Source organism: Agrobacterium vitis, assembly GCF_037039395.1.
Classification (GTDB): Bacteria; Pseudomonadota; Alphaproteobacteria; order Rhizobiales; family Rhizobiaceae; genus Allorhizobium; species Allorhizobium vitis_E.
On record NZ_CP146242.1, the window covers coordinates 2,420,343 to 2,475,935 of the forward strand.

Annotated in this window: 56 protein-coding genes (2 of these 56 running past the window's edge); 29 read left to right on the top strand and 27 right to left on the bottom strand. The window is 58.0% G+C overall.

What is annotated here, in order from left to right; genetic code table 11:
- Positions 1 to 514, top strand: the final stretch of a protein-coding gene (lysS, locus tag V6582_RS13720) for a lysine--tRNA ligase (RefSeq protein WP_156631767.1). 983 nt of this gene lie to the left of the window's left edge; only the last 514 of its 1,497 coding nucleotides appear in the window; its start codon lies beyond the left edge, outside the window; the stop codon is at positions 512 to 514.
- A gap of 93 nt (positions 515 to 607) precedes the next feature.
- On the opposite strand, the gene V6582_RS13725 is transcribed toward lysS, so the two are convergent.
- Both V6582_RS13725 and V6582_RS13730 read right to left on the bottom strand, forming a co-directional pair.
- The gene (locus V6582_RS13725) at positions 608 to 1,840 is read right to left on the bottom strand and encodes a hypothetical protein (protein WP_156631768.1); all 1,233 of its coding nucleotides are present in this window, start codon (positions 1,838 to 1,840) and stop codon (positions 608 to 610) included.
- Positions 1,841 to 2,030: 190 nt separating this feature from the next.
- Complete coding sequence (locus V6582_RS13730) at positions 2,031 to 2,936, bottom strand: DMT family transporter (RefSeq protein WP_156631769.1); 906 nt, start codon at positions 2,934 to 2,936, stop codon at positions 2,031 to 2,033.
- A gap of 560 nt (positions 2,937 to 3,496) precedes the next feature.
- Between V6582_RS13730 and V6582_RS13735 the strand changes: the two genes are divergently transcribed.
- A complete protein-coding gene (locus V6582_RS13735; protein ID WP_197434374.1) occupies positions 3,497 to 4,072 on the top strand; it encodes an SH3 domain-containing protein in 576 nt (191 codons plus the stop codon).
- Between the two features lie 64 nt (positions 4,073 to 4,136).
- Here the strand turns inward: V6582_RS13735 and tal are convergent, their stop codons facing one another.
- Positions 4,137 to 5,093 carry a transaldolase gene (tal, locus tag V6582_RS13740; protein ID WP_070166893.1) on the bottom strand — a complete coding sequence of 319 codons (957 nt, stop codon included), beginning with the start codon at positions 5,091 to 5,093 and terminating at the stop codon, positions 4,137 to 4,139.
- 216 nt (positions 5,094 to 5,309) lie between these two features.
- Between tal and V6582_RS13745 the strand changes: the two genes are divergently transcribed.
- Together V6582_RS13745 and V6582_RS13750 are read left to right on the top strand one after the other, a co-directional pair.
- Positions 5,310 to 6,287 (top strand): sugar-binding transcriptional regulator, encoded by a 978-nt coding sequence (locus V6582_RS13745; RefSeq protein ID WP_337739249.1) that lies wholly within the window; start codon positions 5,310 to 5,312, stop codon positions 6,285 to 6,287.
- Between the two features lie 311 nt (positions 6,288 to 6,598).
- Positions 6,599 to 8,437, top strand: coding sequence for an ATP-binding protein (locus tag V6582_RS13750; protein WP_156631771.1), 1,839 nt, complete (start codon positions 6,599 to 6,601; stop codon positions 8,435 to 8,437).
- Between the two features lie 44 nt (positions 8,438 to 8,481).
- On the opposite strand, the gene V6582_RS13755 is transcribed toward V6582_RS13750, so the two are convergent.
- Complete coding sequence (locus V6582_RS13755; protein WP_156631772.1) at positions 8,482 to 9,369, bottom strand: methylated-DNA--[protein]-cysteine S-methyltransferase; 888 nt, start codon at positions 9,367 to 9,369, stop codon at positions 8,482 to 8,484.
- A gap of 81 nt (positions 9,370 to 9,450) precedes the next feature.
- On the bottom strand, positions 9,451 to 9,933 hold the full coding sequence (locus V6582_RS13760) for a DUF2244 domain-containing protein (RefSeq protein WP_156631773.1): 483 nt from the start codon (positions 9,931 to 9,933) through the stop codon (positions 9,451 to 9,453).
- A 44-nt stretch (positions 9,934 to 9,977) separates the two neighbouring features.
- Here V6582_RS13760 and nth point away from each other — a divergent pair, with 44 nt between their 5' ends.
- Entirely contained in the window at positions 9,978 to 10,742 is a 765-nt protein-coding gene (gene nth, locus V6582_RS13765; protein ID WP_156631774.1) for an endonuclease III, read from the top strand.
- Here nth and V6582_RS13770 read toward each other — a convergent pair.
- The 3 genes from V6582_RS13770 to V6582_RS13780 all read right to left on the bottom strand — a co-directional run bounded on the left by V6582_RS13770 (position 10,722) and on the right by V6582_RS13780 (position 13,155).
- A complete protein-coding gene (locus V6582_RS13770; protein WP_337739242.1) occupies positions 10,722 to 11,447 on the bottom strand; it encodes a sulfate transporter family protein in 726 nt (241 codons plus the stop codon). The genes nth and V6582_RS13770 overlap by 21 nt on opposite strands.
- 135 nt (positions 11,448 to 11,582) lie before the next feature.
- Entirely contained in the window at positions 11,583 to 12,347 is a 765-nt protein-coding gene (locus V6582_RS13775) for a TerC family protein (protein WP_070166885.1), read from the bottom strand.
- A gap of 115 nt (positions 12,348 to 12,462) precedes the next feature.
- Positions 12,463 to 13,155 (bottom strand): TetR/AcrR family transcriptional regulator, encoded by a 693-nt coding sequence (locus tag V6582_RS13780; RefSeq protein WP_156631775.1) that lies wholly within the window; start codon positions 13,153 to 13,155, stop codon positions 12,463 to 12,465.
- 162 nt (positions 13,156 to 13,317) lie between these two features.
- Here V6582_RS13780 and V6582_RS13785 point away from each other — a divergent pair, with 162 nt between their 5' ends.
- The 7 genes from V6582_RS13785 to V6582_RS13815 all read left to right on the top strand — a co-directional run bounded on the left by V6582_RS13785 (position 13,318) and on the right by V6582_RS13815 (position 22,983).
- On the top strand, positions 13,318 to 14,583 hold the full coding sequence (locus V6582_RS13785) for an HlyD family secretion protein (protein WP_234889667.1): 1,266 nt from the start codon (positions 13,318 to 13,320) through the stop codon (positions 14,581 to 14,583).
- Between the two features lie 50 nt (positions 14,584 to 14,633).
- Positions 14,634 to 16,211 carry a DHA2 family efflux MFS transporter permease subunit gene (locus V6582_RS13790; RefSeq protein WP_156631776.1) on the top strand — a complete coding sequence of 526 codons (1,578 nt, stop codon included), beginning with the start codon at positions 14,634 to 14,636 and terminating at the stop codon, positions 16,209 to 16,211.
- A 241-nt stretch (positions 16,212 to 16,452) separates the two neighbouring features.
- Positions 16,453 to 17,493: a LacI family DNA-binding transcriptional regulator gene (locus V6582_RS13795; RefSeq protein WP_156631777.1), complete on the top strand. Its 1,041-nt coding sequence runs from the start codon at positions 16,453 to 16,455 to the stop codon at positions 17,491 to 17,493.
- 23 nt (positions 17,494 to 17,516) lie between these two features.
- Positions 17,517 to 18,986 (top strand): xylulokinase, encoded by a 1,470-nt coding sequence (gene xylB, locus V6582_RS13800; RefSeq protein WP_156631778.1) that lies wholly within the window; start codon positions 17,517 to 17,519, stop codon positions 18,984 to 18,986.
- A 37-nt stretch (positions 18,987 to 19,023) separates the two neighbouring features.
- A complete protein-coding gene (gene xylA, locus V6582_RS13805; RefSeq protein WP_156631779.1) occupies positions 19,024 to 20,331 on the top strand; it encodes a xylose isomerase in 1,308 nt (435 codons plus the stop codon).
- 222 nt (positions 20,332 to 20,553) lie between these two features.
- The gene (locus V6582_RS13810) at positions 20,554 to 21,606 is read left to right on the top strand and encodes a sugar phosphate isomerase/epimerase family protein (protein WP_156631780.1); all 1,053 of its coding nucleotides are present in this window, start codon (positions 20,554 to 20,556) and stop codon (positions 21,604 to 21,606) included.
- 204 nt (positions 21,607 to 21,810) lie between these two features.
- Entirely contained in the window at positions 21,811 to 22,983 is a 1,173-nt protein-coding gene (locus V6582_RS13815; RefSeq protein ID WP_156631781.1) for a Gfo/Idh/MocA family protein, read from the top strand.
- A 75-nt stretch (positions 22,984 to 23,058) separates the two neighbouring features.
- On the opposite strand, the gene V6582_RS13820 is transcribed toward V6582_RS13815, so the two are convergent.
- On the bottom strand, positions 23,059 to 23,460 hold the full coding sequence (locus tag V6582_RS13820; protein WP_156631782.1) for a hypothetical protein: 402 nt from the start codon (positions 23,458 to 23,460) through the stop codon (positions 23,059 to 23,061).
- 167 nt (positions 23,461 to 23,627) lie between these two features.
- Here V6582_RS13820 and V6582_RS13825 point away from each other — a divergent pair, with 167 nt between their 5' ends.
- The 3 genes from V6582_RS13825 (at position 23,628) to V6582_RS13835 (ending at position 26,430) form a co-directional block, all read left to right on the top strand.
- Complete coding sequence (locus V6582_RS13825) at positions 23,628 to 25,001, top strand: GH1 family beta-glucosidase (RefSeq protein WP_156631783.1); 1,374 nt, start codon at positions 23,628 to 23,630, stop codon at positions 24,999 to 25,001.
- A gap of 104 nt (positions 25,002 to 25,105) precedes the next feature.
- A complete protein-coding gene (locus V6582_RS13830) occupies positions 25,106 to 25,441 on the top strand; it encodes a hypothetical protein (protein ID WP_156631784.1) in 336 nt (111 codons plus the stop codon).
- A 239-nt stretch (positions 25,442 to 25,680) separates the two neighbouring features.
- Positions 25,681 to 26,430: an EAL domain-containing protein gene (locus V6582_RS13835; protein ID WP_156631785.1), complete on the top strand. Its 750-nt coding sequence runs from the start codon at positions 25,681 to 25,683 to the stop codon at positions 26,428 to 26,430.
- 46 nt (positions 26,431 to 26,476) lie between these two features.
- Here the strand turns inward: V6582_RS13835 and V6582_RS13840 are convergent, their stop codons facing one another.
- Positions 26,477 to 27,421 carry a rhodanese-related sulfurtransferase gene (locus V6582_RS13840; RefSeq protein WP_156631786.1) on the bottom strand — a complete coding sequence of 315 codons (945 nt, stop codon included), beginning with the start codon at positions 27,419 to 27,421 and terminating at the stop codon, positions 26,477 to 26,479.
- A gap of 255 nt (positions 27,422 to 27,676) precedes the next feature.
- Here V6582_RS13840 and V6582_RS13845 point away from each other — a divergent pair, with 255 nt between their 5' ends.
- Entirely contained in the window at positions 27,677 to 28,183 is a 507-nt protein-coding gene (locus tag V6582_RS13845) for an HPP family protein (protein WP_349508874.1), read from the top strand.
- The gene (locus V6582_RS13850) at positions 28,180 to 28,764 is read left to right on the top strand and encodes a TetR/AcrR family transcriptional regulator (protein WP_337739244.1); all 585 of its coding nucleotides are present in this window, start codon (positions 28,180 to 28,182) and stop codon (positions 28,762 to 28,764) included. The genes V6582_RS13845 and V6582_RS13850 overlap by 4 nt, the downstream gene beginning before the upstream one ends.
- Here V6582_RS13850 and V6582_RS13855 read toward each other — a convergent pair.
- Together V6582_RS13855 and V6582_RS13860 are read right to left on the bottom strand one after the other, a co-directional pair.
- Positions 28,755 to 29,705, bottom strand: a complete 951-nt coding sequence (locus V6582_RS13855; RefSeq protein WP_156631787.1) for a CHAD domain-containing protein — start codon at positions 29,703 to 29,705, stop codon at positions 28,755 to 28,757. The genes V6582_RS13850 and V6582_RS13855 overlap by 10 nt on opposite strands.
- The gene (locus V6582_RS13860; protein WP_156631788.1) at positions 29,683 to 30,177 is read right to left on the bottom strand and encodes a CYTH domain-containing protein; all 495 of its coding nucleotides are present in this window, start codon (positions 30,175 to 30,177) and stop codon (positions 29,683 to 29,685) included. Before V6582_RS13860 ends, V6582_RS13855 begins: the two co-directional genes overlap by 23 nt.
- A 159-nt stretch (positions 30,178 to 30,336) precedes the next feature.
- Between V6582_RS13860 and V6582_RS13865 the strand changes: the two genes are divergently transcribed.
- The 4 genes from V6582_RS13865 (at position 30,337) to V6582_RS13880 (ending at position 32,897) form a co-directional block, all read left to right on the top strand.
- Positions 30,337 to 30,975, top strand: a complete 639-nt coding sequence (locus tag V6582_RS13865) for a 2-dehydro-3-deoxy-phosphogluconate aldolase (protein WP_156631789.1) — start codon at positions 30,337 to 30,339, stop codon at positions 30,973 to 30,975.
- A 225-nt stretch (positions 30,976 to 31,200) separates the two neighbouring features.
- Positions 31,201 to 31,905: a tellurite resistance TerB family protein gene (locus tag V6582_RS13870; protein WP_070153484.1), complete on the top strand. Its 705-nt coding sequence runs from the start codon at positions 31,201 to 31,203 to the stop codon at positions 31,903 to 31,905.
- Positions 31,906 to 31,998: 93 nt separating this feature from the next.
- Positions 31,999 to 32,688: a GNAT family N-acetyltransferase gene (locus tag V6582_RS13875; RefSeq protein ID WP_156631790.1), complete on the top strand. Its 690-nt coding sequence runs from the start codon at positions 31,999 to 32,001 to the stop codon at positions 32,686 to 32,688.
- Entirely contained in the window at positions 32,685 to 32,897 is a 213-nt protein-coding gene (locus tag V6582_RS13880) for a hypothetical protein (protein WP_015917156.1), read from the top strand. The genes V6582_RS13875 and V6582_RS13880 overlap by 4 nt, the downstream gene beginning before the upstream one ends.
- Here the strand turns inward: V6582_RS13880 and V6582_RS13885 are convergent.
- The 3 genes from V6582_RS13885 to V6582_RS13895 form a co-directional block, all read right to left on the bottom strand.
- Complete coding sequence (locus tag V6582_RS13885; protein WP_156631791.1) at positions 32,879 to 34,033, bottom strand: nickel/cobalt transporter; 1,155 nt, start codon at positions 34,031 to 34,033, stop codon at positions 32,879 to 32,881. The two genes, V6582_RS13880 and V6582_RS13885, sit on opposite strands and share 19 nt — an antisense overlap.
- The gene (locus V6582_RS13890) at positions 34,027 to 34,686 is read right to left on the bottom strand and encodes a DUF1007 family protein (protein WP_156631792.1); all 660 of its coding nucleotides are present in this window, start codon (positions 34,684 to 34,686) and stop codon (positions 34,027 to 34,029) included. The genes V6582_RS13885 and V6582_RS13890 overlap by 7 nt, the downstream gene beginning before the upstream one ends.
- A 221-nt stretch (positions 34,687 to 34,907) precedes the next feature.
- Positions 34,908 to 35,837, bottom strand: coding sequence for a LysR family transcriptional regulator (locus V6582_RS13895; RefSeq protein WP_156631793.1), 930 nt, complete (start codon positions 35,835 to 35,837; stop codon positions 34,908 to 34,910).
- A gap of 548 nt (positions 35,838 to 36,385) precedes the next feature.
- Between V6582_RS13895 and odc2 the strand changes: the two genes are divergently transcribed.
- Entirely contained in the window at positions 36,386 to 37,519 is a 1,134-nt protein-coding gene (gene odc2, locus V6582_RS13900; RefSeq protein ID WP_070167004.1) for an ornithine/lysine decarboxylase, read from the top strand.
- Positions 37,520 to 37,651: 132 nt separating this feature from the next.
- Positions 37,652 to 38,242, top strand: coding sequence for a GNAT family N-acetyltransferase (locus tag V6582_RS13905; protein ID WP_156631794.1), 591 nt, complete (start codon positions 37,652 to 37,654; stop codon positions 38,240 to 38,242).
- 64 nt (positions 38,243 to 38,306) lie between these two features.
- Here V6582_RS13905 and V6582_RS13910 read toward each other — a convergent pair whose 3' ends face one another.
- Both V6582_RS13910 and V6582_RS13915 read right to left on the bottom strand, forming a co-directional pair.
- Positions 38,307 to 39,671 carry a cytochrome-c peroxidase gene (locus V6582_RS13910; RefSeq protein ID WP_156631795.1) on the bottom strand — a complete coding sequence of 455 codons (1,365 nt, stop codon included), beginning with the start codon at positions 39,669 to 39,671 and terminating at the stop codon, positions 38,307 to 38,309.
- A 124-nt stretch (positions 39,672 to 39,795) separates the two neighbouring features.
- Positions 39,796 to 41,424, bottom strand: a complete 1,629-nt coding sequence (locus tag V6582_RS13915; protein ID WP_156631796.1) for a phospholipase C — start codon at positions 41,422 to 41,424, stop codon at positions 39,796 to 39,798.
- A 418-nt stretch (positions 41,425 to 41,842) separates the two neighbouring features.
- Between V6582_RS13915 and V6582_RS13920 the strand changes: the two genes are divergently transcribed.
- A complete protein-coding gene (locus tag V6582_RS13920) occupies positions 41,843 to 42,544 on the top strand; it encodes an OmpW/AlkL family protein (protein ID WP_156631797.1) in 702 nt (233 codons plus the stop codon).
- A 101-nt stretch (positions 42,545 to 42,645) separates the two neighbouring features.
- On the opposite strand, the gene V6582_RS13925 is transcribed toward V6582_RS13920, so the two are convergent.
- From V6582_RS13925 to V6582_RS13940, 4 genes are all read right to left on the bottom strand, one after another.
- Positions 42,646 to 44,451 (bottom strand): methyl-accepting chemotaxis protein, encoded by a 1,806-nt coding sequence (locus tag V6582_RS13925; RefSeq protein ID WP_156631798.1) that lies wholly within the window; start codon positions 44,449 to 44,451, stop codon positions 42,646 to 42,648.
- A gap of 248 nt (positions 44,452 to 44,699) precedes the next feature.
- Positions 44,700 to 45,686, bottom strand: coding sequence for a WD40 repeat domain-containing protein (locus tag V6582_RS13930; protein WP_156631799.1), 987 nt, complete (start codon positions 45,684 to 45,686; stop codon positions 44,700 to 44,702).
- 55 nt (positions 45,687 to 45,741) lie between these two features.
- Complete coding sequence (locus V6582_RS13935; protein ID WP_156631800.1) at positions 45,742 to 46,860, bottom strand: CobW family GTP-binding protein; 1,119 nt, start codon at positions 46,858 to 46,860, stop codon at positions 45,742 to 45,744.
- Positions 46,861 to 46,908: 48 nt separating this feature from the next.
- Positions 46,909 to 47,730 (bottom strand): creatininase family protein, encoded by an 822-nt coding sequence (locus tag V6582_RS13940; protein ID WP_156631801.1) that lies wholly within the window; start codon positions 47,728 to 47,730, stop codon positions 46,909 to 46,911.
- An 89-nt stretch (positions 47,731 to 47,819) separates the two neighbouring features.
- Here V6582_RS13940 and V6582_RS13945 point away from each other — a divergent pair, with 89 nt between their 5' ends.
- The 3 genes from V6582_RS13945 to V6582_RS13955 all read left to right on the top strand — a co-directional run bounded on the left by V6582_RS13945 (position 47,820) and on the right by V6582_RS13955 (position 50,494).
- Positions 47,820 to 48,362 carry a MarR family winged helix-turn-helix transcriptional regulator gene (locus tag V6582_RS13945; protein WP_156631802.1) on the top strand — a complete coding sequence of 181 codons (543 nt, stop codon included), beginning with the start codon at positions 47,820 to 47,822 and terminating at the stop codon, positions 48,360 to 48,362.
- Positions 48,363 to 48,495: 133 nt separating this feature from the next.
- Positions 48,496 to 49,518: a LacI family DNA-binding transcriptional regulator gene (locus tag V6582_RS13950; protein ID WP_337739252.1), complete on the top strand. Its 1,023-nt coding sequence runs from the start codon at positions 48,496 to 48,498 to the stop codon at positions 49,516 to 49,518.
- A gap of 16 nt (positions 49,519 to 49,534) precedes the next feature.
- Positions 49,535 to 50,494, top strand: a complete 960-nt coding sequence (locus V6582_RS13955; protein WP_156631804.1) for a 2-hydroxyacid dehydrogenase — start codon at positions 49,535 to 49,537, stop codon at positions 50,492 to 50,494.
- A gap of 150 nt (positions 50,495 to 50,644) precedes the next feature.
- On the opposite strand, the gene V6582_RS13960 is transcribed toward V6582_RS13955, so the two are convergent.
- A complete protein-coding gene (locus V6582_RS13960; RefSeq protein WP_156631805.1) occupies positions 50,645 to 51,409 on the bottom strand; it encodes a gamma-glutamyl-gamma-aminobutyrate hydrolase family protein in 765 nt (254 codons plus the stop codon).
- Between the two features lie 201 nt (positions 51,410 to 51,610).
- Here V6582_RS13960 and V6582_RS13965 point away from each other — a divergent pair, with 201 nt between their 5' ends.
- A complete protein-coding gene (locus V6582_RS13965) occupies positions 51,611 to 52,717 on the top strand; it encodes a TRAP transporter substrate-binding protein (protein WP_070166856.1) in 1,107 nt (368 codons plus the stop codon).
- 178 nt (positions 52,718 to 52,895) lie between these two features.
- On the opposite strand, the gene V6582_RS13970 is transcribed toward V6582_RS13965, so the two are convergent.
- From V6582_RS13970 to V6582_RS13990, 5 genes are all read right to left on the bottom strand, one after another.
- Entirely contained in the window at positions 52,896 to 53,174 is a 279-nt protein-coding gene (locus tag V6582_RS13970; protein ID WP_337739245.1) for a helix-turn-helix domain-containing protein, read from the bottom strand.
- Positions 53,143 to 53,415: a BrnT family toxin gene (locus V6582_RS13975; protein ID WP_156631806.1), complete on the bottom strand. Its 273-nt coding sequence runs from the start codon at positions 53,413 to 53,415 to the stop codon at positions 53,143 to 53,145. Before V6582_RS13975 ends, V6582_RS13970 begins: the two co-directional genes overlap by 32 nt.
- A gap of 115 nt (positions 53,416 to 53,530) precedes the next feature.
- Positions 53,531 to 53,998 (bottom strand): protein kinase, encoded by a 468-nt coding sequence (locus V6582_RS13980; protein ID WP_156631807.1) that lies wholly within the window; start codon positions 53,996 to 53,998, stop codon positions 53,531 to 53,533.
- A 668-nt stretch (positions 53,999 to 54,666) separates the two neighbouring features.
- A complete protein-coding gene (locus tag V6582_RS13985; RefSeq protein ID WP_156631808.1) occupies positions 54,667 to 54,957 on the bottom strand; it encodes a type II toxin-antitoxin system RelE family toxin in 291 nt (96 codons plus the stop codon).
- On the bottom strand, positions 54,947 to 55,195 hold the full coding sequence (locus tag V6582_RS13990; RefSeq protein ID WP_087729203.1) for a type II toxin-antitoxin system Phd/YefM family antitoxin: 249 nt from the start codon (positions 55,193 to 55,195) through the stop codon (positions 54,947 to 54,949). The genes V6582_RS13985 and V6582_RS13990 overlap by 11 nt, the downstream gene beginning before the upstream one ends.
- A gap of 156 nt (positions 55,196 to 55,351) precedes the next feature.
- Here V6582_RS13990 and V6582_RS13995 point away from each other — a divergent pair, with 156 nt between their 5' ends.
- On the top strand, positions 55,352 to 55,593 hold the 5' portion of the coding sequence (locus V6582_RS13995; protein ID WP_156631809.1) for a type II toxin-antitoxin system RelB/DinJ family antitoxin. Its footprint extends 19 nt past the window's final position; the window shows 242 of its 261 coding nt (coding positions 1-242); the start codon lies at positions 55,352 to 55,354; the stop codon falls past the right edge of the window.

Here is a 55,593-nt window from a genome sequence, read left to right on the forward strand (position 1 = left end):
CGTCACGGGCATCGATTTCCTGGCCATCAAGACCGATGAGGAAGCCCGCGCGGCGGCCAAGGCGGCTGGTTTTGCGGTCGAAAAGGACTGGACCTGGGGCGAATGTCTGTCCTTTATCTTTGAAGAAAAGGTCGAGGGGACGCTGATCCAGCCAAGCCATGTGACGCATTTCCCCAAGGACATCTCGCCTTTTGCCAAGGAAGTGCCCGGTGAGCCGCGTCTGGTGGAACGGTTTGAGACCTATTGCAACGCCTGGGAAATCGGCAATGCCTTTTCCGAGCTGAACGACCCGGAAGAACAGCGCAAGCGCATGGTCGAACAGCTCGAACAGGCTCATGCCCGTGGCGAAAAGGACAAGCAGCTCGACGACGAATTCCTCGACGCCATCGACCAGGGCATGCCGCCAGCAGGCGGGCTTGGCATCGGCGTCGATCGGCTGATCATGCTGCTGACCAATGCGCCGTCGATCCGTGACATCATTCTGTTCCCGGCGCGGCGCGCCAAGGTCGATTGATCGCGCGGACCGAGAAGCCGGGCTGAAAAGCCCTATAGCATCGTGCCGACTGCGTGTTCTGCACGATGCTATTTCGGTGCGATTCTGGTGTCTTTATCGCAGTGAAATTCCGCGTGGCAGAACCGATGGTGTGGCGCTAGGCTCTGTCACCAGCGGTTTTGAATCACTCTGCGTTTCGGCTTTCGCAGTGGTTTCTGCTGTCGGCTTATCTGTGCCTGTGACCATGGATTTGATCGAACTCAGCCAGCCCTTACTCTCCACGGCCTGTGGCGTCGGATCGGCTGCGGCCACTGGCGATGGTGCCGCCGGAGCAGATGCCGCTGCGGGGGACGCAGGTGCCGCAACGGGTTCTCCTGCCTTTTCGCTACCTGCGTGTTCAACACTTTGCTGTTGAGTGGACGCTTTGTCGGCGTTGGCCTGATGAGGGGCCGCGTTGTCGGAGTGGCTGCCATCCTCAGCTTGGGCAAGAGGGGGGGCATGGGCAGGAGTGGCTGCATCGGCAAGAGGGTGGGCATCGGCAGCTGGGGCGGCGTCATGCGCGGGTGCAGCGGGTTTTTCTTCAGCGCCGAAAATCATGCCTTTAAGCGAGGCAATCAAGCCGGGCTTTTCCTCAGCTGGCGCTTCGCTGCCATGAGCCTCGGCTGGAGCCGCTTCACCATGTGCCGCCTCGCCATGTGCCGCCTCACCATGCGAGCTCTGCCCTTCCTTGGGTTTTTCCTTGGCGTGCCCATCTTCTTTCGCGTGGCCGCCTTCTTTCTTGCTTTCGCCTTCGGGCGTGGCAAGGACCGGCTTTTCGCAAGGGGCGGTGTCCGTCAGCTTGGCCATCATGGTGCTTGCGTCGGCCAGCGGCATTTCCACCCGCTCGCCGTAAAAATCGCCATTGCTATTCGCCTGTTTGTCGACATAGCGCGCCGTCAGGCTCTGCATCTGCGCGGTTTCGGCCAGTTGGGCTGGATTGGGAATATAAATGACATCTGCGCCAATGGCGCGGCCACGAATGTCGGATTGGTCCTTCGGCCCTTTCTTATCGAGCACGACGACCTGGACGAGATCTGGTTTTTCCGTCTCTGCAACGGATTTGGCGATGCGGAGCGCGGTCTTGATGCGGGTTACTCCATCGGTTGCGTCCGTGGTGACATATTTGCGCACCCACAGCCGGTCCTTGCGCTTGATGGTGGCCGATTGCAGTTCCATGCAGGTCAGGCCGTTGACCTCGCTATAGGATGGCCCGAGCAGCGCATCACGGCCGATATAGACGGCAGCCGAACCCGTGGCGCCACACAGGACCGCAACGCCGCCAACGATCAGAAGGAGCTTGCGCGACAAATGGATTTTGCCTGGCAATAGCTTCACGACACACGATATCCCATGGCCCACTCCACAAACGCAAAACACCCCCCAGTTTTAGGAGTTTCCTGTTGCCGAAGGCTTAATTGGGTATATTCGTTTTTCTTTATCGTCGGATATTCTCAACCACGGTTAATGAGGGCGTAATCAGTTCCCGTATGAAGTTTAGTTAAGAAGCAGGTTCTGCAATAGATTGAACCTCAAGGGCTTTTCGCCGTGCCACCACCTGTTCGCGCCAAACCGTAAACAGACCCGCTCCCACCACAATGACCGAGCCCAGCACCATATTGCGGGTCAGGCTTTCGCCAAACACCGTCACCGCGATGATCGAGCCCAAGACCAGCTGGTAATAGGCAATCGGTTGCAGCACCACGGCATTCAAATGCTCATAGGCCTTGATCAGCGAAAAATGCCCGGCAATGCCGGTGCAGCACAGCGCCAGCATCCAGAACCAATCCTGTCTGGCAATCGGGGCCAGGAAAAATGGCGCCATGCAATTGGCCCCGACAAAGCCGACCATGCACATATAGAAAAAGCTGGTGACGGGCGGATCATCACGGCTGACCAGCCGTGTCAGAATGCCGTAAATAGCCCCTGATAGCGCGCAGAACAGCGGTAGCACGACCAGCAGGCTGAAACTGCCTGAGCCCGGCGAAAGGATCAGCACCACGCCGAGCATGCCGACCAGGATCGCCGTCCAGCGCCGCCAGCCCACCTGTTCGCCCAGCAGTGGCACCGATAGCAGCGCCACGAAAATCGGCCCGGCGGCAAAGATCGCCTGCGACTGGGCAAGCCCGACATAATGAAAGGCGGCAATCGACACCAGGATCTGCGCACCCAGCAACAGGCCCCGCAGGATTTGCAGGATAGGCCGTTTGGTTTTGACTGTCGCGACCAGACCATTGCGGCTGCGGGCGGCCAGAATGAGCGCGAAGATCGCAAAGGCCCAATAGCGTACGGTGGCGACCACGACCGGCGAATAGCTATCGCCCAGATGCTTGGAAATGCCATCCTGCATGGAAAACACCGTATAGGCGGCAAAGGCAAAGACATAGCCAAGCGAAGTCGATTTCATCATGTCAACAAACGGAGAAAAGGGCCATCGAAGAGAGGCGAGGCCATGAAAGCAAGGGAAGAACGCGAATACCGCGAAGACCCTACCTTGTCATCATCGGGGAACGAAAACAACGCCCCAAGCTTATTTATAGTCGAAATCACAAAGTACACGACGCTATTGTTTTTACCCGTGGCTTACCTCCTCTGGCTTGCCAGCCATCTCCCCCTCATGGGGGGAGATCGGCAAGGAGTAAAGGCCACGTATCTCTGTAGCGATTGAATATGCTGGAAATAACACGGTTACTGTAGGCTAAGTGGTTTCCACATATCGATCTCCCCCCTTGAGGGGGAGATGTCCGGCAGGACAGAGGGGGGGTAACTCCGGATGAACACCTTAGCGTCGTGTACTTTGTCGAAATCAATCATAAACATCATGATGGGCAGGGTCGGCACTCCATATAGGCCGAGTGTCCACCTGAATTTAACGGATCGTCGGGTAAGATAATGTGACGGTGAAAATGTAGCGCACCGCCGCCCACAGAAAGGCCAGCAGGCCTTTTCCAGCAACAGGAGAATGCCATGCTTCCAGCAGCCAGTCTCAGCCGCAGGCTTTTATGCCGAATGACCGGGCGCAGCATGCTGGCGTTTTTCCTGGCATTTACCGCCATGCCGGCCTTTGGCCAGACGGTGATCCCGGCGCCCTCAGTCAATGGCGAGGGGAATGGCACGGCAGGCGGAATGGATTTTCCTGATCCCTATCTTTGGCATGTCACCGGCCTCAAGCCCGGTCAGCAATTGCCGGTTCTGTCGGGTGCAGGGCCGAATTTCCGCATCATTCATGCGCTGACCGAAGGCACGCCGGTTGATATGCAGAACTGCATGGAAAGCCGGGGCGGTTATTGGTGCCGGATCGCCACCGTGGACCGACCACGCATCAGCGGCTGGGTGGATGGGCGCTATGTCGTCAAAACCGGCGGCGATCCGCCGGGGATGATTGGCGGCGTGCCGGTTGATCCGGTGATTGAACTGCCAATTGGCAAGGGCAAGGGAGGGAAAGGCCAGGGCGGACAAGGTTCCGGCTGGCAGAACAATGGCAGCGGCTATGCCAACCCGTTCGGCAATAGCAGCGGGACGGGCGGCAATAGCGACGAGTAAGGTGTCGCGGTAATGAGAAAAGGGCGCAGCCTTCGCCACGCCCTTTTTTAAGAGATCATCGAAATCAGGCTTCGAGTTTCTTTGCAATCATGCCGCGCAGGGTGGCGAGATCCTTGGCGAAAGAACGGATGCCTTCGGACAGCTTTTCGGTCGCCATCGGGTCTTCATTCAAGGCCCAGCGGAACGCCTTTTCATCCATCGATACCAGAGGATCGGGCGTGGTCTTCTCAGGTGAGAGCACGCGCGGCAGGTCGCCAGTTGCGGCATCCAGCTCATCCAAAAGCGCCGGGCTGATCGTTAAGCGGTCGCAACCGGCAAGCGCTTCAATCTCGCCCGCATTGCGGAACGACGCGCCCATGACAATGGTTTCGATGCCATTGACCTTGTAGAAATTATAGATCTGGCGCACCGACACCACGCCCGGATCGGTCTCAGAGGTGTAGTTCTCGCCGGTCGATTTCTTGTACCAGTCCAGAATGCGGCCAACGAAGGGCGAAATCAGGAACACCTTGGCTTCGGCGCAGGCAATCGCCTGGGCGCGGGAAAACAGCAGAGTCAGGTTGCAGTCGATGCCTTCCTTTTGCAGCACTTCGGCGGCGCGAATGCCTTCCCAAGTGGAGGCGAGCTTGATCAGGATGCGATCCTTCTCGATGCCGCGCTCCTTATACTGGGCAATGATGGCGCGCGCCTTGTTGAGCGAGGCCTGCGTATCGAAAGACAGATCAGCATCCACTTCGGTCGAGACCCGGCCCGGAACGATCTTGGCGAGCGCTGCCCCAACCGAAATCGCCAGCCGGTCGGCAATCGCCTCGGTCACGGCATCAGAGGCGCCACCTTTGGCCTTGCCCCATTTGATCGCCTCTTCAAAGGCATCGGCAAACATGTCGGTACCCAAGGCCTTCAGCACGATGGTCGGGTTGGTGGTGCAATCCACGGGCTTCAGGCGCGTTACGGCCTCAATGTCACCGGTATCGGCGACAACCGTAGTCATGGCGCGAAGCTGTTCGAGTTTCGAAGTCATCAGGCAATTCCTTCAGGTCACATAGGGAATGAACAATGAACACTGGACGGTCATTTCCGTTCCAACACGTCTTTGCGACGTGCGAAACATATCCTCTGTCCTTTGATCTGAATATCGTTATGGCAGAGTGCCAAGTCAAGACATTTGTCCGTTGGATTTGACATATGTTGCATGGCTTGCGATAGTTGGGAGACGAAAAAAGGGATATTGCGCATCGTGGTCAAGCTTCGCCGGGAGACCCAGAGCAGCTATTCGGAAGCGGCATCGCTACGGCTTCGCGCCGCCTGGCTCTATTATAACCAGGGCCTGACCCAGAAGGATGTCGCCGAACGGCTTGGCATCAGCCGCTCGACGGTGATCCGGCTGCTGGATGAGGCGTTGAAGCGCTCCGAAGTGCAGATCTGGATTGCCGAGGGCATCGACGACTGCGTCGAGCTGGCTGTGAAGCTGGAGAAAAGCTTCGGCCTGGATGAGGCCGTGGTCGTGCCATCCTCTGCCGGGCAGGACGCCGAAGGCATCGCCCGCGCCGTCGGCCTGGCGCTCGGCCAGTTCCTGACCGAAGTGGTCACCGACAATGCAACCATCGGCGTCGGCTGGGGCCGCACCATGACGGCGTCGCTTGCCGGTTTTCGCCCGCCGCGCCGGGAAAACTGCAAGGTCGTCTCATTGCTGGGCGGCATTGTCGCCGTTCACCAGACCAATCCCATTGACTATACATGGCGGCTGGCCAGCCAGCTCGGGGCGGAATGCTATATGTTCCTCGCCCCGCTGCTGGTCGATAGCGTCGCCACCAAACGGGCGCTGATTGAGGATTGCGGGTTGAAAACTCTCTATGACCTCGCCGAAAACCTCGACCTCGCCGTGGTCTCCTGCGGCGATATCCGCCCGCAATCCACCTCGCTGTCGGAAGGCTTCATCAGCCGCGCCACGCTGAACGAACTGATCGAGGCTGGCTGCGTCTGCGACACCATGTTCAACTTCCTCGATGCCGAAGGCCGCTCGGTCTGCCACCCGATCAACGAGCGGGTGATGTCAGTTAATCTCGACACGCTGAAAAAAGCCAAGCATATCGTCATCGCGTCGGGCGGCGCCCACCGCGCCATCGCCATCCGCGCCACCATGCGCCGTATCGGGTGCAACACGCTGATTACGGATGAGGCGGCGGCGAGGGAATTGTTGGGGTTGGAGGGGTGAGGGGAGGATGGCTGTTTTCGGCCAATAACACTGTTTACTAAAATGATGGACGGCTGTTGTGCACGACTTGTTGCATTGATAATTGCAATGGTATTGATCGGAAATTGAGCCTAAATCGCCGTATTCTCGATGCCTCGACGAAATCGACTTAGTGTTTGCAGCCTCCTTTTGCTGTCGCTGGATGGCTTTGGTTCTGCCGTAATTTTGGTGGGCTTCATGGTAATATCTCATTAAGCCGAAATATGATTATTTTATCGTCCGGCACTAGCGGCGCACTTGTTTGCTTTGGTCCGCTTCACTAGGAAGGCAGCATGGCACGGATCAATCTCAAGAAGTTTATTGCCGAACATTATAAGGGCGGCGTCACGGCACGGGATGTCATCCGCGAGGGTATAACGAATTCGATCCACGCTGGTGCGAAGTCGATTTCAGTCGACCTGTGGTTCGAAAAACAAGCGGGCCTGTTTGGTGATGAAGAGCGTAACGTCTTAGATAAGATAACTATTTCTGACGATGGCGAAGGATTTACGCAGGAAAATCTCAATTATTTCGACGAAATTTGCACTGGCCACAAAGATGATATTGGTGGCAAGGGTGTTGGTCGTCTTGCATTCCTTAAGTATGCCAATCGTGTCGAGATCTGGAGCCAGCTACCAACTCATCTCGTAGAGTTTCGTTATACGGCTGAATTCAAATTGGAGGACGTGAAGCAAACTGCGACGACTGGTAAACAGAAAACGACGATTATTATTTCTGAACTAAAGGAGAAGATCAATACGCAGGTCGCTAAACTCGTAAACTCAATGTGCGACGATCTGCGACTTTTGCTGTTTCTAAAGAAACAAGCTGGCCAAATCGTATCGATCAAATTTACACACAACTCCAGGCAGCAGTTCCCGGAAGATTTTGTGTTTTCAGGTGAGCGCATCGAAGCTTTGAAGAAAAGAAGTTTCGAGATGTGTGGTGAGACATTCGATTGTTATTTGTTTCGTGAAGATATGCCACGAAAAGGTATCATAGCAATGCTTTGTGCGGACGAACTTTGTGTAGAAGAGTGTCATATCAGCAAGCGGTTCGATAGTTGCCGCTATCTTATCTCAATCACTTCGCCATATCTAAACCGCAGCTCTGATATCGAGCGTCAGAAGCTGGAACTACCGAAGACCGATGAAGATACTGATCTAGTCTCACCGATTAGCCGTGAAAAACTCGTCCCACGTATTCATGAAGAATGCCTTGCCATGGTCGATGAGGTCGGGAAAGGTGATATAGAGGCCTTCAAACTGGCCAATATTGAGAAGCTAAAGACATATTACCCCTTCATTACGTTAGATTCACTGAATGGGGATGCAGCCATGCTGGATGCTGATCAGGTCGTAAAAACCTACAGAGCACAACAAGCCAAGCGTGAAGACCAGCTTGTTGAAGCTATGGAACAAGGTCGCAAGGTCGATTTCGATGACATATCACATCTCGCTAGCCACGATTTGGCACGGTTTATCATACACCGTGCATTGTTAATAGACTCCCTTTCCAAGATGCCGCGAGAGTCGGCAGAACATGTCCTCCATAATGCTATACTGCGGAAGAATAGTGACGGTAATGATATTCGCGAGAACAATATTTGGCTCGTGGACGATAAATTTCTGTCCTATAGCAGTATCTATAGCGATGAGACTTTGGCGAAAATCATCCGAGACGTTGGTGCAGAGACAGAATCAAAACAACAGCGCAAGCCGGATGTTGCGGCGTTTTTTTCCAAAGACAATGAAGGTCATCCGAACAAACTTGTCATCATTGAATTCAAGAAACCCGGCGCTGATATTTTTGAGAACAACAAAGCGCTCGTCCAGTGTCGTTTGTATGCCTCCGAACTTGTTGACCGGATCAGCACCGTGAGAGAAGTTTTTGCCTTCTCTATTGTGGAGATTGACGATGAATTTTACAAAGACATGAAGAGGACTGGCTTTAAAGACGTATTTTCCTTGAGTGAGCGAGTTGTCTATGATGATTTCAATATCGGATCGTCGGATAACATTCCACTGCATCTCTATGTCATGCCGACGTCATCGTTGATTATAGATGCAAAGGCCAGAAACCGCGTTTTCGAAGAAGTGTTGCGGTTCAACATGACACGTGAGGAATCATAACTTAAAGTCCGCTTGGGCCTGATAAATGGATCATCGCCCACCAATCACCCCACCTGCCCAGCCTCCCAGCCGAGCATCGCCCGCTTCCGCGTCAACCCCCAATGATACCCCGTCAGCGCCCCGCTTTTACCCAGCGCCCTATGACACGGCACGACAAAGGAAATCGGGTTGCGGCCCACCGCTGCTCCCACGGCGCGGCTGGCGGTGGGTTGGCCGATTTTCTGGGCGATGTCGGAATAGGTGACGGCGCGGCCAAGCGGGATTTGCAGTAGGCTTTGCCAGACCCGGACCTGGAAATCCGAGCCGATCAGGACGACGCGGAGCGGCTGTTCCGCCTGCCAGCAGGCGGGATCGAAGATCCTGATCACATAGGGTTCGATGGCCAGCGGGTCCTCGACAAAATTGGCCAGCGGCCAGCGCCCAGCCATGTCGGCGTAGCAGGCGGCTTCTTCGCCCGGATCGCAAAAGCCGAGGCCTGCCAAGCCGCGATCCGTCACCATCACCAGCGCCTGGCCGAAGGGGGATGTGTGGAAGCTGTGGCGGATGGTCAGGCCCGCGCCTTTGGCTTTCCACTCGCCCGGCGACATCGCTTCATGGCTGACGAACAGGTCATGCAACCGGCCCGGTCCGGACAGGCCAAGCTCCAGCGCGGTTTCCAGCAAAGGCAGGCCTTCATGGCCCAGCAGTCGTTTGGCATGATCCAGCGTCACGGCTTGCAAAAACGCCTTGGGCGACAGGCCAGCCCAGCGGGTAAAGGTTTTCTGCAACTGCGTGGGGGATTGGCCAAGCCGCTCGGCAATGGTTTCCAGCGCCGGTTGCTCCCGATAGTCCAGCGTCAACATCTCGATCACCCGGCGCACGGTCTGGTAATCGCTCCCTTCGGGGGTGATGTCGCTGGCGCCTGTTTCAAAACTGCGGGCAAATGTGGTCATGGCACTTTTCCTTTGGCTCAAAGGGTTTGACCATGACAGGCCGTGCTGTGCCACCCGTTTCTTGCCATGGGGTGACAGAAATCAGATCCGCTGCGTTACCGTTGCCAAGGCGCCGCGAAAAGCCTTGGCAAAGCTTTCGCGATCATCGGGATTGAGGAAGGAGCCGACATCGGTGGCCCGGCCTTGCCCCTGCACCGACATCGAGATGATCCCGAACTCCTCGTGGCGGCGGACGAAAAACCGCGCCCAGAACGGGTTCCAGCGAAATTCCGTCATCCGCCCCGAGGGGGTGAATTTGCGGATCGAGACGGCGGTGCGCGACACGGTGACTTCTTCGCGGGCTTTGGCCGCCCGGTAATTCAGCCGGAAGGCACCGTAGAGCAGCAGAAAATCCAACCCGAAGAAAAACCCGATTGGCCAGGCGCCCGTCGTCAGGAAAAACCCGCCATAGCCGACACAGACCAGGCCAGACAGCATCAGCATGATGCGAAACCCCTTTCGGCCCAGCGACCGATAGGGTACCAGTTCGGCAGCGAAAATCGGTTGATCGGCAACCTCGCCCATGGACGCCATCCTTCTTTCCCAACCTACCAGACCATGACAGACCCATGAAATCCAGCACTCAAACTTTGAAAAAGTCAATTTCTTCCAGCTCTCAGCCCAAGCCAACGGGACGAAAAGTCGCGGTCCGCAGCGCCTATTCCAAGGCCGAGCTGGAGGAAATCTTCCGGCGGTTTTCCGTGCAGCGCCCGGAACCGAAGGGCGAGCTGGAGCATGTCAACCCGTTTACCCTTGTCGTCGCCGTAGCCCTTTCGGCGCAGGCGACCGATGCGGGCGTCAACAAGGCGACCCGCGCCCTGTTTGCCGTGGCCGATACGCCGGAAAAAATGGTGGCGCTTGGCGAAGAGAAGGTGCGCGACTATATCAAGACCATCGGCCTTTTTCGCAACAAGGCGAAGAATGTCATCGCGCTCAGCCAAAAGCTGATCGACGATTTCGGCAGCGAGGTGCCGAAAACCCGCGAAGAACTGGTGACGCTGCCCGGCGTCGGCCGCAAGACCGCCAATGTGGTGATGTCCATGGCCTTCGGCATTCCCACCATGGCTGTTGATACGCATATTTTACGGATCGGCAACCGCATCCGGCTGGCGCCCGGTAAAACGCCGGATGAGATCGAGGAGATCCTGATGCGGATCATCCCCACGCACTATCTCTTCCATGCCCATCACTGGCTGATCCTGCATGGGCGCTACTGTTGCAAGGCCCGCAAGCCGGAATGCGAGCGCTGCGTGATTGCCGATCTATGCAAATCGCCGGAAAAGACCTGCGACGTGCCCGCACCGCTGGTGGAGCTACCGCCGCAGATCCTTTGAAAACTGCGGATCTTTGACGGACAGCATCTTGTGCAGATGCACCATCAGCCCCGCGGCAAACAGCGGCGTCAGCAGGTTGAGGATCGGGATTGCCAGAAACGCTGCAATCACCAGTCCGGCCAGGAAGATCGTGCCGGAATGCTTGGCGCGAAATTGCCGCGCCTCAATGGTCGGGCGCAGCCGCATGGCCGCGAATTCGAAAAACTCCCGGCCCAGCAAATAGCCGTTGACCAGGAAAAACGCGATCAGGTTGATGCCCGGCACGAAGAGCAGCATGAAGGCGATGAGATTGCCGAGGATGACGATGCCGAAAAATTGCAGCGATTGGACGATGGCGTCGCCAAGCCGCATGGCCGTGCCCGGCGCATCGGTTGGGTAATCCCGCTTTTCCACCACTTCGGCGACATCATCAAGAAACAGGCCGGCAATGATGGCGGTGACCGGCGCCAGCAGCAGCGCCAGCACCAATGCCAGGCCAATACTGGCGACAATGCCGAGGATCAGCACCAGCCAGCCGGCCCAATCGGGTGTTGCGGGGAAAAACCCTGCAAACCAGGGCCAGAGATAGAAGATAAACAGCTCACGCAGCGCCAGCCACAGCCCGGCCAGGGCGGCAAGCGTCAAGCCCAGCACTTTCCAGAACACCGAACGGGTTTCCGGCGCAAACAGATTGCGCAGCGACAGCATGGCGGCATCGAAGATCACAGGCAGCTCCCAAGGCAGGACCAGAATGACAGATCAGAACTGTGAGGATGTGGGAGGCGGAATGCCGCCGTGCAAGAGAAAGAGTAACAGTAAGAGGAAGAGAGCAAGGGAAGCCCCTTGCTCTCTCAATCAATGTCAATGCAGTTTCTTGCGCGCCGCGTCCTCGGCTTTCGTCGCCTGCTTCTTGCGACGCGCCATCATATTGAGGCCTTCGACAAGGGCAGAGAAGGCCATGGCGGCGTAGAGATAGCCCTTCGGCACATGGAAGCCCATGCCATCGGCAATCAGCGTCATACCGATCATCATCAGGAAGCCCAGGGCCAGCATGACCACGGTCGGGTTCTTCTCGATGAAGCGGCCCAGCGGGTTGGCGGCCAGCAGCATGACGGTGACGGCGAAGATCACGGCGATCACCATGATAACCACATGTTCGGTCATGCCGACGGCGGTGATGATGCTGTCAACGGAAAACACCAGGTCGAGCAGCAGGATCTGGCCGATGGCAGCCCCCATGGTCGTCGTGGCGGTGCCGATGAAATCGCCTTCCTTGTCAACCGGGTCGACACTGTGATGGATTTCCTTGGTGGCCTTCCAGACCAGGAACAGGCCCCCGGCAATCAGGATCATGTCCTTCCAGGAGAAGCCATGGCCGAACAGGGTGAAAACAGGCGTTGTCAGCTGAACGATCCAGGCGACGGTGCCAAGCAGGCCGAGGCGCATGACGAGTGCCAGACCGATACCGATCTTGCGGGCCTTGTCTCTCTGCCCCTCCGGCAGCTTGTTGGTGAGAATGGAAATGAAGACCAGATTGTCTATTCCCAGCACCACTTCCATGACAATCAGCGTCACAAGAGCGATCCAGGCCGCCGGATCGCTGAGCAAATAGGTAAAGTCCTGCATAAAATCGATATCCCCCGTGCAAAAAGCGCATTGCGACACAAATAGGGAGCCGATGCCGCATCAGCAAGAGCGGCAAGTCATGTGAGATGACCATCAACCGTGTGGTGGTGATTACTCAGTTGGCCGCTTGCGCCTCAAGGCCGCTTTTGGCCTTGCGATCATAGGCGAGCATGAAAATATGCAGGGCGTTGTCGATGATGTAGTCGATTTCCGCCTGCGGCGGCGGCACTTCGATTTCACCGAACAGCCGCTTCTTGAAATAGGAGCCGGTGGCCAGTTCGATGAACTGGCGGGCGGCAAGCTCGGTATCGGCTATCTCGAGACGCCCGGCCTTGACCTGGACCTCCAGATAATCCTCCAGAACCGTGCGGACGTTTTCCGGTCCAGATTGCATGAAGCTCTTACACAGGTGAGGCATGCGGTCTTGCACGGCCAGCAACATGCGCATGGCCGGAATCATCTCGCTGGTGAGGATGTAATCGGTAAAAGCCCTGGCGTAACGGCGCAGAGCATCGTGCAGGTCGATCTCGTCCGCCAGAATATCGCGCAGAGCGGCGGCAAATTTCTGCTTCTGAGTGTTGATCAGCGCGGCAAACAGATCTTCCTTGCTCTGGAAATAGACATAGATCGTCCCCTTGGACACGCCGGCTTCCCGGGTGACATCGTTCATGCTGGCCGCATCGAAGCCATGCTTCATGAAGGCGCGTTTGGCACCGTCCAGGATCTGGTCGCGCTTTGCCGGATCTTCACCCGCAGCGAAGCGTCCTGAAGCGGCCTGGGCGGGTTTTTCATCGTCGACGACTGTCATGCTTGGGTGTCTTCGCTCATATGGGGCATTTGCAGCACAAAAATTAACTTTAGATGGCGGGCACTCATTTGTTCTCTTGATATGCGGTATGAATTGGCCTATGTCAAATCGAACCGAACGGTTCCGTTCGATTGTTTCCGCCTTATGCTGTATGGTGACGCTATGTCTGTTTCTCCCAGAAAGGGCGCGATCCGCGCCGTCGATACACAGGACCAATCGGCTGCACAGGAGCGTTCCGCCTTGAACGAAGGTGTGACCAGCGAGGCCGGTTCCGATCCGCTGACAGACGACGCGACGGCACGCGATGCCAAGGCGCGGGCTGAAGCCGCATCGCCAGCCGCAACGGTGGCGCCTGCCGCGGGACAGGCCCCGCCGAAGAAGCGCCGCAGCCCCGTGCTGCCGATCGTCGCGCTGGCGGTTCTGGCGGGTGCGGGCTATTACGGCTACAATTACTGGACCGAGGGCCGGTTCATGATCTCCACCGACGACGCTTATATTGGCGGTGATATCGCGGTGATCACACCGAAGGTGACCGGCTATGTCAAATCGGTCTCGGTGACCGACAACGATCATGTCAAGAAGGGCGACGTGATCGCCACTCTCGATGACGGCGATTACCGCATTGCGCTCGATCAGGCCAAAAGCCAGCTCGCCACGCAGAAGCTGACAGTGGAGCGTATCGAGGCGCAGGTGCAGGGCGGCGAAGCGGCTCTTCAGCAATCCAAGGCCCAGCAGGCATCCGCCGAGGCGACGTTGCGTACGGCGCAATTGTCCTTCAAGCGTGTCACGGATTTGCGGGCCCAGTCGGTGATGTCTCAGTCCGAGCTGGACACGGCAACTTCGACCCTTGCCGTCGCCCAGGCCAATGTGGATGCTGCGGTTGCAGCCGTTGCCTCCTCCGTTTCAAGCATTGCCGTCCTCAAGGCCCAGAAGGCTGAGGCGCAGGCTGGCGTGTTGACGGAGGAAACGGTCGTTGCAAAGGCCCAGCGTGATCTGGATTTCACCGTGCTGCGCGCGCCTTATGACGGTGTGATCGGCAATCTGGCCGTTCAGGTCGGCGATCTCGTGTCGAGCAGCAAGCGGCTTGCCTCGCTGGTGCCGGTTGGCAGGCTCTATATCGATGCCAATTTCAAGGAAACGCAGCTGTCCGGTATCGTGCCGGGTTCCAAGGTGCGGGTGCATGTGGATGCCTATGACGAGCATGCCGTTGAAGGAACAGTCGTGTCGATTGCCGCAGGTTCCGGTTCGATCTTCTCGATGCTGCCGGCTGAAAACGCTACGGGCAACTTCACCAAGGTCATCCAGCGGGTTCCGGTACGGATCTCCATTCCGCAGGACGTGCTCGACAAGGGTTATCTACGCGCAGGCTTGAGTGTTGTGGTCGATGTCGATACCCGCACCGCGCCCAAGGCACCTGACGCGAAGTAACACGTCGCTAAGTAAAAAGCACCGCAAGGCACGGATTTCGAGGCAGGATCATGACGGAAAATGCAAGCACGGCCGGACCGGGCGAGGTTCCGCACACGCTGAGCCGGCGCGATGTCATCGGCTTTCTGGCGATGGTGTTCGGCATGTTCATGGCCATCCTCGACATCCAGATCGTCTCGGCATCGCTTTCCGAAATCCAGGCTGGTCTTGGGGCCGGTTCTGAAGAAGTGTCCTGGGTACAGACGTCCTACCTGATTGCGGAAGTGATCATGATCCCCTTGTCTGGCATGCTGGCACGGATCGTGTCGACCCGGGTGCTGTTTTCCTGCGCGGCGGCTGGCTTCACCGTTGCCAGCGCCATGGCAGCGACCGCCACCAATATCGAGCAGATGATCATCTACCGCGCCATCCAGGGCTTTATCGGCGGCGGCATGATTCCCTCGGTTTTCGCGGCGGCGTTTACGATTTTTCCGCCCTCCAAACGCAGCATCGTTTCGCCGATCATCGGCCTGGTCGCAACGCTTGCGCCAACCATCGGCCCGACGGTCGGCGGCTATATCAGTCATGCCATGTCGTGGCACTGGCTGTTTCTGATCAACGTGTTCCCCGGTATTATCGTCACCCTCGTGGTCTGGACATTCGTGGACTTCGACAAGCCCGACAGATCGCTGCTGGCGAAGTTCGATTGGTGGGGCCTGTTTTCCATGGCGCTCTTTCTGGGGGCGATGGAATATGTTCTGGAAGAGGGAAATAACAAGGACTGGTTTAACGACGAGCGCATCGTTTGGGGCGCTCTGCTGATGACCGTGGGTGGGGTGGTGTTCTTCTACCGGGCCTTCACCTGCGAGCAGCCCGTGGTCGATCTCAGGGCTTTTTCCAATCGAAATTTTGCCTTCGGATCACTGTTCTCCTTCGTCATGGGCATGGGCCTCTATGGCTTGACCTATCTCTATCCGCTCTATCTTTCACGGATACGCGGCTATGACAGTCTGATGATCGGCGAAACAATGTTTGTTTCGGGTCTTGCGATGTTTCTGACCGCGCCGCTTGCTGGGATATTGTCCACGAAAATGGACCCGCGGCTGATGATGGCCTGCGGCTTTACCAGCTTTGCGCTTGGCACCTACATGGTTACGGGCATGACCGCCGATTGGGATTTTTACGATTTGCTGGTGCCGCAAATCTTGCGTGGCTGCGCATTGATGACGTGCATGGTTCCGATCAACAATATTGCCCTTGGCACTCTTCCTCCCGAGCGGATCAAAAATGCGTCAGGCCTCTACAATCTGACACGAAATCTCGGTGGTGCCGTCGGGCTGGCGATCATCAACACACTGTTGACCCGGCGCACCGACGAGCATTATGCACGCATGGTCGAACATGTGACATGGAGCAAGCCAGCGGCGATGAAATGGCTCGAAACGCTTTCGTCCAATTACGCGTTTTATGGACTTGATGGTGATAATGCAGCCTTGAAAAAGCTGTCCGGCATGGTCAACCAGCAGGCATGGATCATGGCGTTTATGGATGTGTTTTTAGGGATCACAATCTTGTTTGTTGCACTAACGGCACTTTCTACCATGATAAAAAAACCTGAAGGTGCCGTGCCCGCCGATGCGGCGCACTAATTGATTTGACTTTCCGCTAGAGAAAGCAGGTCAAGGCTTCGTCGGGTAAAAGACCCCCCGTCATTCTGGTTAGGTAGAGATTTTTACCTAGCCATTAATTCCCGCGATCCACCGCAGAAAACTTGGCCGCCACTCACCTGGCGGCCTTTTTTTGCTCAAGGCTGATGTACGTACATCAAAAAATCATTTACGGATGCGGGGTCATGGGATAAAGGTCAAATCCTGGCAGAGAGATGGGTAGATGAAGCCGACGGTTCATGACATTGCGGCACGGGCGGGCGTCAGCTTGGCGACGGTGGACCGGGTTTTGAACAATCGCACCGGCGTCAGCGCTGCGACCCGCGCCCGCGTGGAAAGCGCCGTTGGCGTGCTTGGCTATGTTCGGGATCTGGCGGCGGCCAATCTGGCCAAAGGCCGGATTTATCCTTTCATCTTCATCCTGCCTGCCAATGACAATTCCTTTATGCACGGTCTGCGCCTGCAAGTGCTTGACGCTGCCAGCCGGGCTGGCATCGAGCGAACCCGCATCGATATTATTGATGTTACGGCCTTCGATGCCGGTTCTTTGGTCGCGGCCCTGGAAGACGCTGCGGCACGCCAGCCCGCTGGCGTGGCAGTGGTGGCGGTGGATGCGCCGGACGTGGCTGCGGCTGTAGCGCGGTTGCGTGGTGCAGGCGTGGCCGTGGTGACACTGGTCTCGGATCTCAGCGGTGCCGAGCGTGACCATTTCGTCGGCATAGACAACCGTGCCGCCGGGCGCACGGCAGCCAGCCTGCTCGGTCGGTTTACCGGCGGACGGCAAGGGACCATTGCAATTGTCGCCGGGTCGATGCTGGTGCGCGACCACCGCGACCGGTTCGAGGGATTTCGCGCTGTGATGGCCGCTGAATTTCCGCAATTGACCTTGCTGCCGGTGCTGGAAGGCCGTGACGATCCGCATCATGTCGAAACCCTGCTGCAGGATCTGTTTTCGCAATTGCCTTATATAACAGGCCTCTACAGCCTGGGTGCAGGCAATCGCGGTCTGATCGCCGCGCTGGAGCGGCTGGATGCCGACCGTCGCCCCCTGGTGATCGCCCATGAATTGACGCCGGTGACGAGAGCGGCACTGGTGTCCGGACTGATCGATGCCGTGCTGAACCAGGACGCCGGACATGAAGTGCGCAGCGCCATCCGGGTGTTGAAGGCCAAGGCCGATGGGGCGGCGGTGCTGGCGGCGCAGGAACGTATTCGTCTCGACATATTTCTCAAAGACAATCTGCCAGAGCAAGAACAGCGATAACAGGCAGAATAGGGAGGCTTCTCATGTATCTCGGATTGGATCTCGGCACGTCGGGCGTCAAGGCGATGTTGATCGACGCGGACCAGACGGTGATTGGCTCGGCCAATGGCGCGCTGACCGTCTCTCGCCCGCATTCCGGCTGGTCGGAACAGGCGCCAGCGGATTGGATCAGGGCAACGCAGGAGGCCATTGCGGGGCTGAAAGCGCAGTTTTCCCGCGAGCTTGCCGCCGTCAAGGGCATCGGTCTTTCCGGCCATATGCATGGGGCAACGCTGATCGATGCCCAAGGTGACGTCTTGCGGCCCTGCATTCTGTGGAACGACACCCGCTCCTTCAAACAGGCTGCGGCGCTGGACGCCGATCCGCGTTTTCGCGCGCTGACCGGCAATATCGTTTTTCCCGGCTTCACGGCGCCGAAACTGGCTTGGGTGAAGGAGAATGAGCCGGATATATTCGCCAAAACCGCCAAGGTTTTGCTGCCAAAGGATTATCTGCGGCTCTGGCTGACCGGCGAATATCTATCCGAAATGTCGGATTCGGCTGGCACCTCCTGGCTCGATACCGGTAAACGCGCCTGGTCGAGCGAGCTTCTCGCCGTCACCGATCTCGGCGAACAGCACATGCCCGGACTGGTCGAAGGCACCGCCGAGGCGGGCCGGTTGCGAGCCGAGCTTGCGGCGGATTGGGGCATGGGCGCCGGTGTCATCATTGCGGGCGGGGCAGGGGACAATGCGGCGTCTGCTTGCGGCATGGGCACGGTGGCGGAAGGGCATGCCTTCGTGTCGCTTGGCACATCCGGTGTGTTGTTTGCCGCCAATGCCTCCTATCTGCCAAAGCCCGAAAGCGCCGTGCATGCCTTTTGCCACGCGCTTCCCAATACCTGGCACCAGATGGGCGTGATCCTGTCGGCCACGGACGCCCTGAACTGGTATTCCGGTGTCAGCGGCAAGCCTGCCGGAGACCTGACGCATGAGCTTGGCGAGGAGCTGAAGGCCCCAACCGGTGTGACCTTCCTGCCTTATCTCTCGGGCGAGCGCACGCCCCATAACGATGCTGAAATCCGGGGTGCTTTCATTGGTCTCGGCCACGAATCCAGCCGTACCGTTCTGACCCAGGCCGTGCTGGAAGGCGTGTCCTTCGCCATCAGGGACAGTCTTGAAGCGCTGAAATCGGCGGGAACGTCCCTGTCGCGGGTCACGGCGATCGGCGGCGGCTCGCGCTCGCGCTACTGGCTGGCATCGATTGCCACCACACTCGGCATTCCCGTCGATATTCCAGCCGATGGTGATTTTGGGGCTGCCTTTGGTGCGGCCCGTCTGGGGTTGATTGCCGCAACCGGGGCCGATCCGCTTGCCGTTTGCTCAGCCCCACCGACGGAAGCAACCATCGAGCCGGTGACGGCTTTGCGCGACGGTTACGAGGACGCCTATCAGCGCTACCGCGCGCTCTATCCGGCCATCAAGCAATTGGGCCCCGTCAAGCTGGCCCAATGAAAACCACAGAAAACGTTTAACATCAGGAGGAAAACCCATGAGCACAGGCTTTTTCGGCGACATCACCAAGATCAAATATGAAGGCCCTGACAGCACCAATCCGCTGGCCTTCCGCCATTATAACCCCGATGAAGTGGTGATGGGCAAGCGGATGGAAGACCATCTGCGTTTTGCCGTGGCCTATTGGCACACCTTCGTATGGCCGGGCACCGACCCGTTCGGCGGCAATACGTTTGAGCGTCCCTGGTTCAAGGACTCGATGGATGCTGCCAAGCTGAAGGCCGATGTGGCTTTTGAATTCTTCCAGCTGCTCGGCACGCCTTATTACTGCTTCCACGATGCGGATGCGCGTCCCGAAGGCGCGTCCTTTGCCGAAAACACCAGAAATCTCAATGAGATTGTCGATTATTTTGCCCAGAAGCAGGCCGATACCGGCGTCAAGCTGCTGTGGGGCACGGCCAACATGTTCTCGCATCGCCGCTACATGTCGGGTGCAGCTACCAACCCGGACCCTGACGTCTTTGCCTTTGCCGCAGCCACGGTGAAGACCTGCCTGGATGCCACGCAGAAACTGGGTGGCGAAAACTACGTGCTGTGGGGTGGCCGTGAAGGCTATGAAACCCTGCTCAACACCGACCTGAAGCAGGAACTCGACCATATGGGCCGTTTCCTCAACATGGTGGTGGAATACAAGCACAAGATCGGCTTCAAGGGCGCGATCCTGATCGAGCCGAAACCGCAGGAGCCTTCCAAGCATCAGTATGATTATGATGTGGCCACCGTCTACGGCTTCCTCAAGACTTACGGTCTTGAGAAGGAAGTGAAGGTCAATATCGAGCAGGGCCATGCCATTCTGGCTGGTCATACATTCGAGCATGAATTGGCACTGGCCAACGCGCTGGGTATTTTCGGCTCCATCGACATGAACCGTAACGACTATCAATCCGGTTGGGATACCGACCAATTCCCCAACAACGTGCCGGAAATGGCGCTGGCCTATTATCAGGTTCTGCAGGCGGGCGGCTTTACCTCCGGCGGCACCAATTTCGATAGTAAGCTGCGCCGCCAGTCCATCGATCCCGCTGATCTGTTGATCGGCCATATCGGCGGCATGGATTGCTGCGCCCGTGGCCTGAAGGCGGCTGCGAAAATGGTGGAAGACAAGGCGCTGTCGGCACCGCTCGCCAACCGCTACGCAGGCTGGAACAGCGACGCCGCCAAGACAATGCTGGCCAGCGGCACGCTGGAGAGCATTGCTGCCCGGGTTGAAGGTGAAAACATCAATCCGCAGCCGGTGTCCGGTCAGCAGGAATTGCTGGAAAACGTCGTCAATCGCTACGTCTGATCGCTTTGATGCACTGATACGAAGATGCATTGAAAATGACTCTTTGTATTCTCTTTGAAAATATCTCAAGCCTCTGATGCATTTGAGATATTTTCAATTTTTTCAAGTCGAGGATGCGTCAGCATGTCAGAGACTTGGCATGACAGGGAAATGGAGGTTTTCCCTGTCAGTTTTCTTTGATAGATAAACTGCAACGTTTCAGTCATTTTGGAGGAGATGTTTATGAAGACGATTAAAGGCCCCGGCCTGTTTTTGGGCCAGTTTGCCGGTGATGCCGCGCCCTTCAATTCATGGGATGCGATTACCAAATGGGCCGCTGACAAAGGCTATCTCGGCGTGCAGGTTCCGACCTGGGCCAGCCAATTAATCGACCTGAAAAAGGCCGCCGAATCCAAGGATTATTGTGACGAACTGGCCGGTATCGCCCGCCAGAACGGCGTCGAAATCACCGAGCTGTCCACCCATCTGCAGGGACAGCTGGTGGCGGTGCATCCGGCCTATGACGAAGCGTTTGACGGCTTTGCCGCTCCCGAAGTGCGCGGCAATCCGAAAGCCCGGCAGGAATGGGCTGTCAACCAGGTTAAATACGCGCTGAAGGCCTCACGCCATCTGGGTATCAATGCGCATGCCACGTTTTCGGGCGCGCTGGCCTGGCCATTTATCTATCCTTGGCCGCAGCGTCCGGCAGGGCTGGTGGAGACGGCTTTTGACGAACTGGCCAAGCGCTGGTTGCCCATTCTCGACTATGCCGACGAGCAGGGTGTCGATATCGCTTACGAAATCCATCCCGGCGAAGACTTGCATGATGGTGTGACATTCGAGATGTTTCTGGAGCGGGTGAAAAACCACCCCCGCGCTAACATGCTCTATGATCCCTCGCATTATGTGCTGCAATGCCTCGACTATCTCGACCATATCGACATCTACAAAGACCGGATCAAGATGTTCCACGTCAAGGATGCCGAGTTCAATCCGAATGGCCGTCAGGGCGTTTACGGTGGCTACCAATCCTGGGTCAACCGCGCCGGGCGCTTCCGCTCACCAGGCGACGGCCAGGTGGACTTCGGCGCGATCTTCTCGAAAATGGCCGCCAATGATTTCGAAGGCTGGGCGGTGGTCGAGTGGGAATGCGCTCTAAAACACCCGGAAGACGGCGCCCGCGAAGGCGCTGAATTCGTCAATGCCCATATTATCCGGGTGACGGAACATGCCTTTGACGATTTCGCCGCCAGCGGCACGGATGAGGCCGCCAACCGGCGGATGTTAGGGCTGTAAATATCGTTTCCGCTTGCGGCGATACCCACCTCTGCCCTGCCGGGCATTTCCCCCTCAAAGGGGGAGATCGAGTGGTGAGATGTCGGCGACTTGATGATTAAAATAGCAAGGTTTGCGGCCAATCTCCCCCCTTGAGGGGGAGATGTTACGGGAGTGACAGAGGGGGGTACCCCGCGTTCTACGAATCTTGAGGAGGAAATTCCAATGACCATCGAAGCAAGCAAATCGCAGCAACGCGCCCCCAAAATCCGCCTCGGCATGGTGGGCGGCGGGCAGGGCGCGTTTATCGGCGCGGTACACCGCATGGCGGCAAGGCTCGACGACCATTATGATCTGGTGGCGGGAGCTTTATCCTCGACGCCGGAAAAATCCCTGGCTTCTGGCCGGGATCTGGGGCTCGATCCCACCCGCTGCTATGGATCGTTTGAAGAAATGGCTTCGAGCGAGGCTGCTCGCCCGGATGGGATCGAGGCGGTGTCTATCGTCACGCCCAATCACATGCATTACCCAGCCGCAAAAGCCTTTTTGGAACGCGGCATCCATGTGATCTGCGACAAGCCGCTAACCTCCAATCTGGAGGATGCGAAAAAGCTGAAAGAGGTTGCCGACAAGGCCAAGGCCCTGTTCATCCTCACCCACAATTACACCGGCTATCCGATGGTGCGCCATGCGCGGGAATTGGTGCAAAATGGCGAGCTGGGCGAGATCCGGCTGGTGCAGATGGAATATCCGCAGGATTGGCTGGCGGAACCTGTCGAGCAGACAGGCGCAAAACAGGCCGTATGGCGCACCGACCCGGCCCAATCGGGCGTCGGTGGTTCCACCGGCGATATTGGCACCCATGCCTATAACCTCGGCAGCTTCATTTCCGGGCTGGAACTGGAGGAACTCGCCGCCGATGTGCACACCTTTGTCGAAGGCCGTAGGCTGGATGACAACGCCCATGTGATGCTGCGCTTCCAAGGCGGGGCCAAGGGCCTGCTCTGGTGCAGCCAGGTGGCAACCGGCAATGAAAACGGCCTGAAAGTGCGCATCTACGGCACAAAGGCCGGGATCGAATGGACGCAGGCCGATCCGAATTACCTCTGGTACACAAAGCTCGGCGAACCGAAACAGTTGATCACCCGCGGCGGTGCCGGGGCTGGCGGGGCAGCTGCCCGCGTGACCCGCATTCCCGGCGGTCATCCGGAAGGCTATCTCGAAGCCTTCGCCACCATCTATAGTGAGGCGGCCCAGGCGATCCTTGCCGCACGAACGGGGGCGGCGGTTAATCCTGATGTGGTCTATCCGACTGTCGATGATGGGGTGAAGGGCGTGGCCTTTGTGACGGCATGTATTCAGTCGTCACAGCAGAACGGAGCTTGGGTGAGAGTTTGAAGTCGAGTGCCAAGGGCTGTGGAAATGGCCCTTGGCGTTTTCTTTTCAGTCGAAATACGGCGGAGGCCGATCAACTTACTTGCATTTGTATTGGGACGTCCAAATCCATTTCACTTCGGAGGTTGAACTCGGAATCGTTTGCTGGGTCATGCCAGTGTTGGCAGGTTTGCTGTCAACGCACAGCAACCAGTAGGGCGTGCCCAGCTTTCCATCGGTGCTTGACGGCGTGGCCGGAAACGTACCTGTGGCGAGAACCATCAGCAGGGAGTTGCCGCTATACTGATGCGACCATCCAGTGACATAGTCGGGACCAGCCGTTTGCATGGCTTGTTCAACGGTCATGCCTGATGTCCAATTAACGCTATAGCTTATCGTGGTTTGGTTCTCGGTGTAGACGAGAGTGGCGCTGTTGGCCGTGGCGGGTAGCGCCATGCTGATTGTCGCCGCGCAGAGAAAATGGATAAAAGCTGTTTTCATAAATGTATCCCCCAGAGTAATGCATCCTTAGGTAGCATTTTTCTATGGGCAATACAATATAAGGAGTGGGTGCGATGTGTTATCTTTCGTCCGTGGCGTTCCAGGCGCAACTGCGTTAAGACCTGGATACTTCTGTTTATTCACGCTTAAGTGCCGAAAGGTTCCCGATGACAGACCCGAAAGCCCTTGCCGCCCGCTTCCCTGGCGATTTCCTGTTTGGTGTGGCCACCGCGGCCTACCAGATTGAAGGTGCCACCAAGGCGGATGGGCGCAAGCCGTGCATCTGGGATGCGTTTGCCAATATGCCGGGCCGGGTGTTCGAGCGGCATAATGGCGATGTGGCCTGCGATCATTACAATCGCTGGGAACAGGATCTCGACCTGATCCAGGAGATGGGCGTTTCCGCCTATCGCTTTTCCATTGCCTGGCCGCGCATTATTCCTGAAGGCACGGGCCGGGTGAATGAAACGGGGCTGGATTTTTACGACAAGCTGGTCGATGGGTTGAAGGATCGGGGCATCAAAGCCTATGCGACGCTGTATCATTGGGATCTGCCGCTGGCCCTGATGGGCGATGGCGGCTGGACGGCGCGCTCCACGGCCTATGCCTTCCAGCGCTATGCCAAGCTGGTGATGGCGCGGTTGGGTGACAGGCTGGATGCCGTGGCGACCTTCAACGAGCCGTGGTGCTCGGTCTGGCTCAGCCATCTCTACGGTGTGCATGCGCCGGGTGAGCGCAATATGGATGCGGCCCTGCATGCTCTGCACTATACCAATCTCGCCCATGGGCTTGGCATTGATGCCATCAGGCAGGTCGCGCCGCAGGTCCCTGCGGGTCTGGTTCTGAACGCCCATTCCGTTATCCCTGCCTCAGACAGTGCGGCTGATCAGGCCGCCGCTGAGCGCGCCCATCAGTTTCACAATGGTGTTTTCTTCGATCCGGTCTTCAAGGGCGAATATCCGGCAGAATTCATGGCCTCGCTTGGCAACCGCATGCCTGTCATCGAGGATGGCGATTTGCACATCATCTCCCAGAAACTCGACTGGTGGGGCCTGAATTACTACACGCCGATGCGGGTTGCCGACAATCCGGCTGAGGGCGCCGAGTTCCCCGCCACGGCGGATGCGCCGCCGGTCTCGACGGTCAAGACCGATATCGGCTGGGAAGTTTATGCCCCGGCGCTAAAGTCCCTGGTGGAAGGGCTTTACGACCGCTACACGCTGCCGGTCTGCTACATCACCGAAAACGGCGCCTGCTATAATATGGAGCCGGTTGACGGCGAGGTGGATGACCAGCCACGGCTGGATTACTACGCCGAGCATCTGGGCGTGGTGGCCGACCTGATTGCCGAGGGCATCCCCATGAAGGGCTATTTCGCCTGGAGCCTGATGGATAATTTTGAATGGGCCGAAGGCTACCGCATGCGGTTCGGCCTTGTGCATGTCGATTACGACACGCAGGTTCGCACGCTGAAGAACAGTGGCAAATGGTATAGCGCGCTGGCTGCGGAATTCCCGAAGGGGAACCACATCGCCGAATGAGGCTATGCTGGCTCCCGCGTTATTGCGTGATTGCAGTCTTGCTTATTGCGCTGCAATAAATCATTATTCCCTTTCAGGTTGTGATCTTGATCGGGGGAATATGTATGGGACGGGTGCAACTGCCGCTTTCAGGCAATGTCAGTCAGGCGATCAATCCGTGGACCTGGGTCTATAGCCCGACGCAGGTCGGGCAGGCCAGTCTGGTCACGTTCAATATCGATGTCGGTCCCTCTACCAATCCCGAGGCGGAGAAGGATATTTTGATGAATGTGGCCAGCTACGGCAAGCAGCTTGGCCGCATTGAGGATGCTCTTCGCGTGGTGATCAAACAGCTGGAACCGCTTGTCCTGGATGAAAAACTTGCTGACAACGAGGCGATCATCGCCTTTCGGGCGCTGATGTACGAGATCGATACGATCAAGAAACAGCATCAGAAATAGCCTTTGGTATAGCCGCGCCCTCATCCCTGCCGTATTTTCCGAGTTTTTTAGCTGAAGTGAATTCTTCAATATTTCAGAATAGAATTGCGCTGAGTTTTATACGAAGAGCCATTGAAAATGGCTCTTCGTATTCCTTTTGAAAATATCTCAAGCGACTGATGCATTTGAGATATTTGCAATGCCTTTAAGGCGAGGACGCGTCAGCATGTCAGAGCCTTGCTATTAAACGGGAGATCTGGATGACGTCATGTGCGGGATGCCGAGACGGGGCGGCTTTCAGTGTTGCCTTCTCCATGGCATTTCAGCCAATCGTGGATATGCGTGATGGTGCTGTGTTTGGTTATGAGGCGCTGGTGCGCGGCGCGGACGGCGCTGGGGCGGCCACGGTTATGGCTGGTATCAACGCGGACAATCGCTATGCCTTTGACCAGAGCTGCCGGGTTAAGGCCATTGAGCTGGCGGCGGCCTTGCTACCGGAGACCTCGACGGCAAAGCTGTCCATCAATTTCATGCCCAATGCCGTTTACGAGCCGCGTGCCTGTATTCGCCTGACACTGAACACGGCTGAACGGGTCGGCTTTCCCCTGGATCGAATCCTGTTTGAATTTACCGAAAACGAGCGGATCGATACCGATCATCTGCTCAACATTCTGAAAACCTATCGCAGCATTGGCTTCAAGACGGCGATTGATGACTTTGGGGCGGGCCATGCCGGGCTGACGCTTCTGGCGAAATTTCAGCCCGATATCGTCAAGCTGGACATGGAGCTGGTGCGCGGCATCGATCAGGATCGGGCCAAGCGGATCGTGTTGCGCCACACGCTGGCGATGTTGACGGAGTTCGGCATTCTTCCATTGTGCGAAGGGGTGGAAACCCAACAAGAACTGGATGTGCTGAAGGATATGGGCGTACCCTATGTTCAGGGCTACCTTCTCGCCCGCCCCGCGTTTGAGCGGTTTGACCCACCGGATCTTGCCGTCTTGCCGTGATTATGCTGAACCGGTGGGCGGCAAGTGCCGCCTCAAAGGCTCCGGCTCAGCTTCCGATATGCCGTTCGCCGCGTTGCTTGGCCAGCGCAATCTGTTTCTGGCGCTGACGGTAGCGATCCCGGTCGGCTTCTGTGCGGGTCTCATAGCAATGGCTGCACGATACGCCGGCCTCGTAATAGGGCGAAGACAGTTCTTCCGGCGTGATCGGGTTGCGGCAGGCGTGGCAGAGTTGGTGGTCGCCCTCCTTCAATCCGTGGGTCACGGAAACGCGCTCGTCGAACACGAAACAGGCGCCGTCCCACAGGCTTTGTTCTTCGGGAACGTTTTCCAGATATTTCAGGATGCCGCCCTTCAGGTGGTAGACCTCTTCGAACCCCTGTTGCTTCATGAAGGCCGTGGCCTTTTCGCAGCGGATGCCGCCGGTGCAATACATGGCGATCTTCGGCTTGTTGTGCAGGCCGGGATTGTTCTTCACCCAATCGGGAAATTCGCGGAAGGTCTTGGTATTGGGATCGACCGCGCCCCGGAAAATGCCGATCGCGGTCTCGTAATCGTTGCGGGTGTCGATGACGATGGTATCAGGATCGGAAATCAGCGCGTTCCAGTCCTTGGGATCGACATAGGTGCCAACGATCTTGTTGGGGTCGATATCCTCGACGCCCATGGTGACGATCTCTTTCTTCAGCTTTACCTTCATGCGCACGAAAGGCATTTTCGACGCCCGGCTTTCCTTGTGCTCGAGGCTGGCAAATTCCGGTTGGGCGCGCAGATAGGCCAGCACCGTGGCAATGCCCGCATCCGTGCCGGCAATCGTGCCATTGATGCCTTCATGGGCCAAAAGCAAAGTGCCCTTGACGCCCTGCGCCTTGCAGAGCGCATCGAGCGGTTCCCGAAAGCTTTCGAACCGTGCGAAGGACGCAAAATGATAGAGCGCGGCCACACAGAATGCGCCGCCCTCTTCATGGCGAGGATTTTGAAGATCGTCTGTCATGGGGTGCGAAATACTGCCAATGCCGCCGGGAATCAACGAATTTCAGCAGGTGCGCCGCGCTTTGAGTTTCGTCAAGTCATGCCGGTGGGTTGAAGACGCGGTCAAACTCGACATCTGCAAGCACTCGTGATGGAGAATGTCGAGAAGAAGCGGGAGGCGCGCGGAAAGGATCAACGAATGCAGCGTCATTGACAATGTCATTCGAATTTTGTACCTAACGGTACAGATAAAACTCATAAGTACAGGAAGAGTGGCGTGCGGCATTATTTTCACAGGCATCAGCCGTTTTCCAGTTTCACTAAAGCGCTGTTGGCAGGCTTTGGTGGTTGCTTGGCGATTGGCATTCTCAGTTTTTTAACAACGCACACGGGTTATGCGCTTATGATGGCCCCGTTTGGCGCTAGTTGTGTGTTGCTGTTTTCTCTGCCAAACAGTCCATTGTCCCAGCCAATGAATGTATTTTTTGGCCATCTGGCTTCGGCCTTGGTTGGGTTGCTTTGCGCCACCTTGCTGCCCGATATCTGGTGGGCAGTGGCGTTAGCGGTGGGCGGCGCAATTTCCGTGATGGCGCTTTTACGGATTACCCACCCGCCGGCGGGGGCTGATCCGATAGTGGTCTTTGCAGCCCATGCGAGACTGGCAATTTCTGTTCATGCCGGTTGCGCTGGGATCGCTGTTGTTGATCGCTTGCGCCGTGCTGTTTCATCGCAGTCACGGGCAAGCTTATCCGATGCGCAAATCCAATTGAGGAAATCCTTGTGAAAATCCAGCTAGAACGAGCCGATGCAGTGCCGATGATTGCGGAAGTGTTTCGTGACCACGGTTACGCCGGAACCAGTTTGTCCATCATCACAGCCTGCACTGGCATCGGCAAAGGAAGTCTTTATCACTTCTTTCCTGGCGGAAAGGTGGAAATGGCCGAGGCGGTGCTCGCGCACATTTCCGGCTGGTTTGAAGAAAGAGTGTTTGCGCCGCTGGAGATGGCAGATGTTTCGTTTGTTGCCATTGAGGCGATGCTGGACACTGTCAATGCCTATTTCCAGTCTGGCCGTCGGGTGTGTCTTGTCGGATTGATGGCACTTGATTCCAGTCGGGATGAATTTTCGGCGGCCATCAGCGGTTATTTTCGTCGCTGGAACAGCGTGTTGAGGGGGGCCTTTGTCAAGGCGGGCTTTGCTGAGACAGAGGCGGGCCAGCGCAGTCATGAAATCCTGGCCGGTATACAGGGCGCACTTGTCTTAGCGCGGGCGCTGAATGACCCTATTGTTTTTTCCATGAGGATTGAGAAACTGCGATCAGATCTCGATGTTCCGGCCCGATCTTATAACGAGGATCATACTTGATTGTGGATGCCAGCCTGAAGCAGCCACAGCGCCTCGATAACGGCTGGTTCCAGGTCGGGGCCGTCGGCAAACAATGCATCCGCCGCCTCAAGCGCTTGCCGGCGCAGGGCCTGTTGCTGGCGGATGATGATGGCGAGCAGATGGGAAAATGTTTCGCCGCCAGCAAATAGGCCCGCAAACAGGCTTGAGTCTTCATCCAGAACGGATGTCAGCACCGAAAGGTCGTTTTCATGGCCCAGCAGATCGGCCAATTGTTTGGCGGCACCGCGTTTCATCTCGATGGCGCTCGGCCAGAGATCACGCAGCAAGGACAAATGCATCCAATAGGTCTGGGTGGCTTTGCGCAGGGCATGGTAGCTTTCCGCCTCGCTGGCATCGTGGCAGGCGGCGATGGCTGCTTCGGCGCGCTTGAAGGTCTTGGTCCAGGCCTTGGCAAACATCCGGGCGACCTTGGCGGGACGGTCGTTGAACTCAATTCCCATGGCGATATCCGCCGCCTCTCGGCAGCCGTCTGCCGCATCGCGCATCAATGCGCTCTGGCCTGCCTCCAGATTGGTCGCCAGCCGTTCATGGCGGTCGGACAGGATTGCCCAGGCCTGTTGCAGGGCATCGGCTTCTTCATCGCTGAGGGTCGCCTCCTGAAGCGCCTCGACACTTTCAAGCAGTGCGGCAGCATCGCGAAGCGAGGAAAGGCTGCGGGCGATATCGCCCAACCGGCGGTTTTCCCGGCGACGCAGATCGGAAATGGCCGGTGCGATCAGCCGGTAGAGGGCTCTGGCGCGTTTCAGTTTGCGGCGCGCAAGATGGACGGCGCGATCCCGTTCACCGGGTGGGGCCTTGGCACCGCTGTCAAGATCGGCTGCGGCGGCCTGCAAAAGCGCTCCCAGCATCTCGGCAATAGAGGTGCCTGTCTTCAGGTCAGGCCTTAAGCGATAGGCCATTGCGCCTTTCCGTCGAAGGCGTGGAACTCGCCAGCCATTGGTTGGAATAGCGTCCGTCGCCGGTCACTTCCCGCCCGACCCAAGGCGGCAGTGGTGGGTCTTCGCAGTCATTTTCCAGTTCGACCTCGGCCACCACAAGCCCGGCATGGGCGCCGGCGAAGACGTCGACTTCCCAGAGATAGCCGCCGTATTCGACGTTATACCGGGTCTTTTCGATGACGTTGCCCTGGGCTTTGTCGATCATTTCCAGCCCGTCGGCCAGCGGGATTTCATATTCGAATTCATCGCGGCTGAGACCAACATGACCGATCTTGATGGTCAGCAGCGCATCGGCCCGGTCGCGGATGCGGATACGCACGGAACGATCAGCGCCTGAAAGAATGTAGCCCTGCTGAAAACTGCTGGATTTGCTGACATGCTGACGCCAGGTGTCTGTGCGGACCAGGAATTTTCTTTCGATTTCCTTTGCCATGGCTGCTTTCCGTCACGTTAAAATCGATTTCACTCTATAGTATGGCGCCGGTTTGACAATAGTTCCATCGATCCTTCAGTTCCTGCTGCGCGCATTTGCCTCGACAGGGCGGTTTTCACGCGCTAATCAGGGATATCTAATCGTTTGAAAGGTATGTTCATGACTGCGAAGACGGACAGATTGCTGGCGGTGCTCAAGCTTCAGCCAGTTGTTCCCGTGCTGATCATCGACGATGTCGACACTGCCGTGCCGTTGGCGCGGGCCCTGGTGGCGGGTGGGCTGAAAGCCATCGAAATCACCATGCGCACGCCAGCCGCGCTGGAAGCGATTTCCCGGGTGGCCGCCGAGGTCGAGGGCGCCGTGGCCGGTGCCGGGACCATTCTCAACCCCGCCCATTTCGAAGCCGCGCTGAAAGCCGGGTCGCAGTTCATCGTCAGCCCCGGCACCACGCCGGAATTGCTGGCCGCTGCCGCCGGTTCCGATGTACCGCTGCTGCCGGGCGCTGCCACGGCCAGCGAAGTGATGACCTTGCGCGAAAAGGGCTATGAGGTTTTGAAATTCTTCCCCGCCGAACAGGCAGGTGGAGCGGCCTATCTGAAATCGCTGTCCTCACCGCTGGCAGGCACGCTGTTTTGCCCGACAGGCGGCATTTCTCTGAAGAATGCCAGGGACTACCTGTCGCTGCCCAACGTGGTCTGCGTTGGCGGCTCCTGGGTGGCGCCGAAAGAGCTGGTTGCTGCGGGCGATTGGGCAGGCATTACCAAGCTGGCCGTTGAGGCCTGTGCGCTGAAGGGCTAATACGAAGAGTCATTGAAAACGACTTTTCGTATACCACTTTCGAATATCTCATGCCCTTGATGCATTTGAGATATTCGAAACTCTTATCAGGCGAGGATGCGTCAGCATCTTCGAGCCGTCTATAAGCTGAGAACGGCAGGATATGTCGTAATTTGACGCCCGCGCCTTGGGAAAGGGCGCGGGCGTTCCTATCTCTTCCTTACCTGACATATGAGGGAGAAGAGAATGATCGACGCCAAAAAGCTCCTCACGCAGTTTCTGGGATCGCAGATTCCGGGCATCGGCGGCTCTGTTCGCAAGAGGGGTGATGACGCCGCAAGCTATGCCAAGTCCAATCCCTGGAAGACCGGTGCGCTGGTCTCCGTGCTGCTCGGCACCAAGACCGGACGGTCACTGGCCGGAGGCGCGCTGAAAGTCGGCGGCTTGGCGCTGGTGGCTGGTCTCGGCTACCGCGCCTATCGCAATTACCAGTCCGGCAAGGCCCCGGAAGAGCTGCGCGCCCTGCCGGAACTTCCGGCTCCACCGGAAAATTCAGGCTTTGATCCCGCAACTTCGCTCAGCAATGATTTTGCGCTCACCCTGATCAAGGCGATGATCGCCGCGGCGAAAGCCGATGGCCATATCGACGCAGGCGAGCGCGCCAATATCATGGAAAAACTGCATGTCGAGGAACTGGGCGATGAGGCGGAGGCCTTTATTCGCGCGGAGCTGGACAATCCGACCGATCTCGATGCGCTGGTGGCTGCTGCCCGCACCGAGGAACAGAAGGTCGAACTCTATACGGCCTCGCGCTTGACCATCGATCCCGATACCCGCGCCGAGCGTGGCTATCTCGACCTGCTGGCCGGACGTCTCGGGCTTGCCGATGGGTTGATCGACCATATCGAGGCGACGGTTGCGGCGGCCAAGGTCGAGACGCCGGCTGGCTGAGACCTGCGCTCAACAAAAGCAACGGCGGAAATCGCCGTTGCCTTCCCGTTACGGCTGGCATAATCCTGACCTGTGATACGAACAGGGGGCATCATGCAGGATCTGAAGACCTATCGCGTTGCAGCACCAGCGCCAGTGCGGCTTGAAGGCCATTATGTACTGGTCGAGCCCTTTGTCCGTGAGCAGCATCTGTCGGATCTGTGGGCCGGGCTTGGCGGTGGCGATGCCGTCAATCAGGCGCTGCGCTATTTTCCCAATGACGATTTTTCCGGTGTCGAGGTTTTCGGCGACTGGCTGGAGGGCGCCAATGCCAGTGGCAGCCTGATCACCCATATCTTCCGCTCGAAAGCCGATAGTAGCATTGTCGGCATGGCCAGCCTGATGCGACCCGATCCGAAAAACGGCGTGGTCGAAGTCGGCTCGGTTGCGCATGGCCCGGCGATGAAACGTTCTGCCCTATCGAGCGAGGCGCATTATCTGCTGGCCAGGCATGTGTTCGAGGATCTGGGCTATCGGCGCTACGAGTGGAAATGCCATAATGACAACGAGCCGAGCAAGATCACGGCGCGCCGCTACGGCTTCACCTTCGAGGGCGTGTTTCGCCAGCACATGATTTCCAAGGGAAAGAACCGCGATACTGCCTGGTTCTCGATCATCGATGCCGATTGGCCTCTCGTCAAAGCCGGGTTCGAGGCTTGGCTCGATCCTGACAATTTCGATGCCGACAGCAATCAGAAACGGCGGCTTGAGGATATTCGCTCCTCTCTGAGGTCTGCGACATGAGCCCGCGCGATAAGAATTCGGCTATTGCCGCTGGCCTGATCATTCTCGGCTTCGGATTGGCCATGGTGTTCCTGCCCAATCTGGTTCTGTGGATCGGGCAGTTTTCGCCGCTTCTGGCCGCTGCGGTCGGATCTCTGGTGCTGCTGTCGTTTTTCCTGATCTTCTGGCTGCGGGCGCGCTATCAGCGCCGTCACCCGGATGACAGGTGATAGCCTTGCAGTGAGGCGGCCAGCAGCAGGCTTCCGACCACAATGATGAACAGCGCGCCGCCAATTTCGATGGCAAGGCCGACGCGGTAGGCGGTATGGGAGCCATGGCCCGCCAGCCGCACCGCCAGGCCCTTGGCGCCGACGGCGGCGATGGCGAGCGCCGAGACGGTGATCGCGGTTCCCGCCGCCATGGCGAAGACCGATAGAATGCCGCCGAGATAGAGCTGGTTCAGCATGGCGAAGGTCATGACCAGCAGCGCGCCTGAACAGGGGCGAAGGCCAACGGCGACAATGGCCGACCAGGCTTCTTTGACGCTGAAATGCTCGGCACCGACCATGGCTGGCGAAGGAAGATGGCTGCGGCCGCAATCCACGCAGATTTCGCCCTTACGCGGCACATGACGGTCGCTATCGGCTGCATCGGCCTGGAAGCGCAGGCCGGTGCCTGAAGATGATGCGGATTTTGTACCAACTGGCTGCGGCGCATCGAACAGACCCGCTGTCACGCCGTCCGATGGCATCTCTCCCGCGCTCCCTCCAGAAAATGCCAGGACCGGCATGGGTTGGCGATGTCGGAAAATCTCGCTCAGCTTGCGGACCAGCAGCCAGACACCGAAGGCGACGACCAGCGCGAAACTGGCGGCTTCCATGGCGTCGGTTGCCCGCGTCAGCGTGATGCCGCTGCCGCGCAGGGCGAGAAACATCACGCCTACGGTGACGATGGCGACGATGGCCTGCAAAATCGAAGAAGCGATGGAAATGGCGATGCCACGCTTCAGCTCCAGCTCGTTGGCGACCATATAGGATGAGATCACCGCCTTGCCGTGGCCGGGACCGGCGGCATGAAACACGCCGTAAGCAAAGGACAGGCCGATCAAGACCCAGAGCTGGTGGGGATCGTCGCGCATGCCGCGCAGCGCCTCGGTCAGCGCCCGGTAGAAAGCCTGTTGATGCGTATTGATCCACAGCATCACCCCGGCCAGCGGCCCGTCCATCTGAAAGGACGGTTCGGCGGTGCCGATACCAAGTGGCGAGCCTGCTTGGGCCAATGTGGCGGAGAATATGGCGGGAAGCGCCACGGCAAAGGCGACGGCGATAAGGAGAGTGGTCCTTGAAACCCGTCGATGCGTCAGCATGCCAGATCCAGCCTCGTTGCAAACAGCTTGCCCATGTCGGTGCCGGTCGGATCGTTGAAGAAGGCTTCGGTCAGACTGGCCTGGTTCTGCTTGATCACGTCATCGGGATTGGGTCGGACCACGGTGCGCTTGCATTTCTTCAGCGCATCGCCGGTCTCGACGATGTCGCCGTCCTGCTTGAAGTCTATGGCCGTATAAAGGGTCGGGTCGTGAACGCCGAAGCTGAGATTGCCTTTGATCGGAATGGGCTTTTCCGGCTTGACGATAAAGAACACCAGCAATTGATTGTCTTTATAATCGGCGTTGAACACCTGCGGCTTGGCGACGTTGACGGTTGCGCCGCTGGCGCTGATAAAGGTGAAATAGCCGTAGTCGCCAAGCGAACTGCGGATGGTGTTGGCGATATCCTGCAACTCGCTATGGTCGAGTTTCAGGTCGCCGTTCTTGTCGAAATCCAGCATGACGCTGGAGGAAAACACCTCATCGAAGCGCCAGGTATTGCGCAATTCCTTGATGGTATTGTCCGCGCCCGCCACCACTTCCAGCCGGGCCTGGACGAAGACATGCGGATGGGCGAAGGCCGAGGGCGCCGACAGGCCCAGAAACCCTGCGACAAGAAAACCGGCGAGAAGAAGAGGCCTTGCTATGTTCATCTGCGCCCTAACCGCTGCATATATCGAGTGCGACAGCGAGCCATGAGGAAACATAGAGGAGGCGCTGCGCTGCCAGCGTCGCATGGACGCATCACATTTATATTCACGGTCTTTGGTGGCCAAGCAATAGGACGGAAATAGGGCCGCTGACTTTTGCCTCGGAAAAGTGAAGAGGGCCGCCATAGGTCCGGGGAGTTATCAAACGGGTGCCCGGTCTGTCGTCACTCCGAAGGCGGCGTCCCTTGCCTGGGCTGGCATCCGCCATTGCGTTTGAACCAATTGTGCATGAAATCCACAAGCGCGCGGACCTTGGCGGGCAGGTAGCGGCGATGCGGGTAGACCGCATAGATCCCGCTGCCGGAGGACATGTAATCCTCAAAGATCGAAATCAATGCGCCGCTTTCGATATGTCTGCGGGCGACAAAATCCGGCAGCAGGGCGATGCCGAGCCCCGAAAGCGCGCCGCGCAGCGTGGTCTGGGGGCTATTGACTTCCAGCGGCCCGGAAATGTTGACAGTAAAGGCCTCGCCATCCGGCTGACGCAGGCGCAGGCTGTTGTGTCCCCGGGTATTGGTATCGATCAGCACCGGCACCTTGGACAGATCCTGCGGATGGGTGAGGGGACCATATTTCTCCAGAAAAACCGGACTGGCGCAGGCATAACTTCTGAAATCCGCCAGCTTGCGGGCAATCATCCCCGAATCCTCCAGCTTGGTGACGCGGATGGCTAAGTCGAAGCCTTCCTCGATCAGGTCGACGAACCGGTCTTCGGCGACGATCTCGATGGAAAGATCGGGATGTTGCAGGGCAAAATCGATCAGCGATTGGCCAACTTCGGCATCGGTGAAGCTCCGTGGCACGGTAATGCGAATCTTGCCGCTGATGCCGACATTGTTCTCGCGCACCAGATCGGCCAGATTGTCGATCTCTTTCAGGATGTCGGCGGCGCTGCGATAATAGGTGTGACCGGCCTCGGTCATGGAGAACTGCCGTGTGGTGCGGTTGAGAAGCAGCGCCCCCAACTCGTCCTCCAGCTCGCGGACATATTTTGACAGCAGCGCCTTGGAGCGCCCGGTCTTGCGGGCAGCGGCAGAAAAGCCTTCCGCTTCAACGACATCGATGAAGGCGCGGATGCGGGTCAGGGTGTCCAAAAGGGCCTCTCAGGGTTGTTTGTATCGGTGGTGAACAATAGTCTCACTTCGTTCAATAATAAAACACATAAAAAAATGAACCGGGCTTGCAAAAACCGCTTGATTATGACGGCGAGTTTTCTTATCTCCGTCTTGCCCAAAGTCGCACGTGCCTGTGGGTGTCCGCCGATCCTCGATGTGGTGAGGAAATCGGTAAGGTACCTGGAATTAACCCCTCCAGTCGTTATCCCGGCCAACCGGGAAATGCGAGGACACCTTGAAGCAACGACGGTGCGGGCCTTTCTAGTCTCTGCCGGCTTTCCATCAGCCGGGGTCACTGAAGAGGCACACCATCATTGCCGGAAGTGCGGTCGGGTTCCCCAACCAATCCATGGCAGACAAAGCGGATTGATGCTCTCAGGCAAGAGGGCGTTGATCCATCGCCCGCGTTAGAGCGTTCGTACGGTACCAGTGTCTCCACCGACTGGTTTCGAGCGAGGTCTCGGCGCACTTTGTCCATCCGGAACTTTTTGGGTTCCGGTAACCTTTTTACTATGGAAGGGATCGCCATGACCACCGCCCGTATCCTCGACTTCATCAATACCCAGCGTCCGGAAGGCCCTTGCCTCGTCGTGGACCTTGATGTCGTGCGCGATAATTATGGCGCATTCCGCCACGCCCTGCCAGACAGCGCCATCTATTATGCCGTCAAGGCAAACCCGGAGCCGGCAATCCTATCGCTGCTCGCATCGCTCGGCTCCAACTTCGATTGCGCCTCCGTGGCCGAAATCGAAATGGCGCTGGCTGCAGGTGCGACCGCCCAGCGGATTTCGTTTGGCAACACCATCAAGAAGGAACGGGATATTGCCAAGGCGCATGCACTGGGCATCAACCTGTTTGCCGTCGACAGCCATGAGGAAGTCGAAAAGATCGCGCGTGCCGCCCCCGGCGCCCGGGTGTTCTGCCGCGTCCTGACCGATGGTGACGGTGCCGAATGGCCTTTGTCGCGCAAGTTCGGCTGCGTGCCGCAGATGGCCGTCGACGTTCTGGTCTATGCCCACCAGCATGGCCTGGAAAGCTTCGGCGTGTCCTTCCATGTCGGTTCGCAGATGACCAAGGTCGATGCCTGGGATGCGGCGCTCGGCGATGCCAAGCGGGTTTTCGCACAGTTGGCCAAGCAGGGCATCTACCTGCAGATGGTCAACATGGGCGGTGGTTTTCCGACCAAGTACCTGCGCGACATTCCGTCCGCCGAAGCCTATGGCCAGGCCATCAACGCCTCGTTGAAGAAGCATTTCGGCAACAACATTCCGCAGACCATCATTGAGCCCGGTCGCGGCATGGTTGGTAATGCCGGTGTGATCAAGGCAGAAGTGGTGCTGATCTCGAAGAAGTCCGACAATGACGCCCATCGCTGGGTGTTCCTTGACATCGGCAAGTTCGGCGGTCTGGCGGAAACCATGGACGAAGCGATACGTTACCCGATCCGCACGGCCCATGACGGCGACGAAATGGAGCCTTGCGTGTTGGCTGGCCCGACCTGCGACAGCGCTGATGTCATGTACGAGAAGAACATGTATCCGCTGCCGCTTTCGCTGACCATCGGCGACGACGTGCTGATCGAAGGCACCGGCGCCTATACCACCACCTATTCGGCGGTGGCCTTCAACGGTTTCGAACCGCTGAAAGCCTATGTGATCTGAACAAGGGTATTTTCGCATTTCCGGGCGCAAAACCGCGCCACGCTTTTGCTGGAAATGCTCCATCCCGCCGGGCAGAATAGCCCGGCAGGATTGCTCTCTCACCATTTACGCTCTTTTGCACAGGAGGTCGCCATGACCGCTGTTATCAACACCGTGCGCGCTTTTTTTGCACAGCCCGCTTTCAAGATCGATGCTGAAACCCCCGCCGATGTCGTGGCGCGCGAGGCGTTGCTGGACCGTGCCATGGGGCCGGACCGCCGCACGAAGTCGTCTGAAAAGATCCGCCGTGGCCGCGTGCCTGCCGAAGGGCTGGCGTTGGTGGCGCGTGACCGCAAGGGCCATGTGATCGGCACCGTGCGCCTGTGGAATATCGAGGCCGGCGTCAATACCGAGGGCCAGGTCGTCGATGCGTTGCTGCTCGGGCCGCTGGCGGTCGATGCCTCGCATGAAGGCAAGGGCGTCGGCTCGCAGCTGATGCGCGCCGCCCTGATGGAAGCCAAGGGCCGTGGTCATGGTGCCGTGCTTCTGGTCGGCGATGCCGCTTATTACGAGCGCTTCGGCTTTTTTGCCGCGAAAACCATGCATCTTGTCATGCCGGGCCCCTTTGCCCGCGACCGGTTCCTGGCGCTGGAACTGATCCCCAGTTGGCTGGACGGCGCTGTCGGCATGATCTCGGCTTCCGGCCGCAAGCTGACCGCACCGGCCCATCGCAAGGCGGCATAAGCAGTTTTTGAAATACGTCCTCGGTCCAAACCGAGGATGGTGCGCAGCAGTCGAGAGCGGCGGCCTACGGCTGCTGCGCACCCCACCCATCCGTCAGTGTTTTCAAAAAAGCCACGACATCGCTAATTTCCGTCTCGTTCAATGCGGGCGGTTGGCCGGGCTTGCGGTCCATGGGCGCATCGATCACATCGATATTGCCGCGATAGGCGTCTGGCATGTCGTTGAACTTGTCGATGCTGCCATCCGATTTTTTCGGATAGATACTGGCTGGATCAGTGTCACGGGCCACATAAAAGCGTGTGGCCGCCTCCAGCGTGCGATAAACGCCATTGTGGAAATAGACGCCGCGCTCGGCGACATTGCGCAGGGTAGGGGTCTTGAACAACCCGCAATTTTGCGTCTGGGCGGAAAACTCGTCATGGCGCATCGGCCCGCAAATGCCGAGATCGAAATAGAGCCTGTCGGAATTGGCGGGAATATCAGGATTGCGCGGCACGCCGAGCGCCTCGAATTCGTAATCGGTAAATGCCGGCATCTGTCCATCGCCGCCCCTCTTATCCAGGTGGCAAGAGGCGCAATTGCCCTTTTTCGGATCGTCGAACAAGGCGAGCCCACGCTGTTCCGCCGGGGTAAGCTGCGCCTGTCCGCGCAGATAGGCATCATATTTGCTGGAATAAGAATGGAAGGATGGTTCTTCCACCTGATAGCGGGCCAATGCAAAGCCGATTTCCGACAAGGCCATGGAGTGGTCCTCGGTGATCTGCTTTCCGAACAAGGCCGTCAGCTGGGCGCCATATCCGGCTTTGATTTTGTCATAGAGCGCCTGCGCATCGCTATTGGCCATTTCAAACGGCGACAAAAGCGGCCCAAGCGCCTGGTCTTCCAAACTGTCGGCGCGCCCATCCCAGAACATGCCACCCTGGGGAACGGCATTGTCGGCAGCAGCCACGGCTTTGACGAGAGGTTGGCCAGCGACCGGCCCGGCGATCACCGCAGTTTGCGCGGCAAGCGCCGTGCCGGAGGCTTCGGCCATCGGCGAGGCTTCCTGAGCCTCCTCGGCGGCATTTTCAGCTCCAACCGAGAAGGCGGGCGTGGCGATCTTGTAGGCAAGGCTGGGCACGGGACGGATGCCCGGGAGGTTGAGACCGGGTCCGCCCATCTGTACCGCCTGCGTGTTGGCCGGTGCGTAATGATGGGCCGGATCATGGCAGCTGGCACAGGACATCTTGCCGCTGCCTGACAGGCTCTGGTCGAAAAACAGCGCCTTGCCCAATTGCGCGACGGCACTGAGCTGGTCGGGTGCGCCGGCTTGGGTCTTTGTGGGGTTTTCCGCCAATGTCTGGGCCGCCCTGCCAAAGCCCGCGAAGGCAAGGCTCAGCAGAGCCAGCGCCAGCAGCGGCAGGCGGGATTTTTCGTCAAACAATGTCATGAACTGCCGCTCTTAGTTTCCCGCTTAGAGCATCGCGCCGAAAATCGGAATCGGTACAATGCTCTAAGTTTTTGTTTTGCATCGGATTTAGCCGAATCCGGTTTCCCGTTTTCGGCCCGATGCACTAGCTTTTCAGGCCGGTCTTCGGATCGAGGATCAGCGTATCGCTGCGGGCATGAGACCAATCGAACATGCCGTTCAGGGAACCAGCTATAGCATCGAAGGAGCCGCCGCCCAGTCTTTGCCCAGCCATCCAGTTATCCTCGATGAACCGCATGACCGAGGTCTGGTCGGTCAGGGTGTGGTCGACATAGTTTTGCTTGGCATAAGGCGAGATCACCAGCAATGGCTGCCGGGTGCCATAGCCGCAACGGCCCTGGACGGGCTGGCCATTGACGCCGGGCAAGGGCGTTCCGGTGCCGCAGGCCGCACCGTCAAGCACATCATAGCCTTTGACCGGAATGCTGGACGGGTTGACGACGTTATGGGCGTGGTCGTACCAGCCGTCGGAATCGTCATAAAGCAGCACCACGGCGGTGTCTTTCCACTCCGGCGATTGCTGGAGCTTGTTGACGACATTGGCAACGAATTCCTGCTCATCAAGCGGATCGGAATAACCGGCATGGCCGTCCTGATAGGCGGGCGCTTTCAGGAAACTGACGGCGGGCAGAGTGCCGTTGCTCAGAACCGCATAGAAATCATTGATGTCATACTGGTGGTTGGCGCCGCCGTCCTGGCTGGTGCCGATGGCGGCAACCGAACTCGGGCGGATATGCTGGGGATTGGCGGTCGAGGGATAGTATTGGAAGGGTTGGTGATGGGGAATGTAGTCCACCTCATCGACCTTGGTGATTGCCGATGTCGTCGTGCGCTTGCAACCGGTCGTGCCATTGGGATTGTTGAGCGTCAGATCGAAGCCGCCCTCGAAAAAGCCCCAGGTCAGGCCCTTTTCGTTCAGGAGGTCGCCGATATTGCGACCGGTCATCAGGGCTGTCTGGCCTTTCGAGCAAACGTCGCCGGTGGGGTCGAGGTCGGAAATCATTGTCCAGCCGCCATTGCCATCAGGCACGACTTCGCCCTTGGCATAGGTGCCGTCCTTTTCCAGCGTGTAACCCGGTGGCAGGGCCATGCCATTGGTCTGGCCGGAAACGAGGTTGATGGCGCCGGGGGTCGAGGGGCCGAAATTGGTGGAGAAAGACCGGTCGTTCAGGGCAAAATTCTGGGCGTAGTTCCACAGCGCCGTAACGGTATTGCCGTCATAATAGCCCATGACCTGGCCTTTGGTGCCAAAGGCACCGGCTGCGCCCTTGGTGCCGCGCCCGGTATTGGCGGGAAAAAGGTCCATGGCGAAATTGTCATAGGCGGCCTGTTCGGCGGTATAGCCATGGTTCTGGGAATTGGTCGCGGCCTGGGTGCGATCGAGACGGAACGGGGCGGTCGCATCAGGGCCATTGCCCGGATTGGTGTTGTTCGGATTGGCCTCCAGCAGGCCGGCATGGGCCAGTGTATCGATATCCGCAGGCGTCTGCGGCGCGGCGGTAAAGGCAGGCTCACCCTCGACATTGGCAGCTTTTGGATAAGTCGCGAAATAATGGTCGAAGGCGACGTTTTCCTGGAAGATTACCACCAGATGCTTGATCGGCGTTGCGGTATTAACGGTAGCAGCCGCCGAGGCAGTGGGGATGAGACAGAGAGAGGCAGACACGAGAATTGAACCGGCACACACATGTAGATGCCGAGGGTGAAGAGGCATGACCATATCCTTTACGAGGATCCGCCGTGGGGAAGCTGACATCGGCGGAGTGGCAAGACGATAGGAAGCGATTTTAACAGTTCCGTGACGGAAAATGACTTGTCTCGCTCCAATTGCCGCCCGGCCACTCACAAGTGGGTGATAGGATGCGTCGATGAGAAATAACCCTTCCTATTCCGGTTGCGCGCGGGCACGTGAGCAACCTTTTGGGTTTCGTCGGAGATGGTCTTGCTCCAAGGAAAATTGATAGAAATCAAAAACATGGTGCATGGAAGCCACACTCCATACTTGATTACCGGCGGTGTTTCGTAAGGTTGTGTTTTCTTGATTTGTCTCAAGGACGGTGGTGCCCGCTCACCGATAATCGGTTGCAATGCGGCAGGGGGACCTGCTGATCAATCGATAAAGGAGAGATGACATGTCAACGAACCGGACCCTTGGCTTGATAGCGCTTGCGCCCCTTGCTTTCGCATCGCTGTCTTTGGCAACGCCGATGGCCTCTGCGGCAGATCTGACAGCGGCGGCAAACGCTCCGCAAGCCGAATCGCTGCTGACGCCCTACAGCCCCTGGCAGGTTCGCGCCCGTGCTCTGGCCGTGGTGCCCAATGATGGTGGCTCGGTGGATGGCATTTCCGGTTCCGATCTGTCCTACAGCAATAGCGTCACGCCGGAAGTCGACTTCAGCTATTTCTTCAATCGCAACATCGCTGCCGAACTCATTCTCGGCACGACGTCTGCGAACGTCAATGCCGGGGGCTCGATCGGTAGCCTGGGCAAGCTGGGCAAAGTCTGGATCCTGCCACCAACGGTGACGTTGCAATATCACTTCACCGATTTTGGCAAGTTCCAGCCCTATATCGGCGCGGGCGTCAACTATACGATGTTCTACAATCAGTCGGCGACTGGTTCCGCCTCCAAGCTCGATGTCAAGAATACGTTCGGTGGTGCCGTGCAGGTCGGTTTCGACTATATGATCAACGACAAGTGGGGCGTTAACTTCGACGTCAAGAAATACTATCTGCGCCCGGATTTCGAGGCCGTCGTCGGCGGCTCCAAGGTCAAGGGCACGGCCAAGCTTGATCCATGGCTGATCGGCGCCGGTGTGACCTACCGTTTCTGAACGGCAGGCGAAGAGACTGGAAATGGCGGCTCTCATGGCCGCCATTTTCCGTTTCGATCTCTCATTTGGCTGCGTTCACTCAACAATGCGGTTTTTTGCCCTCACGCCGCCCGGGCCACCGGCATGGCTGGCAGTTGGAAGCGGTTGACCAGGGTTACAAGAGAGATGGCGCCGTCGGCCAGCGTCTGGCTGATGGCGTTGGTTTCTTCGACCATGGCGGCATTCTGCTGGGTCATCTGGTCGAGGCTATTGACCGAACTGCTAATCTGCTGGAGGCCGATTGCCTGTTCTTCCGCGGCCTTGGCAATGGCATCGATATTATCATCGATCTTGGTGACAAAACCGCCGATCTGGGTCAGCGCATCGCCAGCGGTTCCCACCAGCTTCACGCCGCTTGCCACTTCCGTGCTGGAGCGATCCACCAGCGATTTGATCTGCTTGGCGGCGCCCGCCGAGCGTTGCGCCAGTTCGCGCACTTCCTGGGCGACGACGGCAAAGCCCTTGCCGGCTTCCCCGGCGCGGGCAGCTTCCACACCGGCGTTCAGCGCCAGAAGATTGGTCTGGAAGGCAATCTCGTCGATCACGCCGATGATTGTGCCGATTTCACCGGAGACGCTCTCAATCCGCTGCATGGCGGTAATGGCATTGTTCACCACCACATTGGAGGCTGTGGTGCAGTCACGGGCATCTCTCACAAGGCTGCGGGTTTCGCGGGTCCGTGTGGTGGAGGCCTTCACGGTCGAGGCGACCTCTTCCAGTGCAGCTGCGGTTTCTTCCAGTGCGGCGGCCTGTTGTTCGGTGCGCTTGGCCAGGCTGTCGGCGGCGCCGCGCATCTCGCGGCTATTGGTTTGCAGATAACCGGTTTCATCGAGAACCTGCTTCAGAGTGGTCTGAAGCGTGAGGATAGAGTCGTTGAAATCGCGGCGAAGAACGTCGAAACGGGCATCGAACGGCGTGTCGAGCGTGGTGCGCATGTTGCATTCGGCCAACCGATGCAGACCGTCGCCAAGCTCCTCGACCACGCGGCGCAGGGCTTGCGCCTCGGCGGCGCGCTCGACCTCGCGCTGCCGGCGCTGCTCTTCCGTGCTGGCGCGGCTGGCATCGGCTTCCTGCTCCAGGCGGCGCTTTTCCAGGCCGGCATCGCGAAAAATTGACAGGGCATGGGCGATTTCGCCGATTTCATCGGTGCGGGTGCCGTAGGGAGGAGGCGTATCGAGATTGCCATGGGCCATGTCGGTCATGGCCGTGGTCATATGGCGCAGCGGCGACAGGGCGCGGCGTTGAACGATGACAATCGAGGCGAGGCTAAGCAGGATCAGCGCGCTTCCCAGCGCATAACTGACGGTTTCGCGCGATGCGGTCTCCGTGGCGGCTTCGGTTTCCCGCAGCTTACCATAGGTATTTCCCATATCGACCAACTGATTGACGGCTGCCTCATGGACGTGAAACCGTTCCTTCAATTCATTGAGCGCGGCTTTCAGCACGGCCGGATCTGTACCGCTCAGGGCCGGAATGACGGCTTGATCCATTTGCGCCCAAAAGGCATCGCCCTTCACCAGAACATCCTGCTGCAACTTGCTGCGCAGGGCATCGGGCAGGGTTGTGCCTTTCCAATAGCCCCGGCGTTCCTGATACTGTTTTTTCAGAAGTTTAAGGTGGTCTATATTGATAGCGGCCATATCCGGCTGAAGGGCTGCCTCATTGGTCAGGGAATAAGCCTCGACCAGATAGAGAGGCGGCGGCAGGATATCGGCGATCAGATCCTTGCTGTCGATGATCTGCTGATAGATCGGTCCGTTGACCTTCAGCCGCTGGAGGGTCTGCATGGCTGTGGCGAGTGTGATGACCACGCCGACGGCAAGGATGACGCCGGAAATGATCACTGTGGAGGATATGCTGAGTTTCATAGTTGTCGTCCGCAGAAATGATGTCGGGAGGAGCAGATCACGCGGACGAAGGCGTCGAGGTGATGTGGCCAGGTTGTGGTCTAAAGTTGAACACATCGATTGTTTTTCAAGGGCGCTTTAAAAAGCATATTCTTTTTAGTTTCTTCTTGGTTATATTTTCCTTAAAATTTGAACTTAGTTGATTTCAATAATAAAAAAACCAGGGCGTTACCCCTGGTTTTCACGTTTCAGTTGTTTTTTACTTGAGGTTAGCCGGAGATATCTATCACGCCGCAATCTCCAGCTTCAGAGCCGAAGGCCAGCAACTTGCCGCTGGCGCTCCAGCCCATGCTGGTAATAGCGCCCTTGCCCGGACGGCGCAGCAGCGCCTCCTTGCCATCGGCCAGGCGCACTGCCAGCACCATGCCGTCGATATAGCCAATGGCCAGCACCTCTTCTGCGGGATGGAAGGCAACCTGAGTGACCATGATATTGGCGCGTGTGCCCAGCTCTTGCGGGGCCTTGCCCATCGGGCCGTCCTTGGAGGCAAAGGGCCAGACGATCGCCGCGGGCGCGCCGGATGAGGCGAGCCATTTGCCCTTGGCCGACCAGGAGATCGACTTCACCTTGGCTGGATAGCCGGTCATGCGCATATGGCGGGTATCGCTGCCGGCACCATCCAGCTTCCAGCCATGCAGGGCATTTTCCTGCATGGTGGTGACGACGAAACGGTTGTCGGGCGAAAAACTGACGCCGGTATGGGCGCCCTTCCATTCCAGATCGACCGGTTTGCCCTCGGCTGCCGCAAAGCGCAACGTCACGCCGTTATAGCGGGAAATGGCGATGCGCAAACCCTTGGGCGCAAAGGCCAGACCCTCGACCGTGCGCTCCTCTTCATAGGGATGTACCGCGCCGCTTGCCAATCGCACGAAGGCGGATTTTCCATAACCATAGGCGACCGCGCCTTGCGGCCCGGCTGCAATCACGGAAATCCACTTGCGCGGCGTGTGTGCCAGCTCCGTGACGGTGCCATCATGGGCGATGCGCAGCACCTTGCCATCCTCCCCGCCGGTCAAAAGCGTCTGGTTATGATCGTCCTTGATGGCGGTCAGCAGGCCCGACCCGGTTTCGGTGACCTGCTCGCCGCCATCCAGACGGTGAACGGCGCCGGCTGCCGTGACGAAAACCGGAATGTCTCCAAGGAAGGCCGCGGTCAGTACGTGGCCTTCCAGATCGAGCGGGGCAACAGTCGGCATCAGGCAGTCTTTCCGGTATGGTTGTCAGGGTTTGGCAGCAGGGAAGGGATAAGCTTCATGCCGCCGCCTCGCAGGCCTTGAAGCTGTTTTCCAGCTTTTCGCGGTCCAGTTCCCGGCCGATGAACACCAGGCGGCTTTCATGCTTTTCGCCGTCTTTCCATGGCCGCTGGTGGTCGCCCTCGATAATCATATGAACGCCCTGCACCACATAGCGCTCGGCATCGCCCTTGAAAGCGATGATGCCCTTCAGACGCAGAATGTTCGGACCATCGGTCTGGGTGACCTTCTGGATCCAGGGGAAGAAGCGGTCCGGGTTCATTTCGCCACCGCGCAGCGAGATCGAGGTGACAGTCACATCATGAATTGGCGAGGGGCCATGGTCATGGTGGTGATGTTCATGACCATGGCCATGCCCATGGTCGTGGTGATGGTGGTCATGCCCGTGGTCGTGATGATGATGATGATCGTGTCCATGGTCATGGTCGCAATCGGGGCCGCAGACATGGTCGTCGTCTTCATGGCTCAGGAAGTGCGGATCGTTTTCCAGCGCCCGTTCCAGGTTGAAGGCGCCCTGGTTCAGCACTTTCGACAGGTCCACGCCAGAGCGGGTGGTGGTGTAGATCCGGGCGGAAGGATTGATGGCGCGAACGATATCTTCGATCCGGTGCAATTCCTCATGGGTGACGAGATCGGCCTTGTTGATAACAACGACATCGGCAAAGGCAATCTGGTCTTCGGCTTCGCGGCTGTCTTTCAGGCGCAGCGGCAGGTGCTTGGCATCGACCAGGGCAACCACGGCATCCAGCTCGGTCTTGGCGCGCACATCGTCATCCATGAAGAAGGTCTGGGCGACAGGCACCGGATCGGCAAGGCCGGTGGTTTCGACAATGATACCGTCGAAACGGTCGGGACGGCGCATCAGGCCTTCAACGACCCGGATCAGATCGCCGCGCACCGTGCAGCAGACGCAGCCATTGTTCATCTCGTAGATTTCTTCGTCCGATTCGACGATCAAATCATTGTCGATGCCGATTTCGCCGAATTCATTGACGATGACAGCATATTTCTTGCCGTGGTTTTCCGACAGAATCCGGTTGAGAAGCGTGGTCTTGCCGGCGCCGAGATAACCGGTCAGCACGGTAACAGGTGTGGGTTTTACGGCTGCTTCACTCATGGGAACCTCGATGGTTGGACAACGGCATGATACCGCCCTGTAACTATATTACCCCATATAGGACGAGTGGGATGGCAGTTCAAAGGCTTTCTCGATATCAAAGTCATGGATATCCGACAGCAGCTCCACAAGTCCGTGAACGGCATGGGAAAGCAGGCTTTCGCCCTTTTCCGCTGTGGCCACACTGGCATTTCCGGCCACGCCCAGCGGATTGAGGTCCGACATTTTCCAGCCGAAGGCATGTGGTCCATAGGCGCGCAAATGGGTGAAGCGGGCAGCAAACTCGCTTTGCCGGGACGAGAAATTCTGAGCCTTGTCCATTGCGACCAGGTCCGGACGCAGTGCCAGCATGACCGAGGTTTCGATATCGCCGCCATGAATGTCGATTGCCTTGTTTTCAGGCCTGATCAGTCCTTCCGGCTGGCCGAAGCGGGTCCAGCTTGTGGCCACAGCCAGCATATTGAACCGGACGCGCGCCTCGGTGGCGACCACGGTCATCAAGGGCGAATTGCCGCCATGGGCGTTGAGCATCATCAGCTTGCGAATGCCCTGGCGGCTCAGGCTTTCGGCGATGCCGAGCCAGCGCTCCACGGCCTCGTTAAAGGTAAGCGTGCGCGTACCATCGATATCCATGTGCTCGACGGAGTAGCCGACCGGTTCGACTGGCAGGAAGGTGACGGGCAGGGTCGCGGGCAGTGCTAGGATCAGCCGGTCCACGACCCCTTGCGCGATGATCGTGTCGGTCTCGAAGGGCAGATGCGGGCCATGCTGCTCATGGGCGCCGAGCGGCAGGACGGCAATCCAACCTGCCCTGTCGGCGGGCGAAAGAGCCGGATCGTTGCGCTCAAAATGCGGTTCTGGATGGGGCATCTGGTTTACTGGCCTGTTTTTGTCTATGCATCATATGCGTGACATGAGCGCCTGTGACAACAGCGCTTTCTTTCGACCGCGGGGATAGCATGGCTAAAAAAGACAAGTCCGAGAAAAAGAAGAAATCCGGCAAGTCGAAAGACGAGGGGAAGCAGGCGAAACTTGGCTTGAGTGGTGAGCTTGGCATGGCAATCACCCAGGCATCACGCAGTTTTCGCACGGTGCAGACCCGGCTTTTGACCGGCAGCGGGCTCTATTCCGGTCAGGAGGGCGTGGTGCTGCTGCTGGCTGAGGAGGAAGGGTTGACGCCCGGTCTTCTGGCGCAGCGCCTGGGCGTCAAGGCGCCGACCATGACCCGCACCATCGGTCGCATGGAGGCGCAGGGCTTTGTCGAACGGCGCGGCTCGGATGCCGATGGCCGCCAGACAAAGGTGTTCCTGACGCAAACCGGTCGTGCCACGGTGGAAAAGATCGCCGATGCCAATGCGGCGGTGGAGCGCCAGGCGACCCGAGGCCTGAGCAGCAAGGACGTAAAAGTGCTGATGAAACTGCTTGCCGCCATCGATGCCAATCTGCTTGCACCAGCGGATGCAACGCGGCCTGACCTCAGCGAAGAGCATTTCACCGACTGACAAAGCTGCCGTCGCGGCGTTGGCTCTTGCCACGGGGAGTTCAACGTTTTAATTAAACTGTTTAAATGCATTCCGAAGCCGGGTCACGATCAAGCCCGGACGATTGCATATACGAATGACCAAGGGGGGAGCCGTGGCGCAAAAGATCAAGCTATCGACCATTGCAGAAAGTCTCGGCCTGTCCACCGCCACGGTATCGCTCGCGTTGCGAGACAGCCCGCTGGTGGCGGCAGATACCCGCGAAAAGATCAAGGACCAGGCCCGGCTGCTTGGCTATATCTACAACCGTCGCGCCGCCAGCCTGCGCACCTCGCGCTCCGGCATTATCGGTGTCGTCGTTCATGACATCATGAACCCGTTTTACGGCGAAATTCTGAAAGCCATTGAGAGTGAGCTGGACCGCAGCCGTCAGACTTTCATTCTGTCCAACCATTACGATTCGGTAGAGAAACAGCGGACCTTTATCGAAACGCTGCTACAACTGGGCGGCGATGGCGTGATCATGTCGCCTGCGATCGGTTCGCCGCCGGAAGACATCATGCTGGCCGAAGACAACGGCATGCCCGCCATCCTGATTGCCCGCTCCATGGACGGCCTGGCGCTGCCAACCTATCGCGGCGATGACAGCTACGGCATTTCGCTAGCCACCAACCACCTGATCGGGCTTGGTCACCGCGTTATCGCCATGGTCGGCGGCACCGACCAGACCTCGACCGGGCGCGACCGTTACCAGGGCTATGTCAACGCCTTGCGTAAGGCGGGCATTGCCGTTGATCCCAATCTGCGCATTCCCGGACCACGCACCAAGCAGGGTGGTTTTGAGGCGGCTGTGCATTTTCTGTCGCTGCCGCAAAAGCCGACGGCGGCAGTATGCTGGAACGATCTGGTCGCTATTGGGTTGATGAATGGTGTTTCGCGTGCCGGGCTGGTGCCGGGCCGTGACATATCCGTGACCGGTTACGACGACCTGGAGGAAGCATCGATCGCGACACCGGCATTGACCACGGTGTCAAACGGACAGGCGGAAGTCGGCAGGCTTGCGGCGCGCGCGCTTCTGGATAAGCTGGCGGGCAGCCATGAGCCGGATGGTATTCACCTGATCAAGCCTGAAATGCGTATCCGCCAATCAACCGGCCCCATCAAACATCCAGACTGATAGAGATTTTGATCCCATGACCGATAAGCCCGTTATTCTCATTCCCGGAAAAATTCATCCGCGCGTGTTGGAACGTTTGCAGCCTGGTTTCGAACTGGTGCAGACCCCGCCCGGCCAGCCGGTTGCGTTAAGCGATGCTGACGCCGCCCGCGTGCGGGGCATTGCCATCGCCGGTGCGGTGCCGGGTGCCCTGATTGAAAGCCTGCCGAACCTGGAAATCATCGCCAATTTCGGCGTCGGCTATGACGGGGTGGATGTGGCAAAAGCTGCGTCCAAAAATGTTATCGTTACCAATACCCCTGACGTGCTGGATGACGAAGTGGCCGATACGACGATTGCACTGCTGCTCAACACGATCAGGCAATTTCATCAGGCTGAAAGCTATCTGCGGGCCGGACGCTGGCAGAATGAGGGACCGTTCCCGCTGTCGCCGCTATCACTGCGGGGCCGCCATGTCGGGCTTTACGGACTGGGGCGGATCGGCGGTGAAATCGCCAGCCGGTTACAGCCGTTCAAGGTGAAAATCAGCTACCATACCCGCAGCCCCAAGCCCGGTGTGTCCTATGATTACCATGCGTCGCTGACCGATCTGGCCCAGGCTGTCGATACGCTGATCTGCATCGTGCCAAAAACGCCGGAAACCCATAAGGCGATCAATGCCGACGTGCTGAAGGCGCTGGGGCCGAATGGCGTGTTCATCAGCGTGGGGCGTGGCTGGAGCGTCGATGAACCGGCGCTGATTTCGGCCTTGAAGGACGGCACGATTGCCGCTGCCGGAATGGATGTGTTCTACGAGGAGCCGAAAGTACCGGCGGAATTTCTCGACCTGCCCAATGTGTCACTGCTGCCGCACGTCGCCTCCGCCTCGGTGCCGACCCGCAATGCCATGGCCGATCTGGTAGCGGATAACCTGATCGGCTGGTTTGAAAACGGCACGGTCAAGACACCGGTGCCGGAAACGCCAGTGAAGCGGTAAGCGCTGTAAGCAAGGAGCGGAGATAGGAAGCAAATCAGGTTTCGATTTAAGCCTCTTCTCCCCGTCGGGGAGAAGGTCCCGGCAGGGGGATGAGGGGGGCGAAGCCAAGCGAAACGCACCGTATTCACGTTTGAAGTGGTGTCGCCACCATTAAGCGACCTTGGATTTCACTGCCGCATACTCACTTGCCGCCGCCCCGAATGCTTCAAACAGCGCGCGGGAAGGGGCATCCGTTTCCGCCCAATATTCCGGGTGCCACTGCACGCCGACAGCAAAACCCTTGGCATCGATGACCGAGACGGCCTCGATTGTGCCGTCATCAGCCAGCGCTTCGACCTGGAGCCTTGGGGCAAGATCGGAAATCGCCTGGCGGTGCAGGGAGTTGATCTGGATCGTCCCTGCTGTGCCGAGATAGCGGGCGATGCAGGAGCCGTCGCGCACCTCCACCGGCTGGCGGATGGAATAGGCGAGGTCGCGGTCATCGGTCGGTGGCTTGCGGTGATCCCAGGTGCCGGGCTGATCCTGAATTTCCGAGGCCAGCGTGCCGCCCAGCGCCACGTTCAACTCCTGGATACCCCGGCAGATGGCCAGCAGCGGAATCCCCCGCTCGATGGCGCGGCGGATCAGCGGCAGCGAGGTTGCGTCACGGGCCTGGTCGAACGGCCCGTCGCCATCCGTGGCTTCGCGGCCATAGAGCGTGGGATGGACATTGCTGGGCGAACCGGAAATCACCACGCCATCCACCCGGTCAAGCACCGCCTCGATATCCGCGCCGGTTTCCAGAGCGGGAATAATAACCGGCATGGCCCCGGCCACGGTGAGCGTCGCCTTGACATATTGGTCCAGCACGCAATGCCAATTGGACCCTTCAATGGCACGGAAATCGGCGGGAATGGCGACAAGCGGCTTTGACATCGATGGCTCCAGAATAGCGGTTCTGAGCATCTGTTTTGCGCCGTTTGCTGTCCAAGTCAACGATAGCCCTCATCTGTCTTCAACTTTAGCCTAAACTGATAAGGCTGCCCGCTTGCCACCGCCCTGGCAACATGATTACCTTCGAATTGCCTTCCTGGAGGGGAATGGTAAGGGGAATCAGCATTCAATCGGGAGGACTCTATGGATCGTCGTGGATTTTTGAAGAAGGCCGGGGTCGCAGGAGCGGGCTCGCTCGGCGCTATTGCCTTGGCGGCACCCGCCATTGCCCAGCAGGCACCGAAAATCAATTGGCGCCTGACCTCGTCCTTCCCGAAATCGCTGGACACGATTTATGGCGGCGCTGAGGATATCGCGGCCCGCGTGGCGGCAGCAACCGATGGCAATTTCACCATCCAGGTGTTTGCTGCGGGCGAAGTGGTGCCGGGCCTGCAGGCCGCCGATGCTGTTGGCGCCGGTACGGTGGAAATGTGCCATACCTGCTCCTATTACTATGTCGGCAAGGACCCGACCTTTGCGATTGGCACCGCCATTCCCTTCGGCCTGAATGCGCGGCTTACCAATGCCTGGTTCTATCAGGGCAATGGCAATACGCTGCTCAACGAATTCTACGCCAAGCACAATCTCTACGGCATGGTGGCTGGCAATACCGGCGCGCAGATGGGCGGCTGGTTCCGCCGCGAAATCAACACTGTTGATGACCTCAAGGGCGTGAAAATGCGCATTGCCGGTCTGGCGGGCAAGGTCATTGAAAAGCTGGGCGGCGTGCCACAGCAGATTGCTGGCGGCGATATCTATCCGGCGCTGGAAAAAGGCACGATCGACGCCGCCGAATGGATCGGCCCCTATGACGACCACAAGCTCGGCTTCTACAAGGTGGCCAAATACTACTACTACCCCGCCTTCTGGGAGGGTGGCCCGGCCATCCACGCCTTCGTCAATCTCGCCAAATGGAACGAACTGCCGAAATCCTACCAGACCGTGCTTCAGGACGCCTGCGCCTTCGCCAACACCAATATGATGGCGAAATACGACCTGAAGAACCCAGTGGCGATCAAGCAGATCGTTTCGGAAGGCACGACGCTGAAACCTTTCAGCCAGGACATCCTCGACGCCTGCTTCAAGGCCTCCCTGGAAGTCTACGCTGAAATCTCCGCCAAGAACCCGGATTTCAAGAAAGTCTACGAAGATCAGGTCGCCTTCAAGAAGGAAGCCTATCTGTGGATGCAGTTGGCGGAATATACCTATGATACGTTCATGATGATCCAGCAGCGCGGCGGCAAGCTGTAACAGTCCGTCCCATAATCGCCGCTGGCCGTCTGCAAATGGCAATTTCTGCGCTTCCGGTACTCACGTACTTTAAGTACGCTCCGTTCCGGTTCTCGAAATCACCATTTTCGCCAGGCCAGCAGCAATTCTTGAACAGACTGTAAGCTCGCATACAGGCATAGGCTCAGGGAATGAGAGCCTATGCCACGGCCTTTGCGACCATTTCAGGATATTGGCCAATGACGCGCACATAGGCTATGGCAAAATCCGGAGCCGTGGCGCGGGCCTGTTCCCAATCGCGCAGCGTGCCGACAGGCACATGGAACCGGTTTGCAAATTCGCCCTGCGACAGACCGAGTTTCGTTCTGGTCATGCGGATCAGCCGGGCGCGCTGACCGCGATCCATTGCTTCGGGTGTCACATCGAAATCGTTGTGGTCCGCTGCATCAGCAGGGAGAATAATAGGCTCGTTCTTCACCCTTGTTGCTCCTTCTCACCGATATAAACCGCGCCTGATCATCCCGCCAGGTAAAGACGCCTGTAAACAATTTGCCACCGACCATTCCTATCACCTTGAAGCGTTCTTCCCCGTCTTCGGGACGAATGGAGGGCAGGATCAGATGATTATCGTCTTCGAAAATCGTGTTTCCGAAGGACAGCGTCAGCTTGTGCTTCTCCCGGTTTACAGCGTCTTTTTCGGGATCGAATGGCGTATTCATGGCTCAAAGATTATACGGAAATTCCGTACTATTGCAAAAGAAAATTGATATTCCGGCGTTGTATGGGTGTAGCGCGACAAATGACATGCTGACACTTTACATCGACTTTATGGCTTCAATCTCCCACTTCCGGTCGATGACCCCGCGACCTTCGCTGATCGATCAAAAACTGCCGCAGACGGGCGAGAGCATCAGACGGATCGGATTTGCGGTGGTATTCTTCAAGAATGATCTGTTCAATCTTCTGCCGGGTTTCGGGGTCTGTCTGCTGCGATCTGTCTGTCAGGGATCGGCCCTGCTGCATTAATGTGCGGCGGGCGTCTTCCAGCCGGTTTTGAAGATCATTGGCGGCATCGACAGCTGTGCTGTCAACTATCTCGGGCGGTTGCGCGGGGTGCTGTGGCGGCTCCAGCAGATGGTAGGTGCGGGGTAGGTCCTGATGCGCCGCCAGCCTATAGCGCAGCAGCAATGCCAGCGCCCCCATCGCAAACGCCGGTGGCGTGACGATTGCGACCGCCTTGATCCAATCGGACGTGGACTGCCATGTCCTGAAAAGATCGGCCCAGACATTGTAATCGGCCATAGTCCATTCCTCCCGCGCTTATGAGCCAAGCGATCACCGGAGGATTTTGCCCTCTGGTGATCGGGGAGTTCGAAAGCCGCGTAGAAACGACTGCCTTGGCCTTTAAGCCGAAGCTCTGGACATGCGCCAAGGCCTCCCCGACGCCAAAGAAGAGCGGTGTGGGGAACCATATAGTCATGGTCCACCGCCTCAGCCACAAACCTATGGCTGAGGGGTGCCTTTATAACGACCGACACGGGCCGTTCTACGAGGAGTTTCGATACTCCAGGATCGGTTCGTTACAACCGATCCTGGGAATGGTTTAGCGCATAACGGGTATGGAGGGGAAGGGGTAATTTGGGGGTGTGGTATTGTGAAATATGCGTTTTTACGTGTGGCTCACCCCCCTCTGGCTTGCCAGCCATCTCCCCCTCACGGGGGGAGATCGGGGAGGGTATGCAATCACTCCCTGTTAAACGTCATTTCCAGAGGTTCAGGATGCTAACGGGCGAAATCGTTTGATCTTGCCGATCTCCCCCCTTGAGGTGGGGTGAGGAGTGGTCGGCAAAGCCGATGAAACGATCCAGTGAATCGTTTCAAATGACGAACGCTGGCAGGACAGAGGGGGGTAAACGGCGCGTAGAAACGCTTGTGCCGTATGCTGCCAATTCCGATTTCTTGCCCGGTGCCTAAAGCACATTTCGGTCAGCGGCTGCCTTATACACGCCGGAACGATCCCGCCTGCCGACCGCCACAACGACAATGATGATGTCTTTATCGCGCACTTCATAAACCAGCCGATAGCCAGCGCCGCGTAGCTTGATCTTGTAACGATCCTTGGCGCCAGAGAGTTGTGCGGAGGGTAAGCGCGGGTTGATGCAACGTTCGGCGAGCTTCTTCTTGAATTGCTCTCTGACGCTATGATCGAGCTTTCGCCATTCTTTCAGCGCGGCATCGACAAATGCCAGCTCATAGCTCATCCAGTGTCACCTTCACGACGGGATCATTCGCCCGCGCATCGGCAATGGCATTGAGTTCGAGATCATCGAGCCGTTCGATCATAGCTTCATAGGCTGACGCCGGAACGCAATAGAAGGCCGGTTCGTTGCGATTGAGAATAGCCACCGCCGCCCCATCGCCTGCGGCAACTGTCCCCATCGGATTCTTTTTCAGCTCAGACACGCTGGCTGTCACTTCGGCAAGGACAATGTGGGTCATGGTATTGTTCTCTGAACTGTTTGGAGACCTATTATTCGCACTCTTTAAAGAGCTATTCAAGAGGCTTCGCCACTCGATTCGCAATTGCCGCACCATGAAACGCTTGCATTTCGGAAATATTGAATTACATTGTCATTCATACAAGGAGTATGACCGATGGTTGCAAATCAACTGGTGCAAGCCCGTATTGACGGTGAGATCAAAGCAGAAGCAACGGTCGTTCTCGCGGCCATGGGGTTGACTGTGTCGGATGCCGTGCGGCTGTTGCTGACCAAGGTTGCGCAGGAAAAGGCGCTGCCGTTCGAACCGCTGATCCCCAATGAAACCACGATTGCCGCCATGCGAGAGGCTCGCGTGGGCAAGGTGGAGACTGTGACGCTCGATGATCTCAAAGCGGC

Coding starts and splice junctions, on each gene's coding strand:
- V6582_RS13730 (WP_156631769.1), bottom strand. CDS start 2,936: ATGAAATCGACTTCGCTTGGCTATGTCTTTGCCTTTGCCGCCTATACG.
- V6582_RS13735 (WP_197434374.1), top strand. CDS start 3,497: ATGCTTCCAGCAGCCAGTCTCAGCCGCAGGCTTTTATGCCGAATGACC.
- tal (WP_070166893.1), bottom strand. CDS start 5,093: ATGACTTCGAAACTCGAACAGCTTCGCGCCATGACTACGGTTGTCGCC.
- V6582_RS13750 (WP_156631771.1), top strand. CDS start 6,599: ATGGCACGGATCAATCTCAAGAAGTTTATTGCCGAACATTATAAGGGC.
- V6582_RS13755 (WP_156631772.1), bottom strand. CDS start 9,369: ATGACCACATTTGCCCGCAGTTTTGAAACAGGCGCCAGCGACATCACC.
- V6582_RS13760 (WP_156631773.1), bottom strand. CDS start 9,933: ATGGGCGAGGTTGCCGATCAACCGATTTTCGCTGCCGAACTGGTACCC.
- nth (WP_156631774.1), top strand. CDS start 9,978: ATGAAATCCAGCACTCAAACTTTGAAAAAGTCAATTTCTTCCAGCTCT.
- V6582_RS13775 (WP_070166885.1), bottom strand. CDS start 12,347: ATGCAGGACTTTACCTATTTGCTCAGCGATCCGGCGGCCTGGATCGCT.
- V6582_RS13780 (WP_156631775.1), bottom strand. CDS start 13,155: ATGACAGTCGTCGACGATGAAAAACCCGCCCAGGCCGCTTCAGGACGC.
- V6582_RS13785 (WP_234889667.1), top strand. CDS start 13,318: ATGTCTGTTTCTCCCAGAAAGGGCGCGATCCGCGCCGTCGATACACAG.
- V6582_RS13790 (WP_156631776.1), top strand. CDS start 14,634: ATGACGGAAAATGCAAGCACGGCCGGACCGGGCGAGGTTCCGCACACG.
- V6582_RS13795 (WP_156631777.1), top strand. CDS start 16,453: ATGAAGCCGACGGTTCATGACATTGCGGCACGGGCGGGCGTCAGCTTG.
- xylB (WP_156631778.1), top strand. CDS start 17,517: ATGTATCTCGGATTGGATCTCGGCACGTCGGGCGTCAAGGCGATGTTG.
- xylA (WP_156631779.1), top strand. CDS start 19,024: ATGAGCACAGGCTTTTTCGGCGACATCACCAAGATCAAATATGAAGGC.
- V6582_RS13810 (WP_156631780.1), top strand. CDS start 20,554: ATGAAGACGATTAAAGGCCCCGGCCTGTTTTTGGGCCAGTTTGCCGGT.
- V6582_RS13815 (WP_156631781.1), top strand. CDS start 21,811: ATGACCATCGAAGCAAGCAAATCGCAGCAACGCGCCCCCAAAATCCGC.
- V6582_RS13820 (WP_156631782.1), bottom strand. CDS start 23,460: ATGAAAACAGCTTTTATCCATTTTCTCTGCGCGGCGACAATCAGCATG.
- V6582_RS13825 (WP_156631783.1), top strand. CDS start 23,628: ATGACAGACCCGAAAGCCCTTGCCGCCCGCTTCCCTGGCGATTTCCTG.
- V6582_RS13830 (WP_156631784.1), top strand. CDS start 25,106: ATGGGACGGGTGCAACTGCCGCTTTCAGGCAATGTCAGTCAGGCGATC.
- V6582_RS13835 (WP_156631785.1), top strand. CDS start 25,681: ATGACGTCATGTGCGGGATGCCGAGACGGGGCGGCTTTCAGTGTTGCC.
- V6582_RS13840 (WP_156631786.1), bottom strand. CDS start 27,421: ATGACAGACGATCTTCAAAATCCTCGCCATGAAGAGGGCGGCGCATTC.
- V6582_RS13855 (WP_156631787.1), bottom strand. CDS start 29,705: ATGGCCTATCGCTTAAGGCCTGACCTGAAGACAGGCACCTCTATTGCC.
- V6582_RS13860 (WP_156631788.1), bottom strand. CDS start 30,177: ATGGCAAAGGAAATCGAAAGAAAATTCCTGGTCCGCACAGACACCTGG.
- V6582_RS13865 (WP_156631789.1), top strand. CDS start 30,337: ATGACTGCGAAGACGGACAGATTGCTGGCGGTGCTCAAGCTTCAGCCA.
- V6582_RS13870 (WP_070153484.1), top strand. CDS start 31,201: ATGATCGACGCCAAAAAGCTCCTCACGCAGTTTCTGGGATCGCAGATT.
- V6582_RS13875 (WP_156631790.1), top strand. CDS start 31,999: ATGCAGGATCTGAAGACCTATCGCGTTGCAGCACCAGCGCCAGTGCGG.
- V6582_RS13880 (WP_015917156.1), top strand. CDS start 32,685: ATGAGCCCGCGCGATAAGAATTCGGCTATTGCCGCTGGCCTGATCATT.
- V6582_RS13885 (WP_156631791.1), bottom strand. CDS start 34,033: ATGCTGACGCATCGACGGGTTTCAAGGACCACTCTCCTTATCGCCGTC.
- V6582_RS13890 (WP_156631792.1), bottom strand. CDS start 34,686: ATGAACATAGCAAGGCCTCTTCTTCTCGCCGGTTTTCTTGTCGCAGGG.
- odc2 (WP_070167004.1), top strand. CDS start 36,386: ATGACCACCGCCCGTATCCTCGACTTCATCAATACCCAGCGTCCGGAA.
- V6582_RS13905 (WP_156631794.1), top strand. CDS start 37,652: ATGACCGCTGTTATCAACACCGTGCGCGCTTTTTTTGCACAGCCCGCT.
- V6582_RS13910 (WP_156631795.1), bottom strand. CDS start 39,671: ATGACATTGTTTGACGAAAAATCCCGCCTGCCGCTGCTGGCGCTGGCT.
- V6582_RS13915 (WP_156631796.1), bottom strand. CDS start 41,424: ATGCCTCTTCACCCTCGGCATCTACATGTGTGTGCCGGTTCAATTCTC.
- V6582_RS13920 (WP_156631797.1), top strand. CDS start 41,843: ATGTCAACGAACCGGACCCTTGGCTTGATAGCGCTTGCGCCCCTTGCT.
- V6582_RS13925 (WP_156631798.1), bottom strand. CDS start 44,451: ATGAAACTCAGCATATCCTCCACAGTGATCATTTCCGGCGTCATCCTT.
- V6582_RS13930 (WP_156631799.1), bottom strand. CDS start 45,686: ATGCCGACTGTTGCCCCGCTCGATCTGGAAGGCCACGTACTGACCGCG.
- V6582_RS13935 (WP_156631800.1), bottom strand. CDS start 46,860: ATGAGTGAAGCAGCCGTAAAACCCACACCTGTTACCGTGCTGACCGGT.
- V6582_RS13940 (WP_156631801.1), bottom strand. CDS start 47,730: ATGCCCCATCCAGAACCGCATTTTGAGCGCAACGATCCGGCTCTTTCG.
- V6582_RS13945 (WP_156631802.1), top strand. CDS start 47,820: ATGGCTAAAAAAGACAAGTCCGAGAAAAAGAAGAAATCCGGCAAGTCG.
- V6582_RS13955 (WP_156631804.1), top strand. CDS start 49,535: ATGACCGATAAGCCCGTTATTCTCATTCCCGGAAAAATTCATCCGCGC.
- V6582_RS13960 (WP_156631805.1), bottom strand. CDS start 51,409: ATGTCAAAGCCGCTTGTCGCCATTCCCGCCGATTTCCGTGCCATTGAA.
- V6582_RS13965 (WP_070166856.1), top strand. CDS start 51,611: ATGGATCGTCGTGGATTTTTGAAGAAGGCCGGGGTCGCAGGAGCGGGC.
- V6582_RS13975 (WP_156631806.1), bottom strand. CDS start 53,415: ATGAATACGCCATTCGATCCCGAAAAAGACGCTGTAAACCGGGAGAAG.
- V6582_RS13980 (WP_156631807.1), bottom strand. CDS start 53,998: ATGGCCGATTACAATGTCTGGGCCGATCTTTTCAGGACATGGCAGTCC.
- V6582_RS13985 (WP_156631808.1), bottom strand. CDS start 54,957: ATGAGCTATGAGCTGGCATTTGTCGATGCCGCGCTGAAAGAATGGCGA.
- V6582_RS13990 (WP_087729203.1), bottom strand. CDS start 55,195: ATGACCCACATTGTCCTTGCCGAAGTGACAGCCAGCGTGTCTGAGCTG.